General features: G+C 68.2%; 46 protein-coding genes, 2 tRNA genes and 1 pseudogene (1 of these 49 running past the window's edge). 37 read left to right on the top strand and 12 right to left on the bottom strand.

Annotation, left to right across the window (positions count from 1 at the left end; all coding sequences use genetic code 11):
* Positions 1 to 61: 61 nt before the first annotated feature.
* The 17 genes and pseudogenes from tuf to ASF94_RS00080 all read left to right on the top strand — a co-directional run.
* The coding region (gene tuf, locus ASF94_RS21945; RefSeq protein ID WP_156382381.1) for an elongation factor Tu at positions 62 to 1,194 on the top strand (1,133 nt) is incomplete at its 3' end.
* Between the two features lies 1 nt (position 1,195).
* A pseudogene (locus ASF94_RS20560) lies at positions 1,196 to 1,425 on the top strand (hypothetical protein); the annotation flags it as partial.
* Positions 1,426 to 1,436: 11 nt separating this feature from the next.
* Positions 1,437 to 1,512 (top strand) — tRNA-Trp (locus tag ASF94_RS00010).
* Between the two features lie 88 nt (positions 1,513 to 1,600).
* A complete protein-coding gene (gene secE, locus ASF94_RS00015; protein ID WP_056659729.1) occupies positions 1,601 to 1,984 on the top strand; it encodes a preprotein translocase subunit SecE in 384 nt (127 codons plus the stop codon).
* Positions 1,984 to 2,577 carry a transcription termination/antitermination protein NusG gene (gene nusG / locus ASF94_RS00020; RefSeq protein WP_056659734.1) on the top strand — a complete coding sequence of 198 codons (594 nt, stop codon included), beginning with the start codon at positions 1,984 to 1,986 and terminating at the stop codon, positions 2,575 to 2,577. The genes secE and nusG overlap by 1 nt, the downstream gene beginning before the upstream one ends.
* Positions 2,578 to 2,703: 126 nt before the next feature.
* Positions 2,704 to 3,135 carry a 50S ribosomal protein L11 gene (rplK, locus tag ASF94_RS00025; protein ID WP_056659735.1) on the top strand — a complete coding sequence of 144 codons (432 nt, stop codon included), beginning with the start codon at positions 2,704 to 2,706 and terminating at the stop codon, positions 3,133 to 3,135.
* Positions 3,136 to 3,834 (top strand): 50S ribosomal protein L1, encoded by a 699-nt coding sequence (gene rplA / locus ASF94_RS00030; protein ID WP_056659736.1) that lies wholly within the window; start codon positions 3,136 to 3,138, stop codon positions 3,832 to 3,834.
* Between the two features lie 233 nt (positions 3,835 to 4,067).
* A complete protein-coding gene (gene rplJ / locus ASF94_RS00035; protein ID WP_056659737.1) occupies positions 4,068 to 4,595 on the top strand; it encodes a 50S ribosomal protein L10 in 528 nt (175 codons plus the stop codon).
* 40 nt (positions 4,596 to 4,635) lie between these two features.
* On the top strand, positions 4,636 to 5,013 hold the full coding sequence (gene rplL / locus ASF94_RS00040) for a 50S ribosomal protein L7/L12 (protein WP_056659739.1): 378 nt from the start codon (positions 4,636 to 4,638) through the stop codon (positions 5,011 to 5,013).
* A gap of 277 nt (positions 5,014 to 5,290) precedes the next feature.
* The gene (gene rpoB / locus ASF94_RS00045; RefSeq protein ID WP_056659742.1) at positions 5,291 to 9,415 is read left to right on the top strand and encodes a DNA-directed RNA polymerase subunit beta; all 4,125 of its coding nucleotides are present in this window, start codon (positions 5,291 to 5,293) and stop codon (positions 9,413 to 9,415) included.
* Between the two features lie 18 nt (positions 9,416 to 9,433).
* Complete coding sequence (rpoC, locus tag ASF94_RS00050; RefSeq protein ID WP_056659745.1) at positions 9,434 to 13,672, top strand: DNA-directed RNA polymerase subunit beta'; 4,239 nt, start codon at positions 9,434 to 9,436, stop codon at positions 13,670 to 13,672.
* A 204-nt stretch (positions 13,673 to 13,876) separates the two neighbouring features.
* Positions 13,877 to 14,452, top strand: coding sequence for a LemA family protein (locus ASF94_RS00055; protein WP_056659748.1), 576 nt, complete (start codon positions 13,877 to 13,879; stop codon positions 14,450 to 14,452).
* 29 nt (positions 14,453 to 14,481) lie between these two features.
* Positions 14,482 to 15,933, top strand: coding sequence for a 16S rRNA (cytosine(967)-C(5))-methyltransferase RsmB (rsmB, locus tag ASF94_RS00060; RefSeq protein WP_056659751.1), 1,452 nt, complete (start codon positions 14,482 to 14,484; stop codon positions 15,931 to 15,933).
* Positions 15,934 to 15,946: 13 nt separating this feature from the next.
* On the top strand, positions 15,947 to 16,567 hold the full coding sequence (locus ASF94_RS00065; protein ID WP_369818608.1) for a DUF4390 domain-containing protein: 621 nt from the start codon (positions 15,947 to 15,949) through the stop codon (positions 16,565 to 16,567).
* Positions 16,564 to 18,873 carry an ATP-binding protein gene (locus tag ASF94_RS00070; protein WP_056659754.1) on the top strand — a complete coding sequence of 770 codons (2,310 nt, stop codon included), beginning with the start codon at positions 16,564 to 16,566 and terminating at the stop codon, positions 18,871 to 18,873. Before ASF94_RS00065 ends, ASF94_RS00070 begins: the two co-directional genes overlap by 4 nt.
* A gap of 37 nt (positions 18,874 to 18,910) precedes the next feature.
* Complete coding sequence (locus ASF94_RS00075) at positions 18,911 to 19,660, top strand: response regulator (RefSeq protein WP_056660688.1); 750 nt, start codon at positions 18,911 to 18,913, stop codon at positions 19,658 to 19,660.
* Positions 19,661 to 19,730: 70 nt separating this feature from the next.
* Positions 19,731 to 19,806, top strand: a tRNA-Phe gene (locus tag ASF94_RS00080).
* Positions 19,807 to 19,968: 162 nt separating this feature from the next.
* Here the strand turns inward: ASF94_RS00080 and ASF94_RS00085 are convergent.
* The 4 genes from ASF94_RS00085 to ASF94_RS00100 all read right to left on the bottom strand — a co-directional run bounded on the left by ASF94_RS00085 (position 19,969) and on the right by ASF94_RS00100 (position 25,311).
* A complete protein-coding gene (locus tag ASF94_RS00085; RefSeq protein ID WP_235505179.1) occupies positions 19,969 to 22,461 on the bottom strand; it encodes a TonB-dependent siderophore receptor in 2,493 nt (830 codons plus the stop codon).
* 210 nt (positions 22,462 to 22,671) lie between these two features.
* Positions 22,672 to 23,685: a FecR domain-containing protein gene (locus ASF94_RS00090; protein WP_200932989.1), complete on the bottom strand. Its 1,014-nt coding sequence runs from the start codon at positions 23,683 to 23,685 to the stop codon at positions 22,672 to 22,674.
* 37 nt (positions 23,686 to 23,722) lie between these two features.
* On the bottom strand, positions 23,723 to 24,223 hold the full coding sequence (locus tag ASF94_RS00095) for a sigma-70 family RNA polymerase sigma factor (protein WP_235505180.1): 501 nt from the start codon (positions 24,221 to 24,223) through the stop codon (positions 23,723 to 23,725).
* Positions 24,224 to 24,408: 185 nt separating this feature from the next.
* Positions 24,409 to 25,311, bottom strand: a complete 903-nt coding sequence (locus ASF94_RS00100; protein WP_056659757.1) for a LysR family transcriptional regulator — start codon at positions 25,309 to 25,311, stop codon at positions 24,409 to 24,411.
* Positions 25,312 to 25,490: 179 nt separating this feature from the next.
* On the opposite strand from ASF94_RS00100, the gene ASF94_RS00105 reads away from it, so the two are divergent.
* Positions 25,491 to 26,213: a pirin family protein gene (locus tag ASF94_RS00105; protein ID WP_056659759.1), complete on the top strand. Its 723-nt coding sequence runs from the start codon at positions 25,491 to 25,493 to the stop codon at positions 26,211 to 26,213.
* Between the two features lie 100 nt (positions 26,214 to 26,313).
* Here the strand turns inward: ASF94_RS00105 and ASF94_RS00110 are convergent, their stop codons facing one another.
* From ASF94_RS00110 to ASF94_RS00130, 5 genes are all read right to left on the bottom strand, one after another.
* Positions 26,314 to 27,594 (bottom strand): TRAP transporter large permease subunit, encoded by a 1,281-nt coding sequence (locus ASF94_RS00110; RefSeq protein WP_056659766.1) that lies wholly within the window; start codon positions 27,592 to 27,594, stop codon positions 26,314 to 26,316.
* A gap of 17 nt (positions 27,595 to 27,611) precedes the next feature.
* A complete protein-coding gene (locus ASF94_RS00115; RefSeq protein ID WP_056659769.1) occupies positions 27,612 to 28,217 on the bottom strand; it encodes a TRAP transporter small permease in 606 nt (201 codons plus the stop codon).
* Between the two features lie 111 nt (positions 28,218 to 28,328).
* Positions 28,329 to 29,543: a fumarylacetoacetate hydrolase family protein gene (locus tag ASF94_RS00120; RefSeq protein ID WP_056659772.1), complete on the bottom strand. Its 1,215-nt coding sequence runs from the start codon at positions 29,541 to 29,543 to the stop codon at positions 28,329 to 28,331.
* A gap of 51 nt (positions 29,544 to 29,594) precedes the next feature.
* Positions 29,595 to 31,376, bottom strand: coding sequence for an IlvD/Edd family dehydratase (locus ASF94_RS00125; RefSeq protein ID WP_056659774.1), 1,782 nt, complete (start codon positions 31,374 to 31,376; stop codon positions 29,595 to 29,597).
* Positions 31,377 to 31,476: 100 nt separating this feature from the next.
* Positions 31,477 to 32,493, bottom strand: coding sequence for a TRAP transporter substrate-binding protein (locus ASF94_RS00130; protein ID WP_056659777.1), 1,017 nt, complete (start codon positions 32,491 to 32,493; stop codon positions 31,477 to 31,479).
* A 118-nt stretch (positions 32,494 to 32,611) separates the two neighbouring features.
* Here ASF94_RS00130 and ASF94_RS00135 point away from each other — a divergent pair, with 118 nt between their 5' ends.
* Entirely contained in the window at positions 32,612 to 33,577 is a 966-nt protein-coding gene (locus ASF94_RS00135) for a LysR substrate-binding domain-containing protein (protein WP_056659781.1), read from the top strand.
* A 6-nt stretch (positions 33,578 to 33,583) separates the two neighbouring features.
* Here ASF94_RS00135 and ASF94_RS00140 read toward each other — a convergent pair whose 3' ends face one another.
* Positions 33,584 to 34,531 carry a LysR family transcriptional regulator gene (locus ASF94_RS00140; RefSeq protein ID WP_056659784.1) on the bottom strand — a complete coding sequence of 316 codons (948 nt, stop codon included), beginning with the start codon at positions 34,529 to 34,531 and terminating at the stop codon, positions 33,584 to 33,586.
* Positions 34,532 to 34,624: 93 nt separating this feature from the next.
* Here ASF94_RS00140 and ASF94_RS00145 point away from each other — a divergent pair, with 93 nt between their 5' ends.
* The 4 genes from ASF94_RS00145 (at position 34,625) to ASF94_RS00160 (ending at position 38,089) form a co-directional block, all read left to right on the top strand.
* A complete protein-coding gene (locus tag ASF94_RS00145) occupies positions 34,625 to 35,470 on the top strand; it encodes an ureidoglycolate lyase (RefSeq protein WP_056659791.1) in 846 nt (281 codons plus the stop codon).
* 13 nt (positions 35,471 to 35,483) lie between these two features.
* Positions 35,484 to 36,245: an SDR family NAD(P)-dependent oxidoreductase gene (locus ASF94_RS00150; protein ID WP_056659794.1), complete on the top strand. Its 762-nt coding sequence runs from the start codon at positions 35,484 to 35,486 to the stop codon at positions 36,243 to 36,245.
* A 132-nt stretch (positions 36,246 to 36,377) separates the two neighbouring features.
* On the top strand, positions 36,378 to 37,355 hold the full coding sequence (locus ASF94_RS00155) for a tripartite tricarboxylate transporter substrate binding protein (RefSeq protein ID WP_056659797.1): 978 nt from the start codon (positions 36,378 to 36,380) through the stop codon (positions 37,353 to 37,355).
* Positions 37,352 to 38,089 (top strand): SDR family oxidoreductase, encoded by a 738-nt coding sequence (locus ASF94_RS00160; protein ID WP_056659805.1) that lies wholly within the window; start codon positions 37,352 to 37,354, stop codon positions 38,087 to 38,089. Before ASF94_RS00155 ends, ASF94_RS00160 begins: the two co-directional genes overlap by 4 nt.
* Positions 38,090 to 38,165: 76 nt before the next feature.
* Here the strand turns inward: ASF94_RS00160 and ASF94_RS00165 are convergent, their stop codons facing one another.
* Together ASF94_RS00165 and ASF94_RS00170 are read right to left on the bottom strand one after the other, a co-directional pair.
* Positions 38,166 to 38,585: an Hsp20/alpha crystallin family protein gene (locus tag ASF94_RS00165; RefSeq protein ID WP_056659806.1), complete on the bottom strand. Its 420-nt coding sequence runs from the start codon at positions 38,583 to 38,585 to the stop codon at positions 38,166 to 38,168.
* A gap of 94 nt (positions 38,586 to 38,679) precedes the next feature.
* Positions 38,680 to 39,123 carry an Hsp20/alpha crystallin family protein gene (locus tag ASF94_RS00170; protein WP_056659807.1) on the bottom strand — a complete coding sequence of 148 codons (444 nt, stop codon included), beginning with the start codon at positions 39,121 to 39,123 and terminating at the stop codon, positions 38,680 to 38,682.
* 273 nt (positions 39,124 to 39,396) lie between these two features.
* Here ASF94_RS00170 and ASF94_RS21440 point away from each other — a divergent pair, with 273 nt between their 5' ends.
* The 14 genes from ASF94_RS21440 to ASF94_RS00240 form a co-directional block, all read left to right on the top strand.
* A complete protein-coding gene (locus ASF94_RS21440) occupies positions 39,397 to 42,729 on the top strand; it encodes an AAA family ATPase (RefSeq protein WP_056659818.1) in 3,333 nt (1,110 codons plus the stop codon).
* 222 nt (positions 42,730 to 42,951) lie between these two features.
* Positions 42,952 to 43,800, top strand: coding sequence for a prepilin-type N-terminal cleavage/methylation domain-containing protein (locus ASF94_RS00180; protein ID WP_056659822.1), 849 nt, complete (start codon positions 42,952 to 42,954; stop codon positions 43,798 to 43,800).
* A gap of 29 nt (positions 43,801 to 43,829) precedes the next feature.
* A complete protein-coding gene (locus tag ASF94_RS00185; RefSeq protein WP_082492861.1) occupies positions 43,830 to 44,714 on the top strand; it encodes a type II secretion system protein in 885 nt (294 codons plus the stop codon).
* Position 44,715: 1 nt separating this feature from the next.
* Positions 44,716 to 45,207 carry a hypothetical protein gene (locus ASF94_RS00190; RefSeq protein WP_056659828.1) on the top strand — a complete coding sequence of 164 codons (492 nt, stop codon included), beginning with the start codon at positions 44,716 to 44,718 and terminating at the stop codon, positions 45,205 to 45,207.
* A complete protein-coding gene (locus ASF94_RS00195) occupies positions 45,204 to 46,484 on the top strand; it encodes a hypothetical protein (RefSeq protein ID WP_056659831.1) in 1,281 nt (426 codons plus the stop codon). The genes ASF94_RS00190 and ASF94_RS00195 overlap by 4 nt, the downstream gene beginning before the upstream one ends.
* 21 nt (positions 46,485 to 46,505) lie before the next feature.
* Positions 46,506 to 47,078: a hypothetical protein gene (locus tag ASF94_RS21445; protein WP_056659836.1), complete on the top strand. Its 573-nt coding sequence runs from the start codon at positions 46,506 to 46,508 to the stop codon at positions 47,076 to 47,078.
* On the top strand, positions 47,075 to 47,770 hold the full coding sequence (locus ASF94_RS00205; protein WP_056659839.1) for a hypothetical protein: 696 nt from the start codon (positions 47,075 to 47,077) through the stop codon (positions 47,768 to 47,770). The genes ASF94_RS21445 and ASF94_RS00205 overlap by 4 nt, the downstream gene beginning before the upstream one ends.
* Positions 47,767 to 48,531, top strand: a complete 765-nt coding sequence (locus ASF94_RS21450) for a type II secretion system protein (RefSeq protein WP_082492862.1) — start codon at positions 47,767 to 47,769, stop codon at positions 48,529 to 48,531. Before ASF94_RS00205 ends, ASF94_RS21450 begins: the two co-directional genes overlap by 4 nt.
* Before the next feature lie 18 nt (positions 48,532 to 48,549).
* Entirely contained in the window at positions 48,550 to 50,310 is a 1,761-nt protein-coding gene (gene mshL / locus ASF94_RS00215; RefSeq protein WP_056660692.1) for a pilus (MSHA type) biogenesis protein MshL, read from the top strand.
* On the top strand, positions 50,307 to 51,320 hold the full coding sequence (locus ASF94_RS00220; RefSeq protein ID WP_156382372.1) for a tol-pal system YbgF family protein: 1,014 nt from the start codon (positions 50,307 to 50,309) through the stop codon (positions 51,318 to 51,320). Before mshL ends, ASF94_RS00220 begins: the two co-directional genes overlap by 4 nt.
* A complete protein-coding gene (locus tag ASF94_RS00225) occupies positions 51,320 to 52,981 on the top strand; it encodes an ExeA family protein (protein ID WP_056659848.1) in 1,662 nt (553 codons plus the stop codon). Before ASF94_RS00220 ends, ASF94_RS00225 begins: the two co-directional genes overlap by 1 nt.
* The gene (locus ASF94_RS00230) at positions 52,947 to 54,644 is read left to right on the top strand and encodes a GspE/PulE family protein (RefSeq protein WP_082492863.1); all 1,698 of its coding nucleotides are present in this window, start codon (positions 52,947 to 52,949) and stop codon (positions 54,642 to 54,644) included. Before ASF94_RS00225 ends, ASF94_RS00230 begins: the two co-directional genes overlap by 35 nt.
* A gap of 19 nt (positions 54,645 to 54,663) precedes the next feature.
* The gene (locus ASF94_RS00235; RefSeq protein ID WP_235505181.1) at positions 54,664 to 55,935 is read left to right on the top strand and encodes a type II secretion system F family protein; all 1,272 of its coding nucleotides are present in this window, start codon (positions 54,664 to 54,666) and stop codon (positions 55,933 to 55,935) included.
* Positions 55,935 to 57,671, top strand: the 5' portion of a protein-coding gene (locus ASF94_RS00240; RefSeq protein ID WP_056659851.1) for a hypothetical protein. Its footprint extends 558 nt past the window's final position; only the first 1,737 of its 2,295 coding nucleotides appear in the window; its start codon is at positions 55,935 to 55,937; its stop codon lies off the right edge, out of view. The genes ASF94_RS00235 and ASF94_RS00240 overlap by 1 nt, the downstream gene beginning before the upstream one ends.

Here is a 57,671-nt window from a genome sequence, read left to right on the forward strand (position 1 = left end):
GTCCGGTTGAGATTGCGCCAATATCCAAGTGTGTTGGTTGAGTTTTTTTTCGGAGTCGAAAATGGCAAAAGGTAAGTTCGAACGTACCAAGCCCCACGTCAACGTGGGCACCATCGGCCACGTGGACCATGGCAAGACGACGCTGACGGCAGCGATCGCCACCGTGCTGTCCGCCAAGTTCGGCGGCGAAGCCAAGAAGTACGACGAAATCGACGCAGCACCTGAAGAAAAGGCCCGCGGCATCACGATCAACACCGCGCACGTGGAATACGAAACGGCCAACCGCCACTACGCCCACGTGGACTGCCCCGGCCACGCCGACTACGTCAAGAACATGATCACCGGTGCCGCCCAGATGGACGGCGCCATCCTGGTGTGCTCGGCCGCTGACGGCCCGATGCCCCAGACCCGCGAGCACATCCTGCTGGCTCGCCAAGTGGGCGTGCCCTACATCATCGTGTTCCTGAACAAGTGCGACATGGTGGACGACGAAGAGCTGCTGGAACTGGTGGAGATGGAAGTCCGCGAACTGCTGGACAAGTACAACTTCCCTGGCGATGACACCCCCATCGTGCGCGGCTCGGCCAAGCTGGCCCTCGAAGGCGACAAGGGCCCCCTGGGCGAGCAAGCCATCGACAAGCTGGCAGAAGCCCTGGACTCCTACATCCCCACGCCTGAGCGCGCTGTGGACGGCGCCTTCCTGATGCCCGTGGAAGACGTGTTCTCCATCTCCGGCCGCGGCACCGTGGTGACCGGCCGTATCGARCGCGGCATCATCAAGGTCGGCGAAGAAATCGAAATCGTCGGTATCCGCGACACGCAAAAGACCACCTGCACCGGCGTGGAAATGTTCCGCAAGCTGCTGGACCAGGGCCAAGCYGGCGACAACGTCGGCCTKCTGCTGCGCGGCACCAAGCGCGAAGACGTGGAACGCGGCCAAGTGCTGTGCAAGCCCGGCTCGATCAAGCCACACACCCACTTCACGGCTGAGGTGTATGTGCTGTCCAAGGACGAAGGCGGCCGCCACACCCCGTTCTTCAACAACTACCGCCCACAGTTCTACTTCCGCACGACCGACGTCACTGGCGCCATCGAGCTGCCAGAAGGCAAGGAAATGGTCATGCCTGGCGACAACGTGTCGATCACCGTCAAGCTGATCAACCCCATCGCCATGGAAGAAGGTCTGCGCTTCGCNGACCGGCATGGCCAGGGCCAGGGCGCCGCCCACAGTTCTACTTCCGCACGACCGACGTCACTGGCGCCATCGAGCTGCCAGAAGGCAAGGAAATGGTCATGCCTGGCGACAACGTGTCGATCACCGTCAAGCTGATCAACCCCATCGCCATGGAAGAAGGTCTGCGCTTCGCYATCCGTGAAGGCGGTCGYACCGTCGGCGCCGGCGTCGTGGCCAAGGTCATTGCTTAATTGATGCGCGAAGGGGTATAGCTCAATTGGCAGAGCGTCGGTCTCCAAAACCGAAGGTTGTAGGTTCGATTCCTACTGCCCCTGCCACCTGAGGTGGCGAAACCAAGCCCGCCAGAATCTGGCGGGCTTCGGTGTCTTCTGGATGCCGAAAGTCGAAGCAGGAAAATAGTCGGATATGGCCACTACTCAAGTTGAAACTGTCAGCACCGGGGCAGACAAGGCGAAGCTCGCAGCCGTCGCTCTGCTGGTGATTGCTTCCATCGGCGGGTTCTACCTGTTGTCCAAGCAAGGCCCGCTGGTGCAGTGGGTGGCGCTGCTGATCGGCCTGGCTGCGGCGGTGGGCGTGTTCCTGGTGTCTGAGCCCGGCAAGCAGTTCGTCGGGTTCGCTCGGGATGCCTGGCGCGAAGTCAAGAAGGTGGTTTGGCCGACGCGCAAGGAAACGCTGCAGATGACGGCCTATGTGTTCGTCTTCGTGGTGGTCATGGCACTGTTTCTGTGGTTTACGGACAAGACCCTGGAGTGGGTCTTGTATGACTTGATCTTGGGATGGAGAAAATAATGACAGATGCTGCGGAAGTCGGCGAAGCCGGCGCTCTCGGAAGTCAGGCATCTGCCAATCCCGATCTGCGCTGGTACATCGTGCACGCCTACTCCGGGATGGAGAAGGCCGTCGAGCGCAATATCGTGGAGCGCATCGGTCGCGCGGGCATGACGGACAAGTTCGGTCGCATTCTGGTGCCGACCGAAGAAGTCGTCGAGATGAAGAATGGTCAGCGCAAGACCACCGAACGCCGTTTGTTCCCGGGCTACGTGTTCGTGGAAATGGTCATGGACGACGACACCTGGCACTTGGTGAAGCACACCAACAAGGTGACGGGATTCGTTGGTGGCGCCAAGAACCGGCCTGCTCCGATTTCCGAAGAGGAAGTGCAGAAAATCGTCAGCCAGATGCAAGAGGGCACGGACAAGCCACGCCACAAGGTGGAGTTCATGGTCGGCGAGCTGGTGCGCGTCAAGGAAGGTCCTTTCACGGACTTCAATGGCTCTGTCGAAGAGGTCAACTACGAAAAGAGCCGCGTCCGCGTCTCCGTGATGATTTTCGGACGTTCCACGCCCGTGGAACTGGAGTTCGGTCAGGTCGAAAAGACCTGACGGATTCGTCTGAATCTGGTTCTGCGCTTTTCGACTCGGCGCAGGGTCGTGAATTGTGAGTCGTTAACCCCGGGGAGCCCGGCATGCGAAAGCAGCCTGGCGTTATGACCCGCAAGGAAGTCCATCATGGCGAAAAAAATCGTCGGCTTCGTCAAGCTGCAAGTGCCAGCTGGCAAGGCCAACCCATCACCACCTATCGGTCCTGCGCTGGGTCAGCGCGGCCTCAACATCATGGAGTTCTGCAAGGCATTCAATGCGCAGACCCAGGGCGTTGAGCCAGGCCTGCCATTGCCCGTGGTCATCACGGCATTTGCAGACAAGAGCTTCACCTTCATCATCAAGACGCCGCCTGCGACGACTTTGATCAAGAAGGCCATCAAGCTGGACAAGGGTTCCTCCAACGCTTTGAGCACCAAGGTCGGCAAGATCACCCGCGCTCAGCTGGAAGAGATCGCCAAGACCAAGATGAAGGACATGAACGCAGCAAACGTGGACGCCGCCGTCCGCACGCTGGCTGGTTCCGCACGCTCGATGGGCGTGACGGTGGAGGGTCTCTAAATGGCTAAGTTGACCAAGAAGCAAAAGGCCCTGCAGGGCAAAGTCGACAGCACCAAGCTGTACGCTTTCACCGAGGCTGTCGCCATCGTCAAGGAAGCTGCCACCGCCAAGTTCGATGAGTCCATCGACGTGGCCGTTCAGCTGGGCATCGATGCGAAGAAGTCGGACCAAGTGGTGCGTGGCGCCGTCGTGCTGCCCAACGGCACCGGCAAGACGACCCGCGTGGCTGTGTTCGCCCAAGGCGCCAAGGCTGAGGAAGCCAAGGCTGCCGGTGCCGACATCGTCGGCATGGACGACCTGGCTGCCATGGTCAAGGCGGGCGACATGCCTTTCGACGTGGTGATCGCTGCTCCCGATGCCATGCGCGTCGTGGGTACGCTGGGCCAGATCCTGGGCCCGCGCGGCCTGATGCCCAACCCCAAGGTCGGCACCGTCACCCCTGACGTGGCTACCGCCGTGAAGAACGCCAAGGCTGGTCAGGTGCAGTTCCGCGTCGACAAGGCCGGTATCGTTCACAGCACCATCGGTCGTCGCTCGTTCGACAACGAAAAGCTGCAAGGCAACCTGGCTGCACTGATCGAAGCCCTGAACAAGGCCAAGCCTGCTACCAGCAAGGGTCTGTACCTGCGCAAGGTGGCCGTGTCTTCCACGATGGGCCTGGGCGTCCGCGTGGATACGCAATCCATCGCTGCGGCGTAATTGCTAGAAATCTTCGGCGCCTTTCGGGGCGTCGATGTGGTGGGCTGCCGGTGTGCAAATGCCGGCAGGCCATCCAAGACCGTTGGTGCGCAGGGTGATTGCGCTTAAATCCACGTGATGCCAACGCAGATGGCGATCCCGCTGCAGATGGAATTCATTCCTTCCCAGTTGGTCGCTGCAACAAGAGCGTACAGAAGGGGTTCGCCCCGGATGTGCAATTTAAGGAGTAGACCTTGAGTCTTAATCGCAGTGAGAAAGAAGCGGTCATCAACGAAGTGACCAGCCTCGCCGCTAAAGCTCAAACGCTCGTGATCGCGGAATACCGTGGCATCACGGTCGCTGACATGACCAAACTGCGTGTGGATGCTCGCAGCAAGGGCGTGACCCTGAGTGTTCTGAAGAACACCCTGGCTCGCCGTGCTGTCGCTGGCAGCACGTTTGAAGTCGTGTCCGACCAGATGACCGGTCCTCTGATCTATGGCTTCTCCGAAGACGCTGTGGCCGCCGCCAAGGTGGTGGCCGATTTCGCGAAGACCAACGACAAGTTGGTGATTCGCGGTGGCGCCTTCGCAGGCAAAGCCCTGGATGTGAACGGCGTGAAGCAACTGGCCAATATCCCTTCCAAGGAAGTGCTGTTGGCTCAGCTGTGTGGCTTGCTGATGTCCCCCATTTCGCGTACGGCCGTGGTGCTGGGCGCGTTGGCGGCAAAGAAGGGCGAGGGCGCTGCCGCCGAACCGGCAGCCGAGGCAGTTGCGGCCTGATTGGCCCTCTGTTAACCAACGTTATTGTTAGGAAATCAAAATGGCATTCGATAAAGACGCATTCTTGACCGCGCTGGACAGCATGACGGTCATGGAACTCAATGACCTGGTCAAGGCCATTGAAGAGAAGTTTGGCGTGAGCGCTGCCGCCATGGCCGCTCCTGCCGCCGCTGGCGGTGGTGCTGGCGCTGCTGCAGCCGAAGAAAAGACCGAATTCAACGTGGTGCTGCAAGAAGCCGGCGCCAACAAGGTTTCGGTCATCAAGGCTGTGCGCGAAATCACCGGCCTGGGCCTTAAGGAAGCCAAGGACCTGGTGGACGGCGCTCCGAAGAACGTCAAGGAAGGCATTGCCAAGGCCGACGCCGAAGCAGCCGTCAAGAAGCTGGTGGAAGCCGGCGCCAAGGCCGAACTCAAGTAATTCGGCTGGTCGCCAAGGCTGGGGGCTCCGCAAGGGCTCCCAGCCTTTGGCGCTTATGGAACGTAGTTCCAGAGCACACCAGAAAGCGGTCCCCGTGGCCGTTTTCTAGTGTCTTCTGAGCCCCCCGACAGCAGAAGACGCCTTGGTTCGGGTGATGTGCAACGCATCACCGTCCGCCATGGTTGGTAGTGGCCAACCGCCAAGCCTGCAAGGCATGCGCCCCTGCAGGTCAGTAGTCGTCGAAGACCCAGGACTCATGTCTTTGCCCGGAGATCTCATGGCCCCAACATCCACGTACAGCTATACCGAACGCAAGCGGATTCGCAAGAGTTTCGGCAGCCGCGACAGCGTGCTCGAAGTGCCCTACCTGCTGCAGATGCAAAAAGATGCGTACACCGCATTCCTGCAGGCAGACAAGGCCCCCCAGAAACGCACCATCGAAGGTCTGCAAGCCGCTTTCGATGCCGCCTTCCCCATCGTCTCGCACAACGGTTTTGTCGAGATGAAGTTCGTCGAGTACAACCTCGCGAAACCCGCGTTCGACGTGCGTGAGTGCCAGACCCGCGGCCTGACGTTCGCGTCCGCCGTGCGCGCCAAGGTGCAGCTGATCATCTATGACCGCGAGTCGTCGACGTCGCAGTCCAAGGTGGTCAAGGAAGTGAAGGAGCAAGAGGTCTACATGGGCGAAGTGCCCCTGATGACCGACAAGGGCTCGTTCATCATCAACGGCACCGAGCGCGTGATCGTCTCCCAGCTGCACCGCTCGCCTGGCGTGTTCTTCGAACACGACAAGGGCAAGACCCACAGCTCGGGCAAGCTGCTGTTTTCCGCACGCATCATCCCTTACCGCGGCTCGTGGCTGGACTTCGAATTCGATCCGAAGGACATCCTCTACTTTCGCGTGGACCGTCGCCGCAAGATGCCGGTAACGATCCTGCTCAAGGCCATCGGCCTGAACCCCGAGTCCATCCTGGCGAACTTCTTCGTCAACGACAACTTCCGTTTGATGGACAGCGGCGCGCAGATGGAATTCGTCGCCGACCGCCTGAAGGGCGAAGTGGCGCGTTTCGACATCACCGACAAGGCCGGCAAGGTCGTGGTCGCCAAGGACAAGCGCATCACGGCTCGCCACACGCGTGAGCTGGAACAGTCGGGCACCACGCACATCAGCGTTCCCGAAGACTTCCTGATCGGCCGCGTGGTCGCGCGCAACGTGGTGGACGGCGACACCGGTGAGATCGTCGCCAAGGCCAACGAAGAGCTGACCGAAGCGCTGCTCAAGAAGCTGCGTTCTGCGGGCGTGAAGGATCTCCAGGTCATCTACACGAACGAGCTGGACCAGGGCGCCTACATCTCTCAGACCCTGCGCATCGACGAAACCGTGGACGAGTTCGCCGCCCGCGTGGCCATCTACCGCATGATGCGCCCCGGCGAGCCGCCAACGGAAGACGCCGTGCAGGCCCTGTTCCAGCGCCTGTTCTACAACCCGGACACGTACGATCTGTCGCGCGTGGGCCGCATGAAGTTCAACGCCAAGATCGGCCGCGACGAATCGACCGGCCCGATGGTGCTGTCGAACGAGGACATCCTCGCCGTGGTGAAGATCCTTGTGGACCTGCGCAACGGCAAGGGCGAAGTCGATGACATCGATCACCTGGGCAACCGCCGCGTGCGTTGCGTGGGCGAGCTGGCCGAAAACCAGTACCGCACTGGTCTGGCGCGTATCGAGAAGGCCGTGAAGGAACGTCTGGGCCAGGCCGAGCAAGAGCCGCTGATGCCGCACGACCTGATCAACTCCAAGCCGATTTCCGCGGCCCTGAAGGAGTTCTTCGGCGCATCGCAGCTGTCGCAGTTCATGGACCAGACCAACCCGCTGGCGGAAATCACCCACAAGCGCCGCGTCTCCGCACTCGGCCCGGGCGGTCTGACCCGCGAGCGCGCCGGCTTCGAAGTGCGTGACGTGCACGTGACCCACTACGGCCGCGTCTGCCCCATCGAAACGCCTGAAGGCCCGAACATCGGCCTGATCAACTCGCTGGCCCTGTACGCCCGCCTGAACGAGTACGGCTTCATCGAGACGCCGTACCGCCGCGTGGTGGACGGCAAGGTGACCGACCAGATCGACTACCTGTCCGCCATCGAAGAAGGCAAGTACGTCATCGCCCAAGCCAACGCCACGCTGGACGCCGAAGGCCGCCTGACCGGTGACCTGGTGTCGGCCCGCGAAAAGGGTGAATCCACGCTGCTGACCGCCGACCGCGTGCAGTACATGGACGTGTCGCCTGCGCAGATCGTGTCGGTGGCTGCGTCGCTCGTGCCGTTCCTCGAGCACGATGACGCGAACCGCGCGCTGATGGGCGCCAACATGTCGCGCCAGGCCGTGCCCGTGCTGCGTCCGGAAAAGCCCATGGTGGGCACCGGCATCGAACGCGTGGCGGCTGTCGACTCCGGCACCGTGGTGACGGCGAACCGTGGCGGCATCGTCGACTACGTGGACGCGACCCGCATCGTGGTGCGCGTGAACGACGCCGAAGCCGTGGCCGGTGAAGTGGGTGTGGACATCTACAACCTCATCAAGTACCAGCGTTCCAACCAGAACACCAACATCCACCAGCGTCCCATCGTGGCCAAGGGTGACGTGCTGGCCAAGGGTGACGTGATCGCCGATGGCGCTTCCACCGACCTGGGCGAAATCGCCATCGGCCAGAACATGCTGATCGCGTTCATGCCCTGGAACGGCTACAACTTCGAAGATTCGATCCTGATCTCCGAACGCGTGGTGGCCGAAGACCGCTACACCTCGATCCACATCGAGGAACTGGTGGTGATGGCCCGCGACACGAAGCTGGGTGCGGAAGAAATCACGCGCGACATTCCGAACCTGTCGGAACAGCAACTGAACCGTCTGGACGAGTCCGGCATCATCTACGTGGGTGCCGAGGTTTCGCCTGGCGACACGCTGGTGGGCAAGGTCACGCCGAAGGGCGAAACCACGCTGACGCCGGAAGAAAAGCTGCTGCGCGCCATCTTCGGCGAGAAGGCCTCCGACGTGAAGGACACGTCGCTGCGCGTGGACCAAGGCTCGCAAGGCACCGTGATCGACGTGCAGGTGTTCACCCGCGAAGGCATCCAGCGCGACAAGCGCGCCCAGCAGATCATCGACGATGAACTCAAGCGCTTCCGCCTGGACCTGAACGACCAGCTGCGCATCGTCGAAGCCGACGCGTTCGACCGGATCGAGAAGCTGCTGAACGGCCGCGTGGCCAACGGCGGCCCGCAGAAGCTCGCCAAGGGCACCAAGCTCGACAAGGCCTACCTGGCGTCCGTCGAGAAGTTCCACTGGTTCGACATCCGCCCTGCGGAAGACGAAGTCGCCACGCAGCTCGAGTCCATCAAGAACTCGCTGGAGCAGACCCGCCACAGCTTCGACCTGGCTTTCGAAGAAAAGCGCAAGAAGCTCACGCAGGGCGACGAGCTGCCAGCGGGCGTGCTGAAGATGGTCAAGGTGTACCTGGCCGTCAAGCGCCGCCTGCAGCCTGGCGACAAGATGGCCGGCCGCCACGGCAACAAGGGCGTGGTGTCCAAGATCGTTCCGGTCGAAGACATGCCCTACATGGCCGACGGCACCCCCGCCGACATCGTGCTGAACCCGCTGGGCGTGCCATCGCGCATGAACATCGGTCAGGTGCTGGAAGTCCACCTGGGCTGGGCCGGCAAGGGCATTGGCCAGCGCATCGGCGACATGCTGCGCGACCAAGCCAAGACGGCCGAAGTGCGCAAGTTCCTGGAAGAGGTCTACAACTCCAGCGGCCGCACGGAAGACCTGGCCCAGCTGACCGACGACCAGGTGCTGTCGATGGCTGCCAACCTGACCAACGGCGTGCCCTATGCCACGCCGGTGTTCGACGGTGCCTCGGAAGCCGAGATCAAGGACATGCTGAAGCTGGCCTACCCGGACGACATCAAGGAGCGCAAGGGCCTCACGGACACCCGCACGCAGGCGTACCTGTTCGACGGCCGTACGGGCGAGCGCTTCGAGCGCCCCACGACCATCGGCTACATGCACTACCTGAAGCTGCACCACTTGGTGGACGACAAGATGCACGCCCGCTCGACCGGCCCGTACTCGCTCGTCACGCAGCAGCCGCTGGGCGGCAAGGCCCAGTTCGGTGGCCAGCGTTTCGGGGAAATGGAAGTGTGGGCGCTGGAAGCCTACGGCGCCGCCTACGTCCTGCAGGAAATGCTGACCGTGAAGTCCGACGACGTGGTGGGCCGTACCAAGGTGTACGAATCCATCGTCAAGGGCGAGCACGCCATCGAGGCAGGAATGCCCGAGTCGTTCAATGTGCTGGTCAAGGAAATCCGTTCCTTGGGCCTGGACATCGAACTGGAACGTTCTTAATCGAAGGGGACTAGGTTTATGAAGTCATTACTCGACCTGTTCAAGCAATTCACGCCCGACGAGCATTTCGATGCCATCCGCATCGGCATGGCTTCGCCCGAGAAGATCCGCTCGTGGTCTTTCGGCGAAGTGAAGAAGCCGGAGACCATCAACTACCGCACGTTCAAGCCCGAGCGTGACGGCCTGTTCTGCGCCAAGATCTTCGGCCCCATCAAGGACTACGAGTGCCTGTGCGGCAAGTACAAGCGCCTGAAGCACCGCGGTGTGATCTGCGAGAAGTGCGGCGTTGAAGTCACGCAGACCAAGGTGCGTCGCGAACGCATGGGTCACATCGACCTGGCCGCTCCCTGCGCGCACATCTGGTTCCTGAAGTCGCTGCCGTCGCGTCTGGGCCTGGTGCTCGACATGACGCTGCGCGACATCGAACGCGTGCTGTACTTCGAAGCCTACGTGGTGACCGACCCCGGCATGACCCCGCTGAAGAAGTTCGGCATCATGTCCGAGGACGACTACGACGCCAAGCGCAAGGAATACGGCGACGAGTTCATCGCCAAGATGGGTGCCGAAGGCATCAAGGACCTGCTCGAATCCATCGACATCGACCTGGAAATCGAGAAGCTCCGTGGCGACCTGACCGGCTCCGAAGTCAAGGTCAAGAAGAATGCCAAGCGCCTGAAGGTGCTGGAGGCGTTCAAGAAGTCCGGCATCAAGCCCGAGTGGATGGTGCTCGACGTGCTGCCCGTGCTGCCACCGGACCTGCGTCCGCTGGTGCCGCTGGACGGCGGCCGCTTCGCGACCTCCGACCTGAACGACCTGTACCGCCGCGTCATCAACCGCAACTCGCGTCTGCGCCGCCTGCTGGAGCTGAAGGCTCCGGAAATCATCGCGCGCAACGAAAAGCGGATGCTGCAGGAAGCCGTCGATTCGCTGCTGGACAACGGCCGCCGTGGCAAGGCCATGACCGGCGCGAACAAGCGCGCCCTGAAGTCGCTGGCCGACATGATCAAGGGCAAGTCGGGCCGTTTCCGCCAGAACTTGCTGGGCAAGCGGGTGGACTACTCGGGCCGTTCCGTGATCACCGTGGGCCCGACGCTCAAGCTGCACCAGTGCGGCCTGCCCAAGCTGATGGCCCTGGAACTGTTCAAGCCGTTCATCTTCTCGCGCCTGGAAGCCATGGGCATCGCGACGACGATTAAGGCCGCCAAGAAGGAAGTCGAATCCGGCACCCCGGTGGTGTGGGACATCCTGGAAGAGGTCATCAAGGAACACCCGGTGATGCTGAACCGTGCGCCTACGCTGCACCGTTTGGGCATCCAGGCGTTCGAGCCCATCCTGATCGAAGGCAAGGCCATCCAGCTGCACCCCCTCGTCTGCGCGGCCTTCAACGCCGACTTCGACGGCGACCAGATGGCCGTCCACGTGCCGCTGTCGGTGGAAGCGCAGATGGAAGCCCGCACGCTGATGCTGGCCTCCAACAACGTGCTGTTCCCCGCCTCCGGCGAGCCGTCCATCGTCCCGTCGCAAGACGTGGTGCTGGGCCTCTACCACGCCACCCGCGACAAGGTGAACGGCATCGGCGAAGGCCTGGTGTTCGCCGACACGGGCGAAGTCCAGCGCGCGCTGGACGCCGGCCAGGCCGAGCTGCATGCCCGCATCAGCGTGCGCCTGACCGAATGGACCAAGGACAAGGCCACCGGCGAATTCGTGCCTTCGACCTCGCTGGTCGACACGACCGTCGGCCGCGCGCTGCTGTCCGAGATCCTGCCCAAGGGCCTGCCCTTCAGCAACATCAACAAGGCGCTGAAGAAGAAGGAAATCTCCAAGCTCATCAACGTGAGCTTCCGCAAGTGCGGCCTGAAGGAAACCGTGGTGTTCGCAGACAAGCTGCTGCAGAACGGCTTCCGCCTGGCCACGCGCGCCGGCTTCTCCGTGGCGATCGACGACATGCTGGTGCCGCCGCAGAAGGCCGACATCCTGGTGCGCGCCGAAGCCGAGGTGAAGGAGATCCAGCAGCAGTACGTCTCCGGTCTGGTGACCGCTGGCGAGCGCTACAACAAGGTGGTGGACATCTGGGGCAAGGCCGGCGACGACGTGTCCAAGGTCATGATGGACCAGCTCAAGGTCGAGAAGACCACCGACCGCAACGGCAAGGAAGTGACGCAGGAGTCGTTCAACGCCATCTACATGATGGCCGACTCGGGCGCCCGGGGTTCTGCAGCGCAGATCCGCCAGCTGGCCGGCATGCGCGGCCTGATGGCCAAGCCAGACGGCTCCATCATCGAGACCCCCATCACGGCGAACTTCCGTGAAGGTCTGAACGTGTTGCAGTACTTCATCTCCACCCACGGTGCCCGTAAGGGCCTGGCGGATACGGCGCTGAAGACCGCCAACTCCGGCTACCTCACCCGCCGCCTGGTGGACGTGACGCAGGATCTGGTGGTGACCGAAGACGATTGCGGCACGAGCAATGGCTCGGTGATGCGCGCCATCGTCGAAGGCGGTGAAGTGATCGAGTCCCTGCGCGACCGCGTGCTGGGCCGCACCACGGCCGAAGAGGTGCTGCACCCCGAAACCCGCGCCGTGCTGGTGCCGGCTGGCCAGATGCTGGAAGAGGACACCCTCGAAGAGCTGGAAGCCGCTGGCGTGGACGAAGTCAAGGTCCGCACCGCGCTGACCTGCGAAACCCGCTATGGCCTCTGCGCCAAGTGCTATGGCCGCGACCTGGGCCGCGGCGGCCTGATCAACCTCGGCGAAGCCGTGGGTGTGATCGCCGCCCAGTCCATCGGCGAACCCGGCACGCAGCTGACCATGCGTACGTTCCACATCGGTGGTGCCGCATCGCGCGCTGCCATCGCATCGAGCGTGGAAGCCAAGTCCAACGGCGTGATCGGCTTCAACGCCACGATGCGCTACGTGAGCAACACCAAGGGCGAGCTGGTCGTCATCGCGCGTTCGGGTGAAGTCATCATCCAGGACGAGCATGGCCGCGAGCGCGAGCGCCACAAGGTGCCTTACGGTGCCACGCTGACTGTGCAGGCCGACCAGACGGTCAAGGCCGGCACGATCCTCGCCAACTGGGATCCGCTGACGCGCCCGATCATCACGGAATTCGCCGGCCAGGTGAAGTTCGAGAACATCGAGGAAGGCCTCACGGTCGCCAAGCAGGTCGACGACGTGACGGGTCTGTCCACGCTGGTCGTGATCGATCCGAAGCGCCGCGGCTCCGCCAAGGTGGTGCGTCCCCAGGTCAAGCTGATCGACGCGCAGAACCAGGAAGTGAAGATCCCCGGCACCGACCACTCGGTGACCATCGGCTTCCAGGTCGGCGCGCTGATCCAGGTGCGCGACGGCCAGGACGTGGGCCCGGGCGAAGTGCTGGCGCGTATTCCGGTCGAAGGCCAGAAGACCCGCGACATCACCGGCGGTCTGCCCCGCGTGGCCGAGCTGTTCGAAGCCCGTTCCCCCAAGGACAAGGGCATGCTGGCCGAAATCACCGGCACGGTGTCGTTCGGCAAGGAGACCAAGGGCAAGGTGCGCCTGCAGATCACCGATCCGGACGGCAAGGTCTGGGACGAACTGATCCCCAAGGAAAAGAACGTGCTGGTCCACGAAGGCCAGGTGGTGAACAAGGGCGAGTCCGTGGTGGACGGCCCGGCCGATCCGCAGGACATCCTGCGTCTCCTGGGCATCGAAGAGCTGGCGCGCTACATCGTCGATGAAGTGCAGGACGTGTACCGTCTGCAAGGCGTGAAGATCAACGACAAGCACATCGAGGTGATCGTTCGCCAGATGCTGCGCCGCGTGGTGGTCGAGTCGACAGGCGAATCCGGCTACATCGCCGGTGAGCAGGTCGAGCGCTCGGAGATCCTCAACACCAACGAGCGTCTGCAGGCCGAAGGGAAGATCCCCGCGACCTACACCAACGTGCTGCTGGGCATCACCAAGGCGTCGCTGTCCACCGATTCGTTCATCTCGGCCGCGTCGTTCCAGGAAACGACCCGCGTGCTCACCGAGGCTGCCATCATGGGCAAGCGCGACGAGCTGCGTGGCCTGAAGGAAAACGTGATCGTGGGTCGTCTGATCCCTGCCGGCACGGGCCTGGCCTACCACCAGGCACGCAAGGCCAAGGACGCCATGGACGACGCCGAGCGCCGCGCCATCGCCGAATCGGAAGCCGCCGAAATGGGCGCTGCCGGCACGGAAGAAGCCGCCGAGATCGACGGCTCCATGGCCACGGGTGGCTCCGCGGCTGAATAAGCCGGCAGAACGGTTGCCCGTTCGCCCCTGAAACGCTCCCGCTCTGTCGAAACCCGGCAGGCCGGGAGCTTTTTTATGGGCAGGCCCCAGGCTGCAAGCGGACCCTGAGGCCGCAAGCGCCGGGCTCGCCACGGGTGCCCAACCCGATTCCTTCACCGACCGAAACCACTGCGGCTGCCACCGGCCGCGCCGCCGTTTTCCGCCATGCTGATCACCTGGATTTCCCTGGCCGTGCTGCTCTTCTGGGCGGTGGGCGCATACAACCGGCTGGTGCGCCTGCGCTCGGCCGCGCTGCAGGCGTTCGGCGCGCTGGACGCGCATCTGGTGCGCCTGATCGCCATGTTGGGCGAGTACGAGGCCACTTCGCTGCCCGAGCGGGACCCTTCCGACGCCCGCGCCGCGCTCTGGGCTGCGACCACCCAGTTCGGCGCGTCGCTGGCCGCCGCCCGGGCCCGGCCGCTCGACGGGCAGACTGCCGCCGCACTGCAGACCGCCGACCAGGTGCTGGACACGGCCTGGCAAGCCGTGGTGCGGGCGGCAGGATCGGCAGACCCCGCTGAACGCGCTGCCGGCCCAGGCGCCGGGCCCGAAGGCTCGCCCGCGCGGCCCGGCGAGGCCCTGGCCGCCTGGAACGCGCGGCGCGACCAGCACATCGCGCACAACGCGCTGGCCCGCCAGCAGTTCAACGACGCGGTGGCGCAGTACAACGCCGCCATCGCCCAATTTCCTGCCAGCGTTCTGGCGTGGCTCTTTGGCTTCCACAAGGCCCGCCCGCTGTGAACGCAGCTGTTTTTTGAAGATCCGTTCCCATGTCCACTGCACCCGCCGGCACCACGCCGCGCACCGACCAAGACTCCACCGCACTGGCGCCCCCGCTCTGGAAGCTGCTGCAGGCCACGGCCGAGGCGCTGCATGCCGTGCGGGCAGGGCAGTCCGGCACGGCCGCGCTGGCCAGCGTCACGCCCGCACTGCGGCCTGGCGTGCAGGCGCTGCTGTTCCAGACGCTGCGGCACCTGGGGCGCGCGCAGGCGCTGCGCCGGCAGCTGGCTCCGCGCAACCCGCCGCCGGCGGTGGATGCGCTGCTGTGCACCGCGCTGGCCCTGGCCTGGAACCCCGATGAGGCCCCGTACGAGCCCTTCACGCTGGTGAACCAGACCGTCGAAGCCGCCAAGCGCCACCCGGCCACCAGGGCCCAAGCCGCCTTCGTCAACGCCTGCCTGCGCCGCTTCCTGCGCGAGCACGCCGCGTGTGTGGCCGCCACCGACGCCGACCCGGTCGCCCGCTGGAACCACCCGGCCTGGTGGATCGAGCAGTTGCGCCGCGACCATCCCCAGGACTGGGAGCGCATCCTGAGAGCCAACAACGCCCACGCGCCGATGACACTGCGTGTTTCAAGGCAAAAAAGCACGCCAGCGCTTTATTTACAAGCACTTTCTGCTATTAATGCGATAGCAAACGCGGTGGGGGCTGACGGAGTGGAGCTGGACCAGCCCCAGCCGGTGCAGCGCCTGCCCGGGTTCGCCGACGGCGTGGTGTCGGTGCAGGACGCTGCCGCCCAGCAGGCCGCGCCCTTGCTGCTGCAGGGGCTGGACCTCTCGGCACCCCTGCGGGTACTGGACGCCTGCGCGGCCCCGGGCGGCAAGACCGCCCATCTGGTGGATTGCCTGCCACCGGGCGCCGCATGGCAGGTCACCGCCCTGGAGATCGACCCGGCGCGCGCCGAACGCATTCACGACACCCTGCAGCGGCTGCAGATCCGCACGGCCGCGGAGCCGTCCAGCGACACGCCGGCACGGCACGCCAGCACGGGCGGAGAGCCGGGCACGGTCCAGGTGCTGGTGGCTGATGCCGCACGTCCGGGCGACTGGTTCGCCCAGAGCGGCGGCCAGCCCTTCGATGCCATCCTGCTCGACGCCCCGTGCACCGCCTCGGGCATCGTGCGCCGCCATCCGGACGTGCGCTGGCTGCGCCGCGCCTCCGACATTCCCCAGCTGGGCACGCTCCAGGCCCAGCTGCTGGCCACCTTGTGGCCGCTGGTGCGGCCGGGCGGGCGGCTGCTGTACTGCACCTGCTCGGTGTTCCGCGCCGAAGGCGATGCGCAGGTCCGATCGTTCCTCAAACGCAACACCGACGCGCAGCTGTTGCCTTCCCCGGGGCATTTAATTCCCGGCGGAACGGACAAGCCCGGCGACGTCCGAGACAATCCGGCGGGTGACCACGACGGATTTTTCTACGCGCTGTTCCAGAAAGCCCCGGCCTGAGGCCTGCTGCCGCTTGCCGCCAGCGCGCTGGTGGGCGCTGCGATGGCTGCTGGCCCTGCTGCTGGCCGGCCTGGCCGCCTGGCTGCCCGGGCCGGCGCGCGCGCAATCGGCCGGCTCGGTCACCGATCTGCAGCTGGACATGACCTCCGACGGGCTGTTCCTCTCGGCCTACATGGACTTCGACCTGCCCGCGCAGGCGGAAGAGGCGCTGCACAAAGGCATCTCGGTCTACTTCGTCGCCGAAGCCGAGGTGCTGCGGGAGCGCTGGTACTGGTCGGACAAGCCGGTCGCCCATGCCGTGCGCTACCTGCGCCTGAGCTATCAGCCGCTGACCCGCCGCTGGCGGCTGAACCAGTCCTCCGTGCCGTTCACCGGCGTGGGCCTGGGCGTGGCGCTGGGCCAGACCTACGAGGGCCTGGCCGACGCCCTGTCCGCCATGCAGCGCATCGCCCGGTGGCGCATCGCCGACCCGGGCATGCTGGAGCCCGGCGCGCGCAACGTGGTGCACTACCAATTCCGGCTCGACATGTCACAACTGCCCCGGCCGTTCCAGATCGGCGCCATGGGGCGGTCCGGCTGGTCGATGTCCATGACGCGCAGTGCCGAAGTGTCGGTGGCGGAGCCCGCCCGATGAGCGCACCCAGTCCCGGCACGCCCGGCGCGGCGCCGCCCTCGGCCCGGTCCCGCGCCGCCCGGCAGGCCCGCGCCGTGCGCTGGGTGGTGGGCGTGGGCGCCGCCGTCATGAGCGCCATCGGCCTGGTGCTGATGTTCTTGCTGACGCTGGCCACCAACAACCGCGCGCTCTACGAACGCAACTACGCCTGGCTGCTGGGCGTCAACGGCCTGGTGGCGCTGCTGCTGCTGGCCATCGTGGTGTGGGTGTCCGTGCGGCTGGCCATCAGGCTGCGGCGCGGGCGCTTCGGCAGCCGCCTGCTGATCAAGCTGGCCGGCATCTTCGCCGTGGTGGGGCTGGTGCCGGGGCTGGTGATCTACACCGTGTCGTACCAGTTCGTGTCCCGGTCGATCGAGAGCTGGTTCGACGTGAAGGTGGAAGGCGCGCTGTCGGCCGGGGTGAACCTGGCCCGCGTCACGCTGGACACCCTGGCCAGCGATCTGGCCAACAAGACGCGCGCCGCCAGCACGCCCCTGGCCGCCGTGCCCGACGCCGCGGCCGGCCTGGTGCTGGAGCGCGTGCGCGACCAGCTGGGCGCGGACGATGTCGTGCTGTGGGGCGCGTCGGGCCAGTTCCTGGCCAGCGCCGGGCAGTCCCGCTTCAGCCTCAACCCCGAGCGGCCCAGCCTGCAGCAGTTTCGCAATGCGCGGCAGCAGCGGCTGACCTTCCAGATCGAAGGCCTGGAGGATCTCATCGATCCCGCCGGCGCCGACCGGGTGCGGGTGAAGGCGCTGGTGGCGGTGGACAACCCGCTCGTCGGCGTGCTGGCCGAGCCGCGCTACCTGCAGGCCACGCTGCCGCTGCCCTCCGCGCTGGTCGCCAACGCCATCACCGTGCAGGAGGCCAACCGCGAATACCAGGAACGCGCCCTGGCGCGGGGCGGTTTGCGGCGCATGTACATCGGCACGCTCACGCTCAGCCTGTTCCTGGCGGTGTTCGGCGCGGTGCTGCTGGCGGTGCTGCTGGGCAACCAGCTGGCGCGGCCGCTGCTGCTGCTGGCCGAAGGCGTGCGCGAGGTGGCCGCCGGCAACCTGAGCCCCAAGGCCGCGCTGCAGAGCAAGGACGAACTCAGCGGCCTGACCCGGTCCTTTGCCATGATGACCCAGCAGCTGGCCGACGCCCGGGGCGCCGTCGAGCAGAGCATGGAAGAGGTGACCGCCGCGCGCGCCAACCTGCAGACCATCCTGGACAACCTGACGGCCGGCGTCGTCGTGCTGGACGGGCAGGGCGTCATCATCTCGTCCAACCCCGGCGCCACCCGCATCCTGCGCGCGCCCATGGCGGCCTATGAAGGGCGGCGCATGGTCGAAGTGCCGGGCCTGGCCGAGTTCGGCGCCGCCGTGCAGGCCCAGTTCGACGTCTTCCTGGGCGACCGCGACCACCACAGCCTGGACCACTGGCAGCATTCCTTCGCGCTGCATGCGCCCGGCGGCGGCGTGGTGCCCAACGGCACCAGCCTGGTCGCGCGCGGCGCCGAACTGCCCGACAGCTCCCGGCTGCTGGTGTTCGACGACATCTCGGAAATCGTCTCGGCCCAGCGCGCCCAGGCCTGGGGCGAGGTTGCCCGCCGCCTGGCCCATGAAATCAAGAACCCGCTCACGCCCATCCAGCTGTCGGCCGAGCGGCTGGAGATGAAGCTGTCCGGCAAGGTCGGCGAGCCCGAACAGGCCGTGCTGACGAAATCCGTGAAGACCATCGTCGATCAGGTCGATGCGATGAAGCGCCTCGTCAACGAATTCCGCGACTACGCCCGGCTGCCGGCGGCCGAGCTGGAGCAACTGGACCTGAACACCTTGGTCAGCGACCTGTTGCAGTTGTATGGGAATGAAAACGCCCATGTGCGCGTGGAAGCCGACCTGGACCCGCATTGCCCGCTCATCGCAGGCGACGCGCAGCAGCTGCGGCAGGTGGTGCACAACCTGCTGCAGAACGCGCAGGACGCGACCGAGCTGGCCTGCGAACAGGCCCAGCGCCCCCGGCCCTGGCCCGCGGTTCGCATCACCACCCGCTGGAGCGAGTCCTCCAGACGCGTCAGGCTGGCCGTGCTGGACCACGGCAACGGCTTTCCCGCGCACATCCTGCAGCGCGCCTTCGAGCCCTACGTGACCACCAAACCGCGCGGCACCGGGCTGGGGCTGGCAGTGGTCAAGAAGATCGCCGACGAGCACGGCGCCCGCATCGACCTGCTCAACCGCACCGAAGACGGGGTGGTGACCGGTGCACAAGTCTCGCTATCATTCGCGCCTGAACACGCGGTGGCGATTTAACAACACGCTACGGCACACACAAGGCGCATTGACGGACATGGCAAACATTCTGGTGGTGGACGACGAACTGGGCATCCGGGATCTGCTGTCCGAAATCCTCAACGACGAAGGCCACAGCGTCGACCTGGCCGAGAACGCCACCCAGGCCCGCGCCGCCCGCGCCGCGCAAAGCTACGACCTGGTGCTGCTCGACATCTGGATGCCCGACACCGACGGCGTCTCGCTGCTCAAGGAATGGGCCACCGCCGGCACCCTGACCATGCCTGTGATCATGATGAGCGGCCACGCCACCATCGACACCGCCGTGGAAGCCACCCGCATCGGCGCCTTCTCGTTCCTGGAAAAGCCCATCACCCTGCAGAAGCTGCTGAAGGCCGTGGAGCAGGGCCTGGCCCGCAACGCCAACCAGCCGCCCCCTGCCGCAGCCCAGGCACCGGCAGCACCAGCGATGGCCGCGACGGCTGCAGCGCCGACGCATTACAGCGGCGACCACGGTGCTGCGCCTTCTCCATCGGCTCCCATGGCACCCCCTGCCAGCGCCGCAGCGGCGCCAGCGACCGCCGCCACCCCCGAGTCCACCGGCCCCCAGGCGCGCCAAGGGTTCGACCTGGACCGCCCCCTGCGCGAAGCGCGCGATGGCTTCGAAAAGGCGTATTTCGAATTCCACCTGGCCCGCGAAGGCGGCTCCATGACCCGCGTGGCCGAGAAGACCGGCCTGGAGCGCACCCACCTCTACCGCAAGCTCCGCCAGCTGGGCGTGGACCTGGGACGCAGCAAGCGGGCGTGATCCGCGACTGCGAAGAAAAAACAGCGAAGTCCCAGGAAGGCGCTTTTTCCTGGCTATAATTCAAGGCTCAGGCCCGGTAGCTCAGTCGGTAGAGCAGAGGATTGAAAATCCTTGTGTCGGCGGTTCGATTCCGTCCCAGGCCACCAAATCAAAGCCCTTGGTTCTTTACGGAGCCAGGGGCTTTTGCTTTGGTGGATCGCTGGCCGGTACCTCCACCGCGTTGTCCTGACAACAGTCGAGCCGGCTCACCGAAATGCAAAGAGATAGCGGGGCGTCGGCCGTGGGCTCTGCCCCGCTTTGCCATCAGGCTACCAGCGGTAGGTGGCCGTAGCAACGACCCTGCGCTGGTCTCCGTAGTAGCACGTCTGGGCGGTGCCGTCGCAGTTGGCCAGGTAGGTCTTGTTTGCCAGATTGCGCACGTTCAGCGCCAGGCTCCACTGCTCCAACTCGTAGCTCACCAAGCCGTCCACCAGCGTGTATGAAGGCACTTTGACGGGGCTGATGCCGCCGTTGCCGCGGGTGGATCCGTTGTAGCGCGCGCCCAGGCCCACCTTGATGTTGTTGGACAGCCGGTAGTCGGCCCACAGCGCCAGCTGGTTGCGCGGTACGGCCGTGTTTTGCTTGCCGATCTGCGCCGGGTTGGCGCTGGCGGTGACGTCGGCGCGCTGCATGTAGCTGTAGGCGGCCGTGAGGTTCACGCGGGGCAGTGGCTGGGTCGTGGCTTCGAGCTCGATCCCGCGGGTGGATATCGCTCCGGTCTGATAGGGCACGAAGTTCGGGTCGAAGGTGACATAGTTGCGCCGGCGCAGGTCGAAGACGGCCGCGCTGTACAGGTTGCGTGTGCCGGCGGGCTGGTAGCGCAGGCCGGCTTCGTACTGCCGGCCGCTTTCCGGATCAAACGGCTTTTGCTTTACCGGATCGATGGCGGTGATGGGGTTGAACGACTGGGTGTAGCTGACGTAGGGTGCCAGGCCGTTGGGGGCCACGTAGACCAGGCCAGCGCGGGTGGTGAACTTGCTGTCGCTGATGCTGGTGCGCGTCTCGCCGCCCAGCCGGTCGAAGTAGTCGGTGCGAGCGCGGTCGTGGCGGCCGCCCAAGGTGAGCTGCCAGCGCTCGTTCCACTTGATCTGGTCCTGCACGTAGAAGCCGGTCTGCCGCAGGCGGGTGGAATCGATCGCGTAAGGGGCCGGCACGTCGAAAGGGGCGTTCGGGTAGCTGGGCGCACCGATGTTCAGCACCGGGGCGCTGCCGCCGCTGAAGGTGTTCGACTCGAAACGGCTGCGCTGGTAGTCGATGCCGAACAGCAGCTTGTGTTGCCAGTCGCCCGACCGCAGCTCGGCCCGCAGCTGGTTGTCGATGCTGAAGGTGTTGGCCCATTCGGTGCTGCCGAAAAGGGTGCGGCTGAGCGACTGGAAATTGGCCGGGTTCAGGGGATTGGTGTCATCCACGGTGACGAAGCTGGGCGCCTGCAGGCCCTTGTAGTCGAGCTTCATGTGGCCCGCGCGCAGGTTCTGGCGGAAGGTAAGCGTGTCGTTCACGCGGTGCTCGAACTTGTAGCCGGCCAGTTCCTGGTCGTGGTCGAAGCGGTCGAAGTTCGGGTTGCCCATGAAGAGCCCGCTGGGAAGGTAGCTGCCGATGGCCGTGGGGACCAGCGAGCCGACCAATGGGCGCGTGCGCGTATAGACGCCGGCCCGGTTGCGCATGAACTGCGCATAGGCGGTGAGCGAGGTGCCGTTGGAGAGATCCCACCTCAGCGACGGTGCCAGGTAGGTGCGGTTGTCGCGTTCGTCGCCCTGGGGCAGGTCGGCATTACGCACCAGCCCCACCACGCGGTAGCGCAGTTTGCCTTCGGTATCCAGCGCGCCGGTGAAGTCGCCCGCGATCTGCTTGTGGCCGTGGCTGCCGTATTGCACCTGCAGTTCACGGATGGGGGTGGTGGTGGGCAGCTTGCTGACAACATCCACCACGCCCCCCGGGCTGCCCTGGCCGTAGAGCACCGAGGCCGGGCCGCGCAGCACGTCGATGCGTTCTGTACCGTAGGGTTCGATCTTCCAGACGGCGAAGGTGTTGGCATTGCGCAGCGGCAGCCCGTCCTGGTAGAAGCCGGGGCTGTACGCGTCGAAGCCGCGAATGTTCAGCCAGTCGTAGCGGGAGTCGGCGCCGTAGGGCGAGATGTTGATGCCCGGCGTGTAGCCCATTGCGTCGCGCACCGTGGTGGCCCCGATGGCCTGGATGCGGTCGGCGGTGACGACCGAAAGGGACTGGGGTGTCTCGATGATCGGAGTGTCGGTCTTGGAGCCCGCTGCGCTGCGCGTCGCTGCATAGCCGCTCACGGGACCCGTCGCGGTTTCTGCCTCGGATGCGGCCGTGACTCTGACTTCGGGCAGCGCGGCACCGCCTGCGGCCGAGGGCCTGGGTGGATCCGCAGGCCGGGCCGCTCTGCGCAGCGAATAGCCTCCCGCCGGCTGCGCCAACGCCTCCAGTCCGCTGCCTTGCAGCAGGTGCAGCAGCCCGGCCTTGGTGTCGATGCTGCCGTTCAAGCCGCCGGTGCGCACGCCCGCGACGAGCCCGGCGTCGTACGTCAGGTTGACGCCGGCCGTCCGGGCAAAGCGGTCCAGTGCTGCATCCAGCGGCCCGGCGGGAATACCGAAGTGCTTGACGGCGTTTCCCTGCGCAGCTGCGGCGGCAGGCGAGGGCGCGGCTCCGGTGCCCGATGGCTGGGCGTGGACCTGTGGATGCAGCGTCGCTGCGCTGACCAGCAGGCCCTTGGTCAGCACGCCACGAAGCGCGAGTGCCAGCAACTGGGGCTCGCAGCGCGGAGCCTTCCATGAGCTGGGTTGCGGGCTCGGTCCGACTCTGCGGATCTGGTGCTTGGAATGTGCGGCGTCATGGCTCATTGGTTCGTTCCCCCAGGTAGGTTCAAAAAGGTGCTCCTACCTGGTAGGCCGAACGAGAAGCCCAATCCCCTCACCGGTCTTCCCGAAAACGGACGTGCCCTCGGCGCCCGCCTCTCAGCGGCCGGGTTCCGGCCCCACCGTGACCCACCAGCGCGTGCGGTAGACGACGCTGACAGGCTGTGTCTGCACCAGAAACTGCAGCGCCTGGTCCGTGTCGTTGACGTGGAAGACGCCCGACGTTCGCAGGTCGGCCACGCGGGGGTCGCAGACGATGAGCCCAGGCCGGTAGCGCTGCAACTCGGCCAGCAGGTCCTGCAAGCGCATGTCCTTTCCAGCGATCACGCCCTCTGCCCAATCGTCCGCACGGACGTCTCGCGACTCCACGGACCAGGCGCCCTCAGGCATGAGCCAACCACCCTGCCCGGCAGAGATGACCACGGGTCGCCCGGCGCGTGCCGGATGCAGTTCCACAGCGCCTTCCTGCACGCTGATGCGTGCACTGGCGCTGTCGAGCCGCACGGTGAACCGCGTACCCAGCGCCTGCAGGCGGCCATGGACCGTACTGACCCAGAACGGCCGGTTGGTGCCCCGCCGATCCCCGGTCTGTGCTCCATCGGCGCCAGTGGTGACCAGAATCTCGCCACGAAGCAACGTGATGACTCGACTGGCGCCCGACAGATCGATATTGATCGCACTGTCGGTGTTCAGCACGACGACACTCCCGTCATCCAGACGCAGGGTCCGCTGCTGGCCGACGCCGGTGCTGGCGTCGGCCAGCATGCTTTGCCAGGGCAGATGCTCGCGCGCCAGCCAGCCGGAACCCACCGCGACACCCGCCAGCGCCAGCACTTTCAGCGCGCCACGCCGATGGCTGAGGGGGGCGGCGCGCAGGCGCTGCGCGGCCTGGAGGGCATCGTGGGCCACATGGGGCGGCAACGTCGCAAGGTCCGCCTTGAATCCCTTCATGCCGTTGATGCGCTGCCAGGCGACGCCGTGCGAGGGTGCGGCCTCCAGCCAGCGGTTGAAATCGTCCTGATCCTGGGGATCGGGGCAGTGGTAGTTCAACCGCACAGCCCAATGGATCGCTGCCTCGATAGCGGCTTCCGGGAGCCTTTCTGCAGGCGGCATTCCATGGCCCTCCATGGGCATACGGACGTCCTGCACCTCAGGACTCGAAACGCATGGCGTAGCAAGCCCGCAGGGCCTTGGCGATGTAGCGTTCCACCGTGGCCAGCGAAACGCCCATCTGGGCTGCGATCTTGGGGCAGGTCAAGCCGTCGAGCTGGGCCAGCAGGAAGGCGGTGCGCACTGCGGGTTTGAGGGAGTCGAGCATGCGGTCGATCTCGACCAGCGCTTCCAGGAACAGCATGCGCGACTCGGGCGAGGGGGCTTCGGCTTCCGGCAGCGAGGCCACCGTCTCCAGCCATGCCTGTTCCAGCTCGCGCCTGCGCCAGTGGTCCACGACCAGGCCACGCGCGATCGTGGACAAGTAGGCCCGGGGCTCATGGAGCAGGGGCAGGGCTTGACGGGTCAGAACCCGCAGGAAGGTGTCGTGAGCCAGGTCGGCCGCGTCGAAGGGGTCGCCCAGCCGGCGCCGCAGCCAGGCTTGCAGCCAGCTGAGATGGGCCGTGTAGAGATCCTCGACGCTGCCCGGTTCATTCAACACATGCGTGACCACAGTACGACTCGATGAAATACGCGATGAAGCGGCCCATGCCAGGCTGGTGGGTGGCCTCCACTGAAAAAGCCGCCCATGGCTGGACCTGCGGGCGATTATAAATTGCGATTGAGAATAATTTGTATTCATCCCTCTGAAGACGGTCACGCTCGGCGCCGCAGGGAGCGGGCCGATCAGTACGGCAGGATGCCGGGCAACAGCGGCCGGTCGAGCCGCTGGCGCCACCATTTCAATGCTTCGCCCATGTGGTCGGGCCGCCAGGCCAGCCAGAAGGTTTCGTCCGGACGGGGCTCTTCCACCTGCAATTGCACCAGCACGCCCTTCTCCAGCGCCGCCCGCACACACACGCGCGGCACGAACCCATGCCCCAGCCCGGCGACCTGCGCGGCTATTTTTGCCTGCATGGTGGGCACCGTGATGCGCCGCTGGCCTGCCAGCAGGCCGACGGTGCGGTCGGTCAGCGACCGGGCGCCGTCGCCCACCACCACCGCCGTGTGTTCCAGCAGATCGGCGCGGGTCAGGGGGCGTTGCAGCCGGGCCAGCGGGTGGGTGGCGGCGACGCAGAAGGCAAAGCTCAGGGTGCCGACCGGCACGGCCCTGTAGCCGCCGCCGGCCGGGCCTTCGCCTGCGGCCACGATGAGGTCGGCGCGGCCTTCGCGCAGGGCTTCCCAGGTGCCGGTCATGGCTTCGCTGGCGACGCGCAGGCGGGTGCCGCATTGCAGGTCTTCGAACGCGCAGATGTCGTCGTTGAAAGCCTCGGTGGGTATCAACGAGTCGTGCATCAGCCGCAATTCCGATTCGAAACCGGTGGCCACCTGCCGCATGCGCGATTCCAGCTGGCGTGCTGCGGCCAGCAGCCAGCGGCCCTCGCGGATCATTTCCTGGCCGGCGGGCGTCAGCGCCACGCGCGGGCCGTGGCGCGTGAACAGGGCCAGGCCCAGCTGGTCTTCCAGCTTGCTCACGGCGTATGACACGGTGGACGGCACCTTGTGCAGCTGTTCCGATGCACCGGCAAACGAGCCGTGCCGGGCGATGGCGTCTACCAGTTCGATGGCTTCCAGGGTGAGTCTCAGCATGGCTTCCCATCCGCAAATCAGATGATCGAAATTATCGATGATGCGAGCCGAAACCTTTCAGCCTGGAGCGGGATGCGAAAGCTGATACTTCTTTCATCGCAGCACGGCAACGCAGAAAAAAAGCCACTAACAGGCTCTGCGGCCAGTGTGAATTCTATCGATGAAGAAAGGACAAAACCATGCTCGAGATCCGCAAGGCCCAACACCGCGGCAACGCCAACCACGGCTGGCTAAAGTCGCGCCACACGTTTTCCTTCGGTCACTACCGCGATGCGGAGCAGCAGGGCTTTTCCGATCTGCTGGTGATCAACGACGACCGCGTGGCACCGTCGCGGGGCTTCGGCACGCATGCGCACCGCGACATGGAAATCTTTTCTTATGTGCTGCAGGGCGCGCTGGAGCACAAGGACTCGATGGGCACCGGCTCGGTGATCGTGCCGGGGGACGTGCAGATGATGAGTGCCGGCAGCGGCGTGCAGCACAGCGAGTTCAACCATTCGGCCGACCAGGAAGTGCACTTCCTGCAGATCTGGATCGTGCCGAACCAGCGGGGCGCCGCGCCGCGCTATCAGCAGGTGCATTTCAGCGAGGCCGACAAGCGCGGCCGGCTGCGCCAGATCATCTCGCCCGAAGGGGCGGAGGGCGCGCTGGCGGTGCGGCAGGACGCGCGGGTCTATGCCGGCCTGTTCGACGGGGAAGAAGCCGCCGATCTGGCGGTGGGGCCCCACCGCCATGTGTACGTGCACGTGGCCCGGGGCAGCGTGGAGGTGAACGGCGAGCGGCTGGACGCGGGTGACGGCGCGCGGGTGCGCAACGCGGGGCCGCTGCGGTTTGCCAACGGGCAGGACGCCGAGGTGCTGGTGTTCGATCTGCGCCCGAACGAGCTGCCTACCATGCCGTGATGCGCAGCCGCCGTGGCGGGCTCGGGCCCGCCCATGACGAAGGGCCTGCCGTGCTGCGACGAGCACGTGCAGGCCCTTCTTGTTTCTGCTTCTTGCGATCTCAGCCGTACAGCAGCCGCGCGGGCCAGATCACCAGCGCCGGGAAGGCCACCATCAGGAACATCATGGCGAACTCGGCCAGCATGAAGGGCCAGACGCCGCGGATCACGTCGTCCATGCGGATGCGGGCCACGCCGGCGACCACGTTGAGCACCGTGCCCACCGGCGGGGTCACCAGCCCGATGGAGTTGTTGATGATGAACAGCACGCCGAAGTAGATCGGGTCGATGCCGGCCGCCTTGACCACCGGCATCAGCACGGGCGTGAGAATCAGGATGGTGGGCGTCATGTCCATCGCGGTGCCGACCACGATCACCAGCAGCATGATCATCACCATCAGCAGCATGGGGCTGCCGATGAAGGGCTCCAGCAGCGTCACCACCTTGCCGGGCAGGTCGGCCACGGTGATGAGCCAGGCCGACACCAGCGCGGCGGCCACCAGGAACATCACCACGCCGGTGGTGCGCGCGGCCGTCACGAACACGCCGTAGATCTGCGAGGGTTTCAGTTCGCGGTAGATCACCACGGCCACGAAAAGCGAATACACCGCCGCCACCACGGCGGCTTCGGTGGGCGTGAAGACGCCGAAGCGCAGGCCCACCAGAATGATCAGCGGCAGCATCAAGGCCCAGCCGGCCTTGCGCAATGCGGTCCACACCTCGCCACGGGAGCGGCGCGGCGGCGGCACGATCTGTTCCTTGCGCACCAGCCACCACCAGGTGGCCCAGAGCGCGCCGGCGATGAGGATGCCGGGGAAGATGCCCGCCAGGAACAGCTTGCTGATCGACAGGTTGGCGGCCACGCCGAAGATCACGAAGCCGATGGAGGGCGGAATGATCGGGCCGATCACGCCAGCCGCGGCGATCAGGCCGCCGGAGCGCGCCTTGTCGTGGCCTGCGGCGACCATCATCGGGATCAGCAGGGCCGACAGCGCCGCCGCATCGGCCACCGCCGAGCCCGACAGCGCCGACAGCACGCAGGCCGCGACGATGGCGACGTAGCCCAGCCCGCCGCGCACGTGGCCGACGAGCGTCAGCGCCAGATCGACGATGCGCCTGGACAGGCCCCCGGTGTTCATGATCTCGCCGGCCAGCATGAAGAAGGGCACGGCCAGCAGCGGGAAGCTGTCGGCGCCGTTAATCAGGTTCTGCGCCAGGATCTGCGCGTCGAACATGTCGAGGTGCCACATCAGCGCGACGCCGCACAGCAGCAGCGAAAACGCGATCGGGATACCGATCGCCATGGCGCCCAGCAGGGAGAGGAGGAAGACGGCAATGGTCATGGTGCGGCTTCCTCGGATCAACGGGGGTTGTGGGTGGTGCCGGGGGCCGGCGCGCCGGTCTGCGCCGCCAGCCGGTCTTCTTCGGCCAGGCGCGCCTGCAGGGCTTCGAATTCCGCCGTCTCTTCCGAATCGGTGACCATCACCAGCGCGTCGCCACGCAGCTGGCCGCTCAGCACCCGCCACAGGTCGTAGAGCAGGAACACCGCCGCCGATACCGCGAACACGACGCCGACGAAGTAGAAGTACCCCATCGACCAGCCGGTGGTGGGCGCGGTCACGTCCATGTTCAGCCGGGTCTGCGCCCAACTGCCCGAGAAGATCAGCCAGCACACCCACAGCATCAGCACCTGGCCGACGACCACGCAGACCTTCTTGGCCCAGTCGGGCAGCCGGCCGACCAGCATGTCCACGCCCAGGTGGCCGTGGTTCTTCATCGCCACGATGGCGCCCAGAAACGTGAGCCACACAAACAGCCAGCGCGACACCTCTTCCGACACGGTGATGCCCGTGTTGAAGGCGTAGCGCAGCACGACGTTGCCGAACACCATCGCCACCATCACGGCCAGCGCAGCGGCCATGAGGAAGTCCAGCATCCGGCAGTAACGATCCATCCACCGTTCCATGGTTCTATCTCCTGATCGGCCTGCGCCGACCGTGTGTCGTTATCGATGGTTTCGAGGGGGTCGGTGGGCGGCAGCCGCCAGCGGGGCCGGCTGCACGCGCACCGGGGTCGGTCAGAGCGGGCGGCCGTCCAGCAGGCCGCGCGCGCCCATGTTGCTGATGAAGGCGCGCAGGCCGAACTGCCAGGGCGGCGCCGTCTCGCTGTGGGTGACGCGGTTGCACAGCGCGCCCAGCCGGGCGCTGCGGATGGTGACCTCGTCGCCCAGCTTGTGGGTGAAGCCGGCACCGGGCTCGCCCCGGTCCTCGATGGGAGCGAAGAGCGTGCCCAGGAACAGCATGAAGCCGTCGGGGTACTGGTGCGCGGCCAGGGTCTGCGCGACGATGTCCGCCGGGTCGCGGCTGATGCTGGACATGGTGTTGATGCCGCGCATGGTGAAGCCGTCGGTGCCGCGCACCTCCAGGTGCACCGTCTCGCGGCGCACGTCGTCCATGCCGAAGCTGGCGTCGAACAGGCGGATGAACGGGCCGATGGCGCAGGAGGCGTTGTTGTCCTTGGCCTTGCCCAGCAGCAGCGCGCTGCGGCCCTCGATGTCGCGCAGGTTCACGTCGTTGCCCAGCGTGGCGCCCACGATCTCGCCGCGCCCGTTGACGGCCAGCACCACCTCGGGCTCCGGGTTGTTCCAGGCCGAATCGGCGCGGATGCCGATCTCCTGGCCCGTGCCGACCGAGGACAGCACCGGCGCCTTGGTGAACACCTCGGCGTCGGGGCCGATGCCCACTTCCAGGTACTGCGACCAGAGGTTCTGCTGCTGCAGCAGGGCTTTCAGCGCCATGGCCTGTTCGGAGCCCGGGCGGATGGCCGCCAGGTTGTCCCCGATCAGCGCCTGCACCTTGCCGCGCAGCTCCTGCGCGCGCGATGCGTCGCCGCGCGCCTGTTCCTCGATCACCCGCTCGACCATGCTGGCCGCGAAGGTCACGCCGGCCGCTTTCACCACCTGCAGGTCGCAGGGCGCCAGCAGCCAGGGCCGCGCGGCGTCGCGGTCGCCGAGCCGGCTGTTGTCCAGCAGTTCGGCGACCGAGCACAGGCGCTCGCCCTCCGCCTGGCGCGCCGCCTCGGCCGGCGCGTCGGCATCGAGCAGCGTGCTCATGGTCGGGAAGGCGCGGCTGATGTCGAACACGCCGCCTTCGCGCAGGGCCACCACCGCCGGGCCGCCTTGCGGGCCGGTCGTCCAGACCCGGGCGACCAGCGTGCCGGCCACGCCGTCTTCGGGCAGCAGGTCGTCGTTCTTGCCGCCGCCGTTGTTTACGTCGTTGTTGTTGTTCTGCATGCTTCTCGTCCTCGAAATGGGTTGATGCGGGCCGAAGGGGCGGCCCGGCGCTCAGTGGTTGTGGCGGGGTGTCTCTTCGGCGATGCGGCGGAACTGCAGCGCGAAGTCCAGCGTGGCGCCGTCCGCCAGCTGGCCGGTCTTCTCGCGGTAGAGCGCCTCCCAGGGCGAGCGGCTGGCGGGCACGGGCGGTGGTGGCAGCTCGCGGCGGCGGCGGGCGATTTCCTCTTCGGGAACCAGCGCGTTGCACCGGCCCTGCTTCAGGTCGATCAGGACCATGTCGCCGGTCTGCAGCCAGCTGAGGCCGCCGCCCGCCGCGCTTTCGGGCGAGGCGTTCAGGATCGAGGGGCTGTCGGCCGTGCCCGATTGCCGGCCGTCGCCCAGCGTGGGCAGCGCGCGGATGCCGCGCTGGATCAGCGCGTCGGGCGGCTGCATGTTGACCACCTCGGCCGAGCCGGGCCAGCCCAGCGGGCCGGCGCCGCGCATCACCAGGATGCAGTCCTCGTCGATGCCGAGCGCCGGGTCGTTGATGCGGGAGTGGTAGTCCTCGGCACCGTCGAAGACGATGGCTCGTGCCGTGAACACGCCCTCGTTGCCCGGCTGGCAGAGGTAGCGCGCGCGGAAGGCCTCGGAGATCACCGAGGTCTTCATGATCCCGAAGTCGAACAGGTTGCCCGACAGCACCAGGAAGCCGGCGTTTTCCATCAGCGGCTCGGCGAAGGGGCGGATCACCTCGCGGTCTTTCGCCTCGCGGCCTTGCAGGTTCTCGGCGATGCTGCGGCCCGTGACGCTGGCGCAATCGCCGTGCAGCCGGCCGGCCTGCAGCAGCTCCCACATCACTGCGGGCACGCCGCCGGCGCGGAAGAAGCGCTCGCCCAGGTACTTGCCGGCGGGCTGCATGTTGACCAGCAGCGGCAGGTCGTAGGCATGGTCCGTCCAGTCGCGCGGGTGCAGCTCCACGCCGGCATGCCGCGCCATGGCCTGGATGTGCACCTGCGCATTGCTGGAGCCGCCCGCGCAGCTGACCACCGCCAGCGCGTTGAGGAAGCTCTCGCGCGTCAGCACGCGCGAGGGGCGCAGGTCTTCATGCGCCATCTCGACGATGCGGCGGCCGGTGGCATAGGCCATCTGGCCGCGTTCGCGGTAGGGCGCGGGGATGGCGGCGCAGCCCGGCAGCGACAGGCCCAGCGCCTCGGCCACGGCGTTCATGGTGGAGGCCGTGCCCATGGTGTTGCAGTGGCCGGCCGAGGGCGCGCTGTCGCAGGCGCGCTGCAGAAATTCCTCTTCGTCGATCTCGCCGGCGGCCAGCATGCGGCGGCTGCGCCAGATCACGGTGCCCGAGCCCACCAGTTCGTTGTCGTGCCAGCCGTCGAGCATCGGCCCGCCCGAGAGCACGATGGCGGGGATGTCCACGGTGGACGCCGCCATGATGCCGGCCGGCGTGGTCTTGTCGCAGCCGGTGGTCAGCACCACCGCGTCGATCGGGTAGCCGTAGAGGATCTCGACCAGGCCCAGGTAGGCCAGATTGCGGTCCAGCGCGGCGGAAGGGCGGCGGCAGTTCTCGAAGATCGGATGGACCGGGAATTCCAGCGGAATGCCGCCCGCGTCGCGGATGCCCTCGCGTACCCGGCGCGCCAGTTCGATGTGGATGCGGTTGCAGGGCGACAGGTCGCTGCCTGTCTGGGCGATGCCGATGATCGGGCGGCCCGAGCGCAGTTCCTCGGGCGTGAGCCCGTAGTTCATGAAGCGTTCGAGGTAGAGCGCGGTCATGTCGGATCGCGCCGGATCGGCGAACCAGTCGCGCGAGCGGAAGCGGCGGCCTTCGGGTGTTGTCATGTCGGTCTTGGAAAGAGGGCGTGCGGCGGCGCGCACCTGTGCACGGCGCAGCGTGCCGCCGTGGTGCGTCTGCCGCCGGAGAGGAGGGCGGATCGGGCGGTTACTTGCGACGGGCCTTTTCCAGCTCGGCCATCATTTCGCGGGTGGTTTCCTCGCCGAATTCCTTGCTGTACTTGGCGACCACCGGCTGCAGCTTGTCACGCAGCTTGGCCTGCTCCGCGGCTGGCAGCTCAGTCACCTGCATGCCCAGCTTCTTCAGCTCGCCCAGGGCCTTGGCTTCCAGTTCGCGGATGGCCTTGCGCTCGAAGGCCGTGGCTTCCTTGGCGGCTTCCTGCACGATCTTCTGCTCCTCGGCAGACAGGCCGTCCCAGGTCTTCTTGGACATGAGGAACACCCAGGTGCTGTAGATGTGGCGCGACAGCACCAGGTTCTTCTGCACTTCGTAGAACTTGCTGGTCAGGATGGTCGCGGTCGGGTTCTCCTGGCCGTCCACCGCTTTTTGCTCCATCGCCGAATAGAGTTCGGTGAAGGGCATGGGCGTGGCGTTGGCGCCCAGGGCGTTGAAGCTGTCGATGAACAGCTGGTTCTGGATCACCCGCAGCTTCAGCCCGGAGAAGTCTTCCGCCTTGTTGATCGGGCGGCGCGAATTGGTGGTCTGGCGGAAGCCGTTCTCCCAGTAGCCCAGGCCGACCAGGCCCTTTTCGGGCAGCTTGGCCAGCAGCTTCTGGCCGAAGGCGCTGTCCAGCACCGCGTCGGCCTCGGCGCTGGTGTTGAACGTCAGCGGCAGGTTCAGCACGCCGAAGTCCTTGACCACCGACACCAGCGTGGAGCTGTCGGGCACCGTCATCTCCAGCGTGCCGCCGCGCAGCGCGGAGATCATGGTCACGTCGTTGCCCAGCGTGCCGTTGGCGAACAGCTTGGCGCGCATCTTGCCGCCGCTCTTGGACGCCAGCACCTCACCGAAGTGGCGCGACGCCTGGGCCTGCGGATGGTCGTCGGTGATGCCGGTGCCGATCTTGAAAGTGTGTTCGCGCACCTGCGCGATGGCCGGTGCGGCCAGCATGGCGGCCAGCGAGGTGGCCAGCGCCAGGGTCTTGAATGCGGTGCGGAAAGTCATGGCTTGTCTCCTGAGTGTTTTTGGAAATGGCTAAAGGTGCAGACTAGGGGGCTGCGCCCGCAGCGTCCAATCAGTGTTTTTCCACCGGGCATTCCAAACCGTTATCGGTCCTCCAAAAATGCAGGGCAAACCCTTATCCATCGCCACCGCGTGCAGCCGCCTGCGCTCGCGGCACCTCCAGTTCCTCGACATCCTCGGGCGCACGCGCAATCTGCGGGTGACGGCCGAGCAGATGCACGTCACCCAGCCAGCGGCCACCAAGATCCTCCTGGACCTGGAAGAGATCTTCGATGCGCGCCTCTTCGAGCGCCTGCCGCGCGAGATGCGCCCCACGGAGCTGGGCCTGTTCGCGCTGGGCTATGCGGCAACGGCCCTGGCAGGGCAGTCGCGCTTCGTGGACGAATTCAATGCGCTCAAGCAGGGCGGGCACGGCCAGCTGTCGATCGGCGCCATCTCCGGCTCGGCCGCGCGCCTGCTCACCACCGCCATCGCCGAGACGCAGCGGCGCCGCCCGCTGCTGGTGCTGAAGGTGCGCGAGCAGAGCAGCGACCAGCTCATCGCCTGGCTGGGCGAGCGCAAGATCGACCTGATGATCGGCCGCTTCACCGACGAGGCGCAGCAGGCGCACTTCCAGTACGAGCGCCTGTCGGGCGAGACGCTGCAGGTGGTGGGCGGGCCGCACCATCCGCTGCGCGGCATCCAGGGGCTGGAGGCGGGGCGCCTGGCGCACTGGCCCTGGCTGCTCTATCCGGAATCGACCGCGCTGCGCAAGGTGTCCGACGACATCTTCCGCGCCATCGGCATGACGCCGACCTCGGGCGTGATGGAAACCCAGTCGTTCTTGTTCGCGCTGGAATCGCTGCGCATCACCGACATGCTGTCGCTGCAGCCCAGCGCGCTGGCCGAGCGGTATGTGGCCAAGGGGCTGCTGTCGTCCATCCAGGTGGACGTGCCCCGGGCGATGCCCGACTACGGCATGCTGGTGCGGCTGGGCGAGACGCCGACACCCGCCGCCCAGGCCTTCATGGCGGTGCTGCGCGACGTGGCGGAAGGCCGGGTGGAGGCCACGCCACGGCAGCGGTGAATGGCGTCAGCCGGTGCCCTGCGGCTTGCCGGCCGCCCGGCGCAGGCACTGCACCAGCATCGCCGCCGCGGGCGTCAGCCGCGCGCCGCGCCGGGTGACGATGCCGAAGGCCTCGTGCCGCGAGCCGATGGCCAGCGGCAGCCGGCGCGCGATGCCGTGCTCCTCGCAGAACTCCATCGTCGCCGACGACATCAGCGCCACCAGGTGCAGGTCTTCCTTGAGCATCAGCATGGTCGCGAGCGACGAAGACGTCTCGATGGGGTAGGGCGGCAGCTCCAGCCCGGCCTCGCGGAATTCGCGCTCCAGCAGCTTGCGCAGGGGCATGTTGCCGGGGTAGAACACCCAGCGGCAGCGCGCCAGCTGCGCCAGCGTCACCCGGCGCGCCTTCGCCAGGGCATGGCGCGTGCCCACGGCCACGGCCACCGCCTCGTCCATCAGCTCTTCATAGTCGAACTGCTCCACGTTGCTGGACACGGTGGTGCGGCCCACCGCCAGGTCGAGCCGGCCTTCGTTGATGGCGTTGAGCAGCTCCAGGCTGGTGCTTTCCCGGATCTCGATGGAGAGCGCGGGCTGGGTGCGCCGCAGCTCGGACACCGCCGCGATCAGCACCGAATGCAGGGCGCCGGTGATGGCGCCCACCGCCACCCGGCCGCCGCTGCCGCGCAGCACGCCGTTCATTTCCTCGCGCAGGTGCTCCAGGTCGGCATCCACCAGCCGGGCATGGCGAATGAGGCACTGGCCCAGCTCGTTGGGCCGCACGCCCTGCTGGGTGCGCACGAACAGCTCGGCGCCGAAGGTCGATTCGATCTCGCGCAGCGCCTTGGTCAGGCCCGGCTGCGTCATGCCCAGCCGCTCGGCCGCGCGGTGCAGGCTGCCGCATTCCTCCAGCGCCACCAGCAGGCCCAGCTGCCGGAACCGCAGGCGCGACGTGATCGAGGAGAGGCTGGGTATCACGGTGATTCCTCGGGGCTATCACCCCATGCAAAGCTTTCACTATGCAGCAATCCGGGGGCGATCCAGAATTCGCCGCTCAAGGAGACACATTCGATGAAGTTGCTACGTTTCGGCCCCCCCGGCCAGGAAAAACCCGGCCTGCTCGACGCCCAGGGCGTGGTCCGCGATCTGTCCGCCCATGTGCGCGACATCGACGGCGATGCGATCGGCCCCGATGCGCTCGCCCGGCTGCGCGCGATCGACCCGGCCACGCTGCCGGCGGTGCCCGGCAACCCCCGCCTCGGCGCCTGCGTGGGCCGCATCGGCAAGTTCGTCTGCATCGGCCTCAACTACGCCGACCATGCGGCCGAATCCAACATGCCGATCCCGGCCGAGCCCATCGTCTTCAACAAGTGGACCTCCGCCGTCGTCGGCCCCAATGACGACGTGAAGATCCCGCGCGGCTCGGAGAAGACCGACTGGGAGGTGGAGCTGGGCGTGGTGATCGGCACGGCCGCGAGCTACGTGGAGGAGGCCGACGCCCTGAAGCATGTGGCCGGCTACTGCGTCATCAATGACGTCTCCGAGCGCAACTACCAGCTGGAGCGCGGCGGCTCCTGGGACAAGGGCAAGGGCTGCGATACCTTCGGCCCCACCGGCCCCTGGCTGGTGACGGCCGACGAGGTGCCCGATCCGCATGCGCTAGACATGTGGCTGGAGGTCGATGGCCACCGCTACCAGAGCGGCAACACCCGCACCATGATCTTCAACGTGCCGCAACTGGTGGCCTACCTCAGCCGCTTCATGACGCTGCAGCCCGGCGACGTGATCTCCACCGGCACGCCGCCCGGCGTGGGCATGGGCATCAAGCCGCAGCCGGTGTACCTGCGTCCGGGCCAGACCATGCGGCTGGGAATCGCCGGGCTGGGCGAGCAGACGCAGAAGACCGTCGCTGCCTGACCGGACCGCCGCCATGATCCAGTACGACTACGACGGCCGCACCGCGGTCGTGACGGGCGGTGCCCAGGGCATCGGCTTCGCCATCGCCCGGCGGCTGCTGGCGGGCCATGCCAAGGTCTGCCTCTGGGACCGCGACGCCGAGGCCATCGCCGCCGCGCAGCAGGCGCTGGCCGGCGTCGGGGCGCCGGGCGCCCTCAGCGGCGTGACGGTGGACGTCACCGACTTCGCGCAGGTCGAAGCCGCCGTCGCCCGCACCGAAAGCCTCTCGGGGCCCATCGCCATGCTGGTGCACAGCGCCGGCATCGCGGGCGCCAACCTGCCGCTGGGCGACTATCCGCTCGACGAATGGCGCCGGGTGCTGTCGATCAACCTCGACGGCGCGTTCCATGTGAACAAGGCGGTGGTGCCCGGCATGGCGGCGCGCGACTATGGCCGGGTGGTCAACATCGCGTCCATCGCGGGCAAGGAAGGCAACCCCAATGCCTCGGCCTACAGCGCCTCCAAGGCCGGCGTGATCGCGCTCACCAAGAGCCTGGGCAAGGAGACGGCGGCGCGCAACGTCGCGGTCAACGCCATCACCCCGGCGGCGGCGCGCACCCGGATCTTCGAGCAGATGTCGCAGCAGCACATCGACTACATGCTCTCGAAGATCCCCCGCGCGCGCTTCGTCGAGGTGGAGGAGGTGGCGGCCATGGTCGCCTGGCTGGTGTCGGAGGAGAACTCGTTCACCACCGGCGCCGTGTTCGACCTCTCCGGCGGCCGGGCCACCTACTGAGCGCCGAAGCGCCAGCGAAACCCCAGGGCAGTGCGGTCGAGTGGGGTGGCCGGAGCGCTGGGACGATGCTGGCCGGGCGGCAACGCATCGCATCGCACACACAACCACAAGAGAGCAAAGGAGACGAGCACCATGCATTCCCATCTGAACAGGCGCCAGGTCATCGCCTCGGCCTGCGCCGTCGCCTTCGGCGGCACGGCGGCCCTGGCGCGGGCCAGCGACTACCCCAGCAAACCCATCGAACTGATCGTGCCGGTGGCGGCGGGCGGCGGCACCGACATCGTCGGGCGCGCCTTCGCCGAAGTGGGCAAGAAATACCTGCCCCAGCAGCCGATGATCGTGGTCAACAAGCCGGGCGCCAGCGGTGCCATCGGCACGGCCGAGCTGATCAACGCCAAACCCGACGGCTACAAGATCGGCATCGTGATCTGCGAGCTGACGATCATCCCGAACCTGGGCATCACCAAGTACACCGCAGCCGACCTGCGGCCCATCGCCCGGCTCAATGCCGATCCGTCCGCCATCACGGTGCGCGCCGATGCGCCCTGGCAGACCATCGAGGAATTCATCGCCGACGCGCGCAAGCGCAAGGAGCCGCTGTCCATCGCCAACGCGGGCGTGGGCTCCATCTGGCACATGGCGGCGGCCGCGTTCTCCGAAAAGCTCGCGCTGCCAGTGAACCACGTGCCCTTCCTGGGCGCGGCGCCCGCGGCGGTGGCACTGCTGGGCGGGCACGTGGACGCCCTCGCGGTGAGTCCCGGCGAGGTGGCGCCGCACGTCGCCGCCGGCAAGATGCGCACCCTGGCGGTGATGGCGGACCAGCGGGTGGGCGGGCTGTTCGAGAAGGTGCCGACGCTCAAGGAGCGCGGCATCGATCTCTCCATCGGCGTGTGGCGCGGCCTGGCCGTGCCCAAGGCCACGCCGCCCGACATCGTGGCGACGCTCGGCACCGTTGCGGCCAAGACGGCCGACGACCCTGCCTTCCGCGAGGTGCTGGGCAAGGCCAACCTGGGTTGGGCCTACGCCGACGCGGCTGCTTTCCAGAAGCAGATCGACAAGGACCGCGCCTTCTACGCCGAGCTGGTGCCTCGGCTGGGGCTGCAGAAATGAAGCGGCTTGCAAACAAGACCGCGGTCGTCACCGCGGCGGGGCAGGGCATCGGCCGGGCCACCGCGCTGGCCATGGCCCGCGAGGGCGCCCAGGTGTGGGCCACCGACATCCGGGCCGACCTGCTCGCGTCGCTGGAAGGCACGGACGGCATCCGCACGGCCGTGCTGGACGTGCTCGACCGGTCGGCCATCGACGCCTTCTTCGCCAGGCTGGAACGTATCGACGTGCTGTTCAACTGCGCCGGCGTGGTGCATGCGGGCACGGTGCTGCAGGCGAGCGATGACGACTGGTCGCTGGCGATGGACCTGAACGTGCGGTCCCAGTTCTGGACCATGCGCGCCGTGCTGCCCCGCATGACGGCGGCCGGTAGTGGCAGCATCGTCAACATGGCGAGCGTGGCCAGTTCGCTCAAGGGCCTGCCCGGGCGCTGCGTCTATGGCGCCAGCAAGGCGGCGGTGATCGGGCTCACCAAGTCGGTGGCGGCGGACTTCGTCGGTGCTGGCGTGCGCTGCAACTGCGTGTCGCCCGGCACGGTGGACACGCCCTCCCTGGCCGACCGCATCGCCGCCACGGGCGATGCCGAGAACGCCCGCCGGGCCTTCGTGGCCCGCCAGCCCATGGGCCGGCTGGCGACGGCCGAGGAGATCGCGCCACTGGTGGTGTTCCTGGCCAGCGACGAGTCGTCCTTCGTCACCGGCCAGAACTACGCCGTGGATGGCGGGATCACCCTCTAGCGCACAGTCGAAATCCAGGTCAAAACAGGCCTGGGCGCCCGTATATCAATGGTTTTATGCTATCAAATGAATAGCATCAAGCCACCTGCACCTGGATGCGCCGGGGCTGGGCATGCTGGGCCTTCGGGATGCGCAGCTTGAGCACCCCCTGCGCCAGTTCGGCCGACACGCGTTCGGTGTCCAGTTCCTTGCTGAGGGTGAAGACGCGCCGGAACCGCGCCAGGCCCACCTCGGTGTGGCTCGACGTCAGTTCCGGTGGCACCGACAGGTTGGCCTCGGCCTCGATGGTCAGCGTGTCCGATTCCACCTGCAGGTTCAGCTGCTCGCGGCTCACGCCCGGCAGGTCGGCATAGAGCGTGATGCCGCCCGCGTCTTCCAGCACGTCCACCGGCGGCGTCAGCGTCGCGTCGCTGTAGCGCGCCGGGCCACCCGCTGGCGTGCCCGGCTGGCGTGCAGCGGAGGAAGAGCGGGAAGTGGTCTGTACGTCGTTGCGCATGGTGGTTTCCTTTCAGTGGGAATGGGTTCGTCGGGTTCCGTCGGTTTCCGTCGGGTGGGGTCGGGTGGGGGCGTATGGCGGGAAGGGCGCCGTTTCAGTGGATGGCGATGCGCCGGGGCTGGGCCGACGCGCGGCGCTGCACGGTGATGTGCAGCACGCCATCGCGCAGCCGGGCCTCGACGGCCTCCGGGTCGGCGTCGTCGGGCAGCGTCAGCACGCGGCGGAACCGGCCGTCGAAGCGCTCGTGGATGTGAGCCGTCACCTTGGCGTCGGCCTCGAACTCCGCCAGCGGGCTCTTGCGTTCGCCGGCAATGGTCAGCAGCCCGCGTTCGAGCTGCACCTCCAGCGTGGCCGGGTCCACGCCCGGCGCGAAGACGTAGATCTCGACGGTCTGGGGCGTGCCGCCCACATTGATGGCCGGAAAGCCGTTGCGCGCGACGCCGCGGATGGTGGGAGACAGATCGAGGGCCTGCTGCATCTCGCGTTGCAGGCGATCCATCTCGGCGAACACGTCGCGGGGAAACAAAGATCGGTACATGGCGAAACCTCCTTGAAATCGATGATCTGGGATGGGCCGGTGGGCGCCAGCGGGTCGGCATAGCGCCCACGACGGGTGAATTAGCAGCCGTTTTCCGGTTTTCAAGGGGTATGGTGGGCGATCCGTGATGAAGCGCGGCGATGCGGCGGGGTGCCCTGCGGCGGCGCCGGTGGAAAGTCCCTTTCCGGGCGTGCTGGCGATAGAAACCCTGCAAGGGTCCAAGGTGAATCAATGCAAAATCCGCGCTCCGCGTCACATCCCGCCCTTTTTTTTGTGAACCCTTCTTCCGAAAAGCTGCTGATCGTCCTGTCAGGTCAATACACGGTACGTGGCGCGGAAGAGGTGCGGCCCCTGCATTTCAAGTACCGCAAGACGGCGGCCTTGCTGGGGTATCTGGTCAGCCAGCCCCGGCGGGAAGTCCGGCGTGAACTGCTGGCGCAACTGCTGTGGCCAGACCTGGACCTGCAGGCGGGACGCGCCAACCTGCGCGTGGTGCTGGCCGACCTGCAGGCCCAGTGGCGCAAGCTGGCCCTGCCTGAGGCGATCCGCGTGGAGCGCGACTGGATCGCCTTCGCGCCGGGCGACACACTGCTCACCGACTGGCAACTGCTGACCTCGCCGTCCCCCGCGCCGGCCCACGGCTGGCCCGCTGCCTGGGAAACGGCATTGCAGGCCGAGCCCGGCCATTGGCTGGCCGGCGCCGACGAAGGCATGTCGGAAGAATTCCAGAGCTGGCTGGCGGCGCAGCACCGTCGCATGGAGACCGTGCCGAGCAGCCCGGCTGAACCGGCGGGTTCCGCCAGGGCCACGGAGGGCGGCGCGGTGGCCGTGACCGCCTCGGGCAAGGCGCCGGGCGGCGAATCGGCCGCGGAGATGGCCGCCATCACCCTGCTCTACGTGCACCTGCCGTATCTGGATGCCCGCGACCGCCATCCCCGGGCTCCGGAGCTCGCCGCCCTGCAGGCGTCCCTCGAGACCGAGGCGCGGCGCTTCCATGGCGTGGTGCTGTCGGTGGACGACGCGGGCTGCACGCTGGGCTTCGGGCTGGACAGCCGGCATACCGGCCAGCGCTGGCAGGCCCTGCGGTGCGCCGCCGCCCTGGCGGCGATGATGCCCGCCGGCCAGCCCTTGAGCGCCGGCGCCACGCATGGCTGGGTGCTGGTGGAGCGCTGGCCCCACTGGCGGGCCGTGGGCTGGCGGGTGCGCCTGGCGGAGCGGCTGGCGCAGCGCGCCGAGCCCGGCGAGATCGTGTGCGACGAGAGCATGGCCGAACTGGCCGCCAGTTTCGGCTGCCTGCCGATGGGCCGGCAGCGCTTTCGCGGCTGGGCGCGCGAATTCGCGCTCTTCGGCGGCCGTCTGGACGAGCGGGGCTCGGCCCTGCCGCCGGGCGGCGACTTCGCCGGCAACAGCTTCTTCGGGCGCGAGCCGCTGGTGGACACGCTGGTCGAGGCGCTGCGCGCGCCCGACGGCAGCGGCGCCCAGGCCCTCTGCCTGGTCGGCGAACCCGGCATCGGCAAGACCCGCACCGTCTGGGAATGCGCCCGCCGCTGGCAGGTCGACGGCAGCGTCGTCTGGATGGCGGCCCTGCCCGAAGGCGCGGCCACCCCCTGGCGCGCGCTGCACGACCTGGTCGCCGGCATGCTGTCGGGGCGAGGGGAGGGTGGCGACGACGCCCTGGCCGGCGACATGCCGGCCCCGGCCCAGCAGGCCCTGCTCGCCTTCCTGGCGACACGCAACGTCAGCCGCCGCCAGCGGACCGAGCTGGTGGAAGGGCTGGCGCACCTGATGGCCGGCGTGGGCGCGGCCCCCGTGCTCATCGTGGTGGACGACGTGCACTGGATCGACCCGGCCTCGGCAGAGCTGCTGCAGTCGCTGGCCGACCTGCAGCCGCAGCTGCGCTGGCTGCTGAACCGGCGCATCGACGAGCCGCAGCCGCTGGCACTGCCGGGGCTGCAGGACATCGCGCTGGGGCCGCTGGACGACGAGGCCGCTCGCCGCGTGCTGCAAAGCCTGCCCGATGGCCCGGCGCTCACGCCCGAGGCCCTGCGCGGCCGGGTGGCCAGCGCGCGCGGGCTGCCGCTCTATCTGCTGGCCGGCTCCGTCCATGCCGACGGCTCCAGCCACTTCACCGAGTTCTGCCAGGCCATGCTCAACCAGCTGGGGCCGCTGCGCGAAGGCATGGAGGTGGCCGCCGTGCTGGGCATGCTGTTCTCGCGCGACGACCTGGCCAATGTCTATGGCGAGGCGCAGGCCACCGCCGCCTTCGAGCAGGGCCTGCGCGCCGGCATGATCGTCTCGCGCGGGCTGGGCCACGCCGCGTTCTTCCATGCGCGGCTGCGCGAATACGTGCTGTCGGCCACGCTGCCCGAGCAGCTGCGGCGCCATGCCCACAAGGCGGCCGGCCGGGCATTGCAGCAGGGGCTGCATGCGCGCGCGGCGGGGCTGCTGGAGCAGGCCGGCGAGCCGACCGCCGCCGCCACCGCCTGGTGGCAGGCGGCCCAGCAGGCCGTGGCCGAAGACGACATGGCCGCCGCCTGCGACAGCTGCGCGCGCCTGGCGGCGCTGGGCTACTTTCCCGGGGCGGCCGGCATCGAGGCGCGCATCGTGCATGGCCGCTGCCTGATCGCGCGCTACGGCTACGGCTCCGACCAGGCGCATGCCGTGGTGCAGGAGCTGGGCCGCATGCCGCTGCCGGCGTCGCTGGCGCCGGAGCTGCTGTTCGACATGCAGATGCTGGCCTACCTCGGCTCCAGCTCGCAGGGCTACACCCACGGGCTCGACCATGCGCGCAAGCTGCGGGCCATGGCCCGCACCCCGGCGCAGCACTTCGCCGCCGCCTGGGCCGAGGGCAACACCCTGTTCTGGCTGGGCCGGCTGCAGGAGGCTCGCCAGTGGTTCGAAACCAATTTGCGGCTGGGCCGCATGCTGGATCTGCGTGAGCGCATGGCGCACCTCACCTGCGACCTGGCCGTGTTCTCGGGCGCGCAGCTGGCCTGGCTGCTGTGGTTCACCGGCGACCACGCCCGGTCGCAGGAAGCCATCACGCAGGCGCTGGCGGCGGCCCAGCAGTCCGCCGCCCGGCAAGACCTCTGCATCGTCCGCTGCTTCCAGTCGCTCATCGCGTGGTGCGCACGCGACAAGGCCCGCATGGTGCCGGCGGCCGAAAGCGCTTGGGCCGTGGCTGAGGCCGAGGGCCTGCAGTTCTGGCTGGGCCTGGCCAACATGCTGGTGGTGCTGGCCCGGGTGCATGCCGGCGTGCCGGTCGACGTGCAGGCGGTGCTGTCGGGCATGACGGCGCTGCAGATCGGCTACCGCGCCGCCGCCACGACCGAGGCGTGGTTCGCCATCTCGGTGCTGGCGGCCAGCGGCAGCCCGCAGGCGGCCCTGGTGCTCGCCGACCAGGCGCTTGCCACCGCCCACCTGAGCGAGCACCAGTACTGCTGCATGGACATCTGGCGCATCAAGGCGGAGTCGCTGGACCTGCTGGGCCGGCGGGAAGAGGCCATGCAGGCGGCCGCCGAAGCCGTGGCCCTGGGCCACCGCACGGGCGCGCAGGGCTGGCTCGACCAGTGGGCGCATTCGCTGCAGCGGCTGGGCGCGCTCTGAAGGGTGGGGCGGTGGGAACGGGGTTGGGCGGGCATGCACGCCGGCTGCAGCGGCGCCGTGCCTGTTAATTGCAAACGACGTTTAACCGACAGCAAAACAAGTTTTTCGCCTACAAGTTACGACTTGAAATGTTTCTAACGGTCTGCTAACGGTGGGGCCGTAGCATGCGCTGCACTCCCGGCTTCTCGGGGCTGTTTTCATACCCATTGCTAAAGGGTTCGCATGTCTGCACACCACTTTTCTCGCCGCGCCGGCCGTGCCCGTGCGGGCTTTGCCGGCCGCCTCCAACAGGGTTTCACCCTGGTGGAAATGGCCATCGTCCTGGCCGTCATCGGTCTCATCATCGGCGCCATCGCCATCGGCAAGGACGTCCAGCGCAACGCCGAATACACCAAGATCAAGAACAAGTTCGTCGATCAGTGGGAGCAGGCATACAACGCCTACTACCAGCGCACGGGCGTGGTGTTGGGGGATTCGCAGACGGCACCGCGGCTGATGGTCAATGGAGCCAACTTCAACGCGGCTGCCGGTACCTCCATCTCCGGGGGCAACATGACGGGTGTCACTGGGCCCAACGCCATCTGCCAAGGTGGCGCCGGCCCGAACATGCTGCGCACAGCCCAGGGTGTTGCTGGCGCTGGCAACCCTTTCGCTCTGCGCCTGCTGATGAACCAGGCCGGTGTGCGTATGCCCCCGGGCCGCGCCGAAGGTGCCGAAGACCGTTACGTGTACCTCGACACCAACGGCAACCCGCAGGAAATCCAGGTCTGCTTCCAGTGGAACGCGCCGGGAACCGCCGAAAACTCGGGCAACGTGATGGTGATCACCGGCCTGACGCCCGACCTGGCCCGCATGCTGGACCAAATGATCGATGGCAAGCCGGATGCACAGGAAGGACGCTTCCGCCAGCAGGGCGTTGCCAACGGCACGGCCAACGCCGCCGGCGTGCAATGGAGCGCGAACAACACGTATGCCGAGGGAGGAGCTGGCCCCACGGCGGCTGGCACAGGCGCCAACCTGGACGAAGACCAGGTCATCCGCATGGTCGCCATCTACAAGATGAACCAGTGATGCACGCCATCCCCGAAGGAAGAACTGCCATGCGCAACCACCGCTCCCCGCTCGCCCGCCGCATCCAGCGCGGCTTCACGCTGGTCGAAATGGCCATCGTGCTGGCCGTCATCGGCCTCGTCATCGGTGCCATCGCCATCGCCAAGGATGTGCAGCGCAACGCCGAATACCAGAAGATCGCCAACAAGTTCGCCTACCAGTGGAAGGCGGCCTACGACCAGTACTACCAGCGTGCCGGCGGCGTGATCGGCGATTGCCAGCAGGCGCCCACCTACATGGTCAACGGTTCGGAAACCGCGTTTGCCGGCGCAGCGGCCGTCTGCACGCGTGCAGGCGGTTCGGCCCGCGCCGGCATCCCCGAGAACTTCACCAACACGGGCTTCAAGGTCTGCAATGGCCAGGGCTATGCCGCGGGTCAGGTGGGTGCGGGCGATACCGCGCTGGCCACGCAGAACCTGCGCGATCTGTTCAACCGCGTCGGCGTGCGCATGCCGCCAGGCCGTGGCGAAGGTCAGGAAGACCGTTATCTCTACCAGGACACGAACGGCAATGCGACCGAACTGCAGGTCTGCTTCCAGTGGAACCCGCCCGGCACCGCCAGCGGCGCCGGTAACGTGATGGTGGTGCGCGGGCTCACGCCCGATCTGGCGCGCTTCCTCGATCAGGTGATCGACGGCAAGCCTGATTCGCGCGAAGGCCGCTTCCGCATCCAGGGCCGCGCGGCGCACGGCGCTGCGGTGGACGCCAATGCCCCGGGCACGTCCTGGGAAGGCAACAACACGATCGCAAGCGGAATCCAGGTCAACGACACGGCGACGGGCGCAGCCAACGTAGGCGCCGCCACGGCGACCGGTCGCCAGTACGACGAAGACCGCGTGGTGCTGCTGACGGCCCACTGGATCATGGAAGAGTGACGTGAGCGTGTCGACGAAGTCCAAGCGTGCGGCCCGCCTGGTGACCCTGGCGTGCATGACGGTCCTGCTGGCCGTGGGCGTCTGGGTCGCCCGTGACGGGCTGCTGCAGCTGGCCTTCGAGCGGCGCGAAGCCGCGCTGGCCTCGGCCCGCGTGACCGCGCTGCGCGCCGCCATGCCCGAGGTGCTCAAGCGCGAGGAGTACGTGCGCCTGGCCGACCAGGCCCGCACGGCCGCCAACCAGCTGGGCTTCGACCCCGCGGCCTGGGCCGAGCGGCGCATCAACCGCGGCGCCACGCCCATCTCCCGCGACGAAGCGGCCGAGCTGCTGCGCCAGATGGGCGGCGGCGGCGAGCGCTTCTTCGCCGGCGAAAGCTTCGAGCTGGCCGTGCTCTCGCGCGAGGCCGGCCTCTTCACCCCGCCTGCCGTGGACGACAAGGGCCTGCTCTTCTCGGTCAACGGCACGCTCTACTTTCCCCTGGCACGCAAGCCATGAGCACCGACAACCTTCTCATCGTCACCCGCGACGGGTGGCGGCAGCTGCGCGGTGGCGTGCTGACCGAAGTCGCCCCCTGGCCGGTGCTGGATGCCCCTGCCACCGTGGTCACGGATTTCGACGAATCGTCCGTGGGCAGCTATCGGTTCGACGCCGGCAAGCCCGCTTACGCTGCGGCGCTGATCGAAAAGCGCGCGCGCGCCGAGGGCCTCACCGACGGCGCGGCACACGTGATCGTGCACCGGACGCGGGCTGTGCAGGGCGGCCTGCAGACTTTCCACACCGTGGTGCCGCTGGAGCTCTGGCAGCGCACGATCCAGTGGGCCTCGCAGCAGGCCGACCACTGCATCGTGCTGCCGCTGGGCGCGCTGCTGTCCGCAGGCGTCGGCAGGGGCCATGCCCGCGTCGTGCGCGCGGGCCGCACGCTGCATTTCTTCGGTGAATCGAAGGCGGGCCTGTTCTACCAGGGCACCAACACGATGGGGCGCAGCGCCGACGACCTGCAGGCCGCCGTGCGCGTGCTCTCCGGTCAGACGCGCGCCGCCATCGCCAGCGGCATCGTGCATCCGGTGGAGTGGGGCAGCCTGTGGGTTGCCGATCCCGAGCAGGACGTGCGCGCGGTGGAGCAGTGGACCAGCCTCGCGGATGTCCCCGCCGTCTCGCTGCCCGTCGCTCCCGTGGACACGGGCGCCACGGCGGCCCCCGGCCTGGTGCGCCGCGCCGGCCTGCGCGCGTCGGTCAATCCGCCGGTGGCCAAGCTGGCCTGGTGGAGCGAGCGGCTCGTTCCGGGCATTGCCGCGCTCACGGGCGTGCTGGCCGTCGGCCTGGCGGTGCTCGGTTTCGCGGTGCAGGGCGAAGCCCGTGCCACCCGCGCAGGCGCCGCCGAAAGCCAGCGCGAAGCCGCTGCGCTGGAAGCCCGCATCGCGGCGGTGAACAGTGCCGCCATGCCGCAGGACTTCGCGCCGGTGGCCGACATGGCCCGCAAGCTGGGCGAAGGCGCCCGCTACGACCCGGTGGCCATGCTGGCCCTGCTGCGCGACTCGGTGGACCCGGGCACCCGCATCCTGCGGCTGCGCCTGGAAAGCGGCGTCAGCGGCAGCACCGAGCCCGCCTTTCAGGTGGACGGCGTGGCCGACACCGGCAACGTGGCGTCGATCGGCAGTCTGCTCACCCGCCTGCGCACCGCCGGCTGGAGCGCGCAGCCGGTGAACACGCTCGACGCGGCGCCCGGCGCGTTCTCGTACCGCCTCACGGCCGCCCCGGGCGTCCGTGGTTGAAGAACAGGAAACGGCACATCCATGAAATACGCAGCGCTCCTGCTCAACGCCCTGGCGTTGGTGCTTCTGGGCTGGGGGCTTTTCGCCCTGTACGGTCTGCTCACCCCACGCGCGCCGCAGGCCCGCGTGCCGCTGGTGGAGCTCGCGCCCCTGCCTGCCAGGGTCACGACGGACCGCAAGCAGGTGGCTGCCACGCTCGACGCCATCGCCCGGATCGACGAGCGCGTGCGCACGCTGGCGCCCGTCTCGGGCCGGCCGCTGGTGGCCGTGCCCGCAGTGGGCACGCCGGGCGCGGTCGGCCCTACCATGCCGCGCCGCTCCGTCACGATGCTGATGCGCCAGGGCCAGGAATTCGTGGCCATGGTCGACGACCAGCTGGTGCGCTCCGGCGACCGCCTGCGGGACGGCGGCCGGGTGCTGAAGATCGATGCCAGCCAGGTCGTGGTGCGCGAGACGAGCGGCCGCCAGACGCTGTCGGTCCCGACGGACCGGCTGCGCGTGGGCACGCTGCGCACCCTGGAGGCGCCCGACGCCACGGCGGCGGAGCGGCAGTTCTACGCCCCCGCGCCGGTGCTTCCGGGAGCCGTGCGATGAACCGCGGCGTGCTCATCGGCCTGGCCGTCGGCATGGCAGCCATCGTGCTGGGTGCCGTGCTGTGGATGCGCGGCCCGTCCGCCTCCGCGCCCGGGGGGCTGCAGTCATCGCCTTCGGGCGTCTCTGCGTCCTCTTCCTATTCGCAGGCGCCCGGCAGCGCGGCGCTGCCAGCGCCTGGCAGCGGCCCGAACGGCGCCGTGCCCGGCGCCGCGGCGCCAGGCGCTCCGGGAGCCGGCGGCACGGTGTCTTCCCTGCCGCCGGGCCGCATGCCGGGCGACGCCGAATCGGCGGCGCCCTGGCTCGCGCCGGATGGCAGCCGTCCACCCGCGACGGGCGCGGCACCTGCCGTGCGCGCAGGGCGCGACGGCGCGCCCACGCTGGAGCAGATCCAGCAGCGCCTGCAAGGCCTGCTGGCCTCGCCGCAGCCCGACGTCCGCGAAGTGGACGCCGTGCTGGCGGACCTGCAGAAGAACCAGGGCAGCAAGGTGGTGGCCGGCGTCGATCTGCAAGCGGTGCGCGACAACCTCGCGCGCAGCGAACGCATCCGCCAGGTCGCGACCGAGATGCAGGCCCTGGCCGCCAAGCCCGGCCCCGAAGTGCCCGCGCAACTGCAGGCCCACATGGCCGAGATCCAGCGGCTGCAGGCCGGCATGAACGCCAGCGTGGCGGCCCCTGCGGGAGCGGCCCGGTGACCCACCCCCCTGCGCGCAGGCATCGGCCGCGTCAGCGAGGCTTCTCGCTGATCGAGCTGAGCGTCGTGCTGCTCGCCATGGGGCTGCTCGGCTGGGCCGTGAGCTCCGGCTACGGCAATTCCGCCGCCCTGCAGGACCGCGACCGCGCCCGGCAGGCTGCCGAAAGCCTGCGCGAGAGCTTGCGCGCCTTTGCCCTGCGCAACGGCCGGCTGCCCTGCCCGGACACCGGCGGCAGCGGCTGGGAGGGCGATGGCGGCGGCGCATGCGCCAGTGGCGTCGAGGCCGGCTGGCTGCCGTACCGCAGCCTGGGGCTGGACCTGCCGCCGGACACGCTGCGCGCGGCCTACGGCGTCTACCGCAACAAGAATGCAGCGGGCGGCGACGCCGATCTGGCCGTGGCCGCCGAGCGCACGGGCGATGCCGCCGGCACGCCGGGTTACCGCAATGCCCGCGACCTGATGGCCGGCCTGGTGATCGCCGGGCGGCAGCCACTGTCGTCGGACCATGCCCGGCTGACGGGTGACGACGCCGGAGAAGGCGTCGTCCACTGCACCGACAACATCCGCTCGCATCCGGCCTTCTTCATCGTCGTGCCGCTCGAAGACCGCGACAACGACGGCAATCGTTTCGATGCTCCCCACACCGCAGGCAGCTTGTGTGCCTACGCGCCCGGCACGGCCCTGCGCATCGACCGCGACGACGTGGTCGCGGCCGAATCGCTGGCGTCGCTGACGGGCTGGATCGGCGCGCGCGCCCCTTAGAAAGATATGGAATCCGACATGTTCTCCCCCAACCTGCCGCACCTCTTCCGTCCCCGCTGCGCCCTGCTGGCGCTGGCCGCCGCAGCGATGCTGGCCGGTTGCGCGACCAGCCCCACCCCGCGCAGCGTGCAGAGCCTGCGCCCGGTCGACCAGGAAACCCCCGACAAGCTGCGCGAACACATGGTGGCGGAGTCGCAGAAGCTGCTGGCGCACCAGATGGCGCTCAACCAGCAGCTGCGCCAGTCCGCCCCCGCGCCCGAGATCGCGCCCGTCGCCCCCAAGTTCGACATGCTCGAAGGCAAGGTGATCTCGGTCGCCATGTCGCGCGCCACGATCAGCCAGATCCTGGCCGCTTTCGCCGACAGCGCCAGGATCAACCTGGTCGTGGACCCCGCCGTGGTGCGGGTCGGCCAGGTCTCGGACATGTACCTGCGGGACGTCTCGCTGCGCGAAGCGTTCACCGAGGTGCTGCGCGCCTACAACGTGTCGGGCGAGATCCAGGGCAACACGCTGCGCGTCACGCTCAACGAAGAGAAGTTCTTCAACCTGGACTTCCTCAACAGCAGCACCACGCTGGACCTGTCGGCCGGCGGCAACGTGTTCGGCAATTCGACCGGCGGCTCGGGCGGTGGCGCTTCCAATGCGCTGCGCGGCAACCTGTCGATCAGCGGCGGCGGCGGGGCCAAGTCCGACCCGTACCAGGAGATCGAGAACAACATGCGCGTGATCCTCGGCGAGGACATGCGCCGCGCCGCGGTCCAGCCGGTCGCGCAGGTGCCCGCCGTGGCCACGCAGGTCGGCACCGCCTTGGTCCCCGCGCAGACGCCCTTCACCGCCGACCTGGCGGAGACCACCGGCCAGGATGCCGGCTTCAGCGTGAACCGGATGACCGGCACGATGTACGTGAAGGCCCGTCCGGGCAAGATGCGCGCCATCGAGAAGATGCTCGCCAAGGTGCAGGGCATGCTGCGCCAGCAGGTCTACATCGAGGCCCAGCTGATCGACGTGCAGCTCTCCGACAGCTTCGAGTTCGGCGTGGACTGGAGCATCCTGCGCGGGCGCCTGGCCGCCGGCTTCGGCACCTCGCCCATCGCGCTGTCGGGTGCGCAGGGCGTGCTGCCCAACGTCGGCGGCGCGCTGAGCCGCACGGTGACGCTGCCTTCGACGCTGATCGGCAGCCTGACCGGCCCGGCCCTGGGCGTGGGCTACCAGGGCAGCACGTCCAGCGTGGTGATCAACGCGCTGCGGTCCTTCGGCAACCTCAAGGTGCTGTCGAACCCCAATGTGCAGGTGCGCAACGGCACGCCGGCGCTCCTGTCGGTCGGCGACAGCATCCGCTACGTGACGCGGGCCTCGTCCACCCTGGTGGTGCCGGGCGGTGGCGCCAGCACCACCACGTCGGATGTGCAGACCGATTCGGTCTTCTCCGGCGTGATGGTGGGCGTGCTGCCCTACATGCGTGACGACGGCCGCATCGAGCTGCTGATCAACCCGATGCAGAGCGAGGTCGATCCGGCCAGCCTGGCGCTGGTGCAGGTCAACTCGGACAACCGCGTGACGCTGCCGGTCGTGAGCTACAAGGGCCTGACCACCACGCTCAACGTGGGTGACGGCGACGTGGTCGTCGTGGGCGGACTGATCGACCAGCGCACCACCGACCGCAATCGCGGCGCGCCGGGCGTCTCCGACGTGCCGGTGCTGGGCAAGCTGGTGGGCAACCAGTCCGACACCCATGCCAGCCGCGAGCTGGTGATCGTGATGCGGGTACGCAAGATATGAGTCTCATCCACCAGGCACTGCGGGACATGGACCCGCCCCTCGCGGCCGACGCCGTGGCACTGGCGCCCCGCGCCCCCCCGGCGCCCGCGCCCACGGCCAGCCGCCGCGGCCCGGTGCGCGTGCTGGTGCTGGCCCTGGCCGTCGCCGCGGCCGGCGGGGCCGGCTGGTACGCGCTGAAGGGGGGGCATGCCCTCTCGGTGCGCACGGCCAGCGCTGCACCTGCACCCGCGCCTGCGCCAGCGTCCGCGCCTGCGGTCATTTCCACGGCGGCGGCGGCTTCGCTGCCGGCCACCGAGGCTGCGATGGCCGGGGCGCCAGCCCCGGTGCCCGTTGCATTGCCCAGCCCTGCTCCGGCGCTGTCGCCCGCACCCATCGCCGCTGCGGCTGCCGTCGCTGCCGCACCTTCCATCGCCGCGGCGGCTCCGGCCGTGGTGGCTGCGCCCCCGCCACCCGAGCGGGCGGCCCTGCCTGCGCCGGTGCTGGTGGCGGACGCGGCCACGGTGCCCGATCCCCTGGCCAGGCGGCCAGCGCGCCCGGCCACCGAGCCGCAGCGCAGCGTGCGCGCCGTGCCGGCCACGCCGGCGCCAGCGACCGCCACGCGGGCCACGGCTGCAGCACGGCCGCTGGCGGTGCTTCCCGTCGTGGCCGCCATGCCCGTCGAGCAGCGCTTCAACGCGTTCCTGCAGGCCATGCGGGCCGGTGACATGACCGGAGCCGGCGAGCATCTGGCCGCCCTGCGGCGCGACCTTCCGCCGGGCAGCGTGTCGCTGCTGCGCGCCGAAGGGTGGTATGCCCTGGCCAGTGGCAATGCCGATGCCGCTGCCCGCATCTACCAGGACCTGCTGGACCGCCTGCCTGGCGACGAAGAGGCCAGCATCAACCTCGCCAGCATCGAGGCCCGCCGCCAGCGCGGGGAAACCGCGCGCAAGATTCTGGCCGACGCCGTCCGCGTGCATCCCGAATCGGAGAGCCTGAAGTCCGCCCTGGCGCGCTTCCAGGCGAAGCCCTGATGTCGCTCGCGGCCCTGCATGCCCGCCTGGGGCTGGCGCGGAACCCGTTTCCGCCCACGCCCGATGCCAGTGCGTATTTCTTCACCGAGGCGCTGCAGGAGCAGTTCGCCGAGGTGCTGCACTGCATCTGCGCGCGCAAGGGTTTTGTGCTGCTGACCGGCGAGGTCGGGCTGGGCAAGAGCACCTTCGTGCGGCGGCTGCTCGACACCCTGCCGGAAGGCGAGGTGCGCTCCGCGCTGGTATTCAACACCTTCCTGCAGCGCGAGGCCCTGCTCTCGGCCATCCTGCGCGACTTCGGGCTGGAGCCGGCCGACGACATGGACGAGGCGCTCACGCGCCTGAACGGTTTCCTGATGGACGAGCACCGGGCGGGCCGCACCTGCCTGCTCGTCATCGACGATGCGCAGAACCTGCAGCCCGCGTCGCTGGAGCTGGTGCGCCTGCTGTGCAACCTGGAAACCGGCCAGGAGAAGCTGCTGCAGATCGTGCTGGCGGGCCAGCCCGAGCTGGAGACGCTGCTGGCCGGGCGTGACCTGCGCCAGCTGCAGAGCCGCGTCGTCAAGCATGCGCGCCTGGAAGGCCTGCACGCCGACCAGGTGCTGCGCTACTTCGAGATGCGGGTGTCCGCCGCCGGGGCCTCGGGCCGCATTGCCCTGGCGCCCCGCGCCGCGCGCCAGTTGCACCGGGCCACCGGTGGCAACCTGCGCCGCATCCACCTGGTGCTGGACCGCTGCATGTACGGCCTCGCCGCGCAGGGTGGCGGCACCATCGACAGCCGGCTGCTGCGCGCCGCGCTGGACGACCTGGAACCCAGCACGGCCTCTGCGCGCCGCCGTCCCGGCTGGCATGCGCTGCTGGCGATGGGCGGCCTCGGCATGGCGGCGATCGGTGTCGGCGCGGCCTATGTCTGGCCGCAGGCTTCCGAGCCCGCGCCCGCCCCCCTGGCTGCGGTGCAGCCGCTGGCCGGTGCATCCGCCGCCGGGGCTCCGGCCGCGTCGGGCACCACGGCCACCACGGCCGCCGCGCAGCCCGTTGTCGGCGCCGTCCAGGCACCCGCCACGGCCGCAGTGCCCGCGGCCAGCAGCGTGCCCATGGCAGCTCCTGCCGCGACTGGGGCTTCGGCTCCAGCCGCTTCGGTGGCGGCCACCTCCGCGCCGGCCAGGCCGGCGGCGGTCGCCTCCGCCCCCGTCGCCGTGGTGCTGCCCGCCGCCGTCACGCGGCAAGCCGTGGCCGAGGGCAGCCCGGCCCCGGACGAGCAGCGGTGCCTGTCGCGCATCGCGGCGGAATCGCAGGGGCGGCCCATGGTGCGCCAGGCGTTGCCCGCCGCCGTGGCTCCCCGCCTGCAGCCCTCGGCGGGCCTGTGCCTGTTCGACCGGGATGGTCAGCGCTGGGCGTTCTGGCGCGACATGCTGGACAAGGCGGCGTACGTGCCCACGCCCCAGCCCACGCCGGCCGGCACGGCCCTGCAGAAGGCCCTGGTACGGCAGGGCGCACTCGGCGCGGCGGAAGTGGACGGGTTCTACGGACCCCGCACGGTGGCCGCACTCGCCCATTTCCAGGGCGCGCTGGGCCTGCCCGCCACCGCGGTGCCCGACGAATTGACTTACATGCTTCTGGAGAAGATGAATGCAGCCCCCGCTTCCAGCGCCCGTCCTCACTGAAGGCCTGCTGTCCCCCGACAGCGGCGCGGCGCTGCTGATCGGCGAGCAATTGATCGCCGACGGCGTCGTGACGCCGGTGGTGATCGACTACGCGCTGCACAAGCAGAAGATCGAGAACGTGCCGCTCGGCCGCCTGCTGATGGAACTGGGCTTTGCCAGCGGCAAGGACATCGCGCGCTACCTCTCGCGCCAGCGCGGCATTCCGTTCGTGAACGTGGCCGACCTGCCCGCGCCGGAACCGGACGTGGCCGCCGCCTTCAACCGCAACGTCTGCCTGACGCACGCCTTCCTGCCGCTGCGCCGCGAAGGCGGCGTGGTGGAAGTGGTTCTGGGCGACGCGGTGCCCCGCGCGGTGGCCGAGGTGGTGGACCGTCGCACCGGCATGGGCGTGCGCTTCCTGCAGGGTGAATTCGACAAGGTGGCCCGCGCCACCCAGCAGCACTATTACTTTGCCGAGAACCCGGCGGACAAGCTGATTGCCAGCGAGGTGCGGCGCCTGGAGGCCGACGTGGACCGTGCCTACAGCCCGGCCCGCCTGCTCGACTACATGCTGCACCTGGGCGTGCGCGAACGCGCCACCGACATCCACATCGCCCCCACGGCGCACAGCAGCACCGTGCTGATGCGCATCGACGGCGTGATGCGCCCGATGTTCGCGCTCTCGCGCGCGCTCGACCGGCTGGTGAGCTTCGTGAAGCTGCAGGCCGAGATGGACGCGAGCGAGCAGCGCCTGCCGCAGGACGGCAGCTTCACCGCCACGGTGCTCGAAGCCGCCTACACGGTGCGTGTCTCCACGCTCATCTCCGAGCAGGGCGAGCGCATGGTGATGCGCCTGCTGCCCGAGCGCGGCGACCTCGACAAGCTGGAGGACCTGGGCTTCCTGCCCGAGGACGTGCAGCAGATGACGCGGGTGTTCGCGCGCCCGCACGGGCTGATCCTGATCACCGGCCCCACCGGCTCGGGCAAGAGCACCACGCTGCACGCCGCGCTGCGCATGCAGCCGGTGGTGGAGCGCAACGTGGTCACCGTGGAGGACCCGGTGGAATACCGCGTGCCCGTGGCCTGCCAGACCGAGGTGAACCGGCGCGCGGGCTACGACTTCTCGACCGCGATGCGCCACTTCCTGCGGCACGACCCGGACATCATCCTGGTGGGCGAAATCCGCGACGGCGAAACCGCGCGCGCCGCGCTGGACGCCGCCTCCACCGGCCACCTGGTGCTCTCCACGCTGCACGTCGGCGGCATCTTCGGGGTGGTGCCACGGCTCAAGCTGCTGGGTGTGGATGCGGACAGCATTGCCGAGAACCTGGTCGCCGTGATCAACCAGCGGCTGGTGCGCCGCATCTGCCCGGACTGCCGCACCGAGCACGACGCCACCGAGTCCGAGCAGCGCTGGCTGGGCCAGCCCGTGGCGCGGCTGTTCCACGGCGCGGGCTGCAGGCACTGCCGGGGCACCGGCTTCCTGGGCCGCCTGCCGGTCTACGAAATGATGATCGTGCAGCGCGAGCTGGCCGACGCCATCGCTGCCGACGCCCCGCGCGGCACGCTGCGCGAGATCGCCGAGCGCGACGGCCTGCGTCCGATCCAGGCGCTGTCGCGCCACCGCGTGCTGGCCGGCGAAACCACGGTCGAGGAAATCGAGCGCGCCGTGGGCGGCTACTGAAGGAAGAACCAGGCAAGCCATGGCCAAGATGCGTCTCTACTACTACCGCGTGCTGATGCCGCACGGCGCCCTCAAGCAGGGCCTGCTGCAGCTGCTGGTGGAGCGGGACCATTCCGCGCGCCTGCGCATCGAGCAGGAGACCGAGGGCACCGTGCTCACGCTGCGGCGCCTGCCCGGCTGGATGATGGACGCCGGCGCCGTGCTGCGCCGCGTGGGCGGCCGCGGCCTGCGGATGGAAGACCTGGCCGGCCTGCTGCGCGACCTGAGCCTGATGCTCACCGCCGGCGTGCCGGCCATCGACGCGCTGCGCACGCTGGTGGAAGAGGGCGGCGAGACCGGCAACCATGCCGCCGGCCGCGTCGCCAAGCGGCTGGCCGACGACCTGATGAGCGGCATCCCGATGGCGGCCGCCTTCGACCGCCAGCCCGACGTGTTTCCCGAGACGGTGCGCAACCTGGTGGCCATCGGCGACCAGTCCGGCACGCTCGACCGCATGCTGGCCGAGGCGGCGGACCACGTCGAGCGCGTGGTGTCGATCCGGCGCGACATCCGCACCGCGATGATCTATCCGATCTTCGTCTTCGCGACTATCTTCGCGGTGGCGGCGTTCTGGGTCTACTACGTGGTGCCCAACATGGCGCGGCTCTTCCGCCAGCTCAACGCCAAGCTGCCGCCCATCACCGAAGGCCTGGTGCGCTTCTCCGACGCGCTCGCGGAAAACGCCCTGGTGGCGGTGCTGATCCTGGCGCTGCTGGTGGCGGGCATCGCCTATGTCTTCCTGCGGGTGCCGCGCGCGAAGGTGTGGCTGCACGAGGTGCTGCACCGCCTGCCCATCACCCGGGTGCTGATGACGGCCTCCGGCATGGCGCACCTGACGGAGCACCTGGCGATCCTGGTGCGCGCCGGCCTCGAGTTCGTGTCCAGCCTCGACATCCTGGAGCGCTCCACCCAGGACCGCTATTACCGCCGCCGGCTGCGCCGCGTGCGCGAGCTGGTCGCGCGCGGCGAGCGCATTTCGCTGGCCATGCGGCGCGTGGGCGGCTTTCCGCCCATGGCCGTGCGCATGATCGCCGTGGGCGAGGAATCCGGCAGCCTGGACAAGCAGCTGACGCACCTGGCGGTGGAATACCGCAAGCGGCTCGACACGCTGATCCAGTCGCTGTCGGAGATCATCAAGCCCGCCATCATCCTGGTGGCCGGCGGGCTGTTCATCTTCCTCATCGTGGCGCTGCTGCTGCCGGTGTACGACCTGGTGCAGCAGTCCGTGCAGCAATCGCTCGGGGCGCGCTGATGCGATTCGCGCCCCACCCCCGCCACTGCGCCCGAGCGCCCCACCGCCGCGAGCGCGGCCTGGGCCTGCTCGAAACCATGTTGCTGCTGCTGGTGGTGACGGGCGCGCTGGTGGCGGGGGCGATCGCCATCAAGACCCGCCAGGCGTCGCTCGCCGCCGAGGACGAGATGGCGGCGCTGACGCAGGCCGACCGCTTCCTCGCGAGCTTCGTGGCGGCCCACAACCGGCTGCCCTGTCCGGCGACCGGCGATGACGGCGTAGAGGACTGCGGCTCCGGCGCCCAGAAGGGCAAGCTGCCCTATCGCACGCTCGGGCTGGAGGGCTCGATGGCTGCAGCGGGCGTGGGGCAGCTGGGCTACGAGGTGCAGCGCAGCGCGGTCGATCTGGCCAAGGCGGCTTCGGGCAACAACGACTTCGAGCCCATCGACTTCGGCGGCGAAACCTACAACGCCCGGCGCGCGCTGAGCAATTCCGGAACCACCGCCGACTTCTGCCAAACCCTGGCCAGCGCATCCAGCGCCGCAGTGCAGCCCAACCACGCCCGCGTGGGCAGCCTGACCGACGGCTACCCGGTGGCCTATGCCCTGGCCCACCCGGGCCGCAAGGATGCCGACGGCGACGGCCGGCTCCTGGACGGGCTCAATGCCAGCGCGACCACGGCGATGGAGCGGCCCGATGCCGGCTCGCTGCTGTCCAGCTACGACGACCGCGTCGTCGCACGCACGTATTCCGGCCTGGCCCAGATGCTCGACTGCGAGCGGCTCATGGCCTCGTTGAACATCATGTCGCTCGCTACCGAGGTCGTGGAAGAGGTCGATTCCCAGCGGGCCAGCGCCCTGGCGACGGCGGCCGTCATCACCACCGTCAACGGGGTGAAGGCCATCGTCAGCGGCGTGAAGATCGCCGTCGCGGCCGGCGACATGGGCACCGCCTCGGGCTACATGGCCACGGCGAGCGGCCTGCTGGCCACCGCCATCGCGACCTGCGTGTTCCTGGTGGGCTGCGCGGAGATTCCGCATGCCGCTGCCTCGGTGGCCGCGGCCGGCGTCGCGATCGGCGCGGCCGCCGTCGCGATCGCGCTGAACGCGGCGGCGCTGGCCTCCTCGCTGGTCGCCTTCGGCATCGGCGTGGCCGCCACGGTTCAGGCCGGCCAGGCCCAGACGGTGACGATCGACATCTCCGCTTCCGTCACGGCCGCGAAGACGACCTGGGACAAGGCCACCGCCACGCGCGTGAAGGCCCAGACGGACCTGACCACGGCGCAGGGCCAGCTGGGCACCGCCGTGAGCGAGCGCGATGCAGCCAACGCGGCGCTCTACACCGAGGCGCACAACGTCATCACCGAAGCCAACGACAAGGGGTCGCCGAACAAGGGCACCACCAGCACCACCGCCTACGACGGCGATCTGGCGGCGGTCAAGGACAAGGCCGATGCCTGGATCCTCGCGCTGCAGAACTTCAACAAGGCGGCGGACGCCCTCAAGCAGGCGCAGGAGACGGCGGCCGGCACCAACACCACCAATACGCAGAACGATGCCGCCATCGCGGCCCTGCAAAAGCAGATCGACGACGAGACCGACCCGGCCAAGAAGGCAGAGCTGCAGAAGGCGCTCGACAACCTGCGCGCGCAGAGCAACACCGGCAACAACGCGGCGCAGATCCAGCGGCTGAGCGGACAGATCGCCGGCCTCTCGAACGACATCGCCAACCTGAACGCGCAGATCAATGCCGAGACC

The organism is Acidovorax sp. Leaf160, from assembly GCF_001424265.1.
Taxonomy (GTDB): Bacteria; Pseudomonadota; Gammaproteobacteria; order Burkholderiales; family Burkholderiaceae_C; genus Paracidovorax.

Coding starts and splice junctions, on each gene's coding strand:
- secE (WP_056659729.1), top strand. CDS start 1,601: ATGGCCACTACTCAAGTTGAAACTGTCAGCACCGGGGCAGACAAGGCG.
- nusG (WP_056659734.1), top strand. CDS start 1,984: ATGACAGATGCTGCGGAAGTCGGCGAAGCCGGCGCTCTCGGAAGTCAG.
- rplK (WP_056659735.1), top strand. CDS start 2,704: ATGGCGAAAAAAATCGTCGGCTTCGTCAAGCTGCAAGTGCCAGCTGGC.
- rplA (WP_056659736.1), top strand. CDS start 3,136: ATGGCTAAGTTGACCAAGAAGCAAAAGGCCCTGCAGGGCAAAGTCGAC.
- rplL (WP_056659739.1), top strand. CDS start 4,636: ATGGCATTCGATAAAGACGCATTCTTGACCGCGCTGGACAGCATGACG.
- rpoB (WP_056659742.1), top strand. CDS start 5,291: ATGGCCCCAACATCCACGTACAGCTATACCGAACGCAAGCGGATTCGC.
- rpoC (WP_056659745.1), top strand. CDS start 9,434: ATGAAGTCATTACTCGACCTGTTCAAGCAATTCACGCCCGACGAGCAT.
- ASF94_RS00055 (WP_056659748.1), top strand. CDS start 13,877: ATGCTGATCACCTGGATTTCCCTGGCCGTGCTGCTCTTCTGGGCGGTG.
- rsmB (WP_056659751.1), top strand. CDS start 14,482: ATGTCCACTGCACCCGCCGGCACCACGCCGCGCACCGACCAAGACTCC.
- ASF94_RS00070 (WP_056659754.1), top strand. CDS start 16,564: ATGAGCGCACCCAGTCCCGGCACGCCCGGCGCGGCGCCGCCCTCGGCC.
- ASF94_RS00075 (WP_056660688.1), top strand. CDS start 18,911: ATGGCAAACATTCTGGTGGTGGACGACGAACTGGGCATCCGGGATCTG.
- ASF94_RS00090 (WP_200932989.1), bottom strand. CDS start 23,685: ATGCCGCCTGCAGAAAGGCTCCCGGAAGCCGCTATCGAGGCAGCGATC.
- ASF94_RS00100 (WP_056659757.1), bottom strand. CDS start 25,311: ATGCTGAGACTCACCCTGGAAGCCATCGAACTGGTAGACGCCATCGCC.
- ASF94_RS00105 (WP_056659759.1), top strand. CDS start 25,491: ATGCTCGAGATCCGCAAGGCCCAACACCGCGGCAACGCCAACCACGGC.
- ASF94_RS00110 (WP_056659766.1), bottom strand. CDS start 27,594: ATGACCATTGCCGTCTTCCTCCTCTCCCTGCTGGGCGCCATGGCGATC.
- ASF94_RS00115 (WP_056659769.1), bottom strand. CDS start 28,217: ATGGAACGGTGGATGGATCGTTACTGCCGGATGCTGGACTTCCTCATG.
- ASF94_RS00120 (WP_056659772.1), bottom strand. CDS start 29,543: ATGCAGAACAACAACAACGACGTAAACAACGGCGGCGGCAAGAACGAC.
- ASF94_RS00125 (WP_056659774.1), bottom strand. CDS start 31,376: ATGACAACACCCGAAGGCCGCCGCTTCCGCTCGCGCGACTGGTTCGCC.
- ASF94_RS00130 (WP_056659777.1), bottom strand. CDS start 32,493: ATGACTTTCCGCACCGCATTCAAGACCCTGGCGCTGGCCACCTCGCTG.
- ASF94_RS00135 (WP_056659781.1), top strand. CDS start 32,612: ATGCAGGGCAAACCCTTATCCATCGCCACCGCGTGCAGCCGCCTGCGC.
- ASF94_RS00145 (WP_056659791.1), top strand. CDS start 34,625: ATGAAGTTGCTACGTTTCGGCCCCCCCGGCCAGGAAAAACCCGGCCTG.
- ASF94_RS00150 (WP_056659794.1), top strand. CDS start 35,484: ATGATCCAGTACGACTACGACGGCCGCACCGCGGTCGTGACGGGCGGT.
- ASF94_RS00155 (WP_056659797.1), top strand. CDS start 36,378: ATGCATTCCCATCTGAACAGGCGCCAGGTCATCGCCTCGGCCTGCGCC.
- ASF94_RS00160 (WP_056659805.1), top strand. CDS start 37,352: ATGAAGCGGCTTGCAAACAAGACCGCGGTCGTCACCGCGGCGGGGCAG.
- ASF94_RS00165 (WP_056659806.1), bottom strand. CDS start 38,585: ATGCGCAACGACGTACAGACCACTTCCCGCTCTTCCTCCGCTGCACGC.
- ASF94_RS00170 (WP_056659807.1), bottom strand. CDS start 39,123: ATGTACCGATCTTTGTTTCCCCGCGACGTGTTCGCCGAGATGGATCGC.
- ASF94_RS00180 (WP_056659822.1), top strand. CDS start 42,952: ATGTCTGCACACCACTTTTCTCGCCGCGCCGGCCGTGCCCGTGCGGGC.
- ASF94_RS00185 (WP_082492861.1), top strand. CDS start 43,830: ATGCGCAACCACCGCTCCCCGCTCGCCCGCCGCATCCAGCGCGGCTTC.
- ASF94_RS00195 (WP_056659831.1), top strand. CDS start 45,204: ATGAGCACCGACAACCTTCTCATCGTCACCCGCGACGGGTGGCGGCAG.
- ASF94_RS21445 (WP_056659836.1), top strand. CDS start 46,506: ATGAAATACGCAGCGCTCCTGCTCAACGCCCTGGCGTTGGTGCTTCTG.
- ASF94_RS00205 (WP_056659839.1), top strand. CDS start 47,075: ATGAACCGCGGCGTGCTCATCGGCCTGGCCGTCGGCATGGCAGCCATC.
- mshL (WP_056660692.1), top strand. CDS start 48,550: ATGTTCTCCCCCAACCTGCCGCACCTCTTCCGTCCCCGCTGCGCCCTG.
- ASF94_RS00220 (WP_156382372.1), top strand. CDS start 50,307: ATGAGTCTCATCCACCAGGCACTGCGGGACATGGACCCGCCCCTCGCG.
- ASF94_RS00225 (WP_056659848.1), top strand. CDS start 51,320: ATGTCGCTCGCGGCCCTGCATGCCCGCCTGGGGCTGGCGCGGAACCCG.
- ASF94_RS00230 (WP_082492863.1), top strand. CDS start 52,947: ATGCAGCCCCCGCTTCCAGCGCCCGTCCTCACTGAAGGCCTGCTGTCC.
- ASF94_RS00235 (WP_235505181.1), top strand. CDS start 54,664: ATGGCCAAGATGCGTCTCTACTACTACCGCGTGCTGATGCCGCACGGC.